Annotated in this window: 50 protein-coding genes and 1 tRNA gene (1 of these 51 running past the window's edge); 32 read left to right on the forward strand and 19 right to left on the reverse strand. The window is 71.6% G+C overall.

The features are described 5' to 3' along the window. Window positions 1–26 precede the first annotated feature (26 nt). A complete protein-coding gene (locus LG396_RS23515) occupies window positions 27–227 on the forward strand; it encodes a hypothetical protein (protein ID WP_225796263.1) in 201 nt (66 codons plus the stop codon). Between the two features lie 9 nt (window positions 228–236). On the opposite strand, the gene LG396_RS23520 is transcribed toward LG396_RS23515, so the two are convergent. Further along, on the reverse strand, window positions 237–797 hold the full coding sequence (locus LG396_RS23520; protein ID WP_037750398.1) for a GbsR/MarR family transcriptional regulator: 561 nt from the start codon (window positions 795–797) through the stop codon (window positions 237–239). Between the two features lie 93 nt (window positions 798–890). Here LG396_RS23520 and LG396_RS23525 point away from each other — a divergent pair, with 93 nt between their 5' ends. From LG396_RS23525 to LG396_RS23535, 3 genes are all read left to right on the forward strand, one after another. Then, window positions 891–1,814, forward strand: coding sequence for an ABC transporter ATP-binding protein (locus LG396_RS23525; RefSeq protein ID WP_225796264.1), 924 nt, complete (start codon window positions 891–893; stop codon window positions 1,812–1,814). After that, the gene (locus LG396_RS23530) at window positions 1,814–3,505 is read left to right on the forward strand and encodes an ABC transporter permease (RefSeq protein ID WP_225796265.1); all 1,692 of its coding nucleotides are present in this window, start codon (window positions 1,814–1,816) and stop codon (window positions 3,503–3,505) included. The genes LG396_RS23525 and LG396_RS23530 overlap by 1 nt, the downstream gene beginning before the upstream one ends. A 166-nt stretch (window positions 3,506–3,671) precedes the next feature. Further along, entirely contained in the window at window positions 3,672–4,403 is a 732-nt protein-coding gene (locus LG396_RS23535) for a class I SAM-dependent DNA methyltransferase (protein ID WP_225796266.1), read from the forward strand. Window positions 4,404–4,445: 42 nt separating this feature from the next. Here the strand turns inward: LG396_RS23535 and LG396_RS23540 are convergent, their stop codons facing one another. Then, complete coding sequence (locus LG396_RS23540) at window positions 4,446–5,462, reverse strand: 2-hydroxyacid dehydrogenase (RefSeq protein ID WP_018839936.1); 1,017 nt, start codon at window positions 5,460–5,462, stop codon at window positions 4,446–4,448. 67 nt (window positions 5,463–5,529) lie between these two features. Further along, window positions 5,530–6,714, reverse strand: a complete 1,185-nt coding sequence (locus LG396_RS23545; RefSeq protein ID WP_051642697.1) for a pyridoxal phosphate-dependent aminotransferase — start codon at window positions 6,712–6,714, stop codon at window positions 5,530–5,532. Between the two features lie 101 nt (window positions 6,715–6,815). Here LG396_RS23545 and LG396_RS23550 point away from each other — a divergent pair, with 101 nt between their 5' ends. The 7 genes from LG396_RS23550 to fbaA all read left to right on the forward strand — a co-directional run bounded on the left by LG396_RS23550 (window position 6,816) and on the right by fbaA (window position 13,576). After that, window positions 6,816–7,052, forward strand: a complete 237-nt coding sequence (locus LG396_RS23550) for a hypothetical protein (protein ID WP_037750386.1) — start codon at window positions 6,816–6,818, stop codon at window positions 7,050–7,052. A 227-nt stretch (window positions 7,053–7,279) separates the two neighbouring features. Beyond that, window positions 7,280–7,798 carry a DUF2617 family protein gene (locus tag LG396_RS23555; protein ID WP_018839939.1) on the forward strand — a complete coding sequence of 173 codons (519 nt, stop codon included), beginning with the start codon at window positions 7,280–7,282 and terminating at the stop codon, window positions 7,796–7,798. A gap of 115 nt (window positions 7,799–7,913) precedes the next feature. Then, window positions 7,914–9,548, forward strand: coding sequence for a polyamine aminopropyltransferase (locus LG396_RS23560; protein WP_225796267.1), 1,635 nt, complete (start codon window positions 7,914–7,916; stop codon window positions 9,546–9,548). A 177-nt stretch (window positions 9,549–9,725) separates the two neighbouring features. Next, window positions 9,726–10,700: an SRPBCC family protein gene (locus tag LG396_RS23565; protein WP_263979518.1), complete on the forward strand. Its 975-nt coding sequence runs from the start codon at window positions 9,726–9,728 to the stop codon at window positions 10,698–10,700. Between the two features lie 348 nt (window positions 10,701–11,048). After that, window positions 11,049–11,798, forward strand: a complete 750-nt coding sequence (locus LG396_RS23570) for an aldose epimerase family protein (protein WP_018839942.1) — start codon at window positions 11,049–11,051, stop codon at window positions 11,796–11,798. 10 nt (window positions 11,799–11,808) lie between these two features. Then, window positions 11,809–12,366: an orotate phosphoribosyltransferase gene (pyrE, locus tag LG396_RS23575; protein ID WP_037750375.1), complete on the forward strand. Its 558-nt coding sequence runs from the start codon at window positions 11,809–11,811 to the stop codon at window positions 12,364–12,366. A gap of 187 nt (window positions 12,367–12,553) precedes the next feature. Continuing rightward, window positions 12,554–13,576, forward strand: a complete 1,023-nt coding sequence (gene fbaA, locus LG396_RS23580) for a class II fructose-bisphosphate aldolase (RefSeq protein ID WP_225796268.1) — start codon at window positions 12,554–12,556, stop codon at window positions 13,574–13,576. A gap of 227 nt (window positions 13,577–13,803) precedes the next feature. Here fbaA and LG396_RS23585 read toward each other — a convergent pair whose 3' ends face one another. After that, on the reverse strand, window positions 13,804–14,208 hold the full coding sequence (locus LG396_RS23585; RefSeq protein ID WP_225796269.1) for a hypothetical protein: 405 nt from the start codon (window positions 14,206–14,208) through the stop codon (window positions 13,804–13,806). A 275-nt stretch (window positions 14,209–14,483) separates the two neighbouring features. On the opposite strand from LG396_RS23585, the gene LG396_RS23590 reads away from it, so the two are divergent. From LG396_RS23590 to LG396_RS23605, 4 genes are all read left to right on the forward strand, one after another. Beyond that, complete coding sequence (locus LG396_RS23590) at window positions 14,484–14,897, forward strand: DUF3151 domain-containing protein (RefSeq protein WP_018839946.1); 414 nt, start codon at window positions 14,484–14,486, stop codon at window positions 14,895–14,897. A gap of 200 nt (window positions 14,898–15,097) precedes the next feature. Further along, window positions 15,098–15,988, forward strand: coding sequence for a tryptophan 2,3-dioxygenase family protein (locus tag LG396_RS23595; RefSeq protein WP_225796270.1), 891 nt, complete (start codon window positions 15,098–15,100; stop codon window positions 15,986–15,988). Next, on the forward strand, window positions 15,981–17,285 hold the full coding sequence (gene kynU / locus LG396_RS23600) for a kynureninase (RefSeq protein ID WP_225796271.1): 1,305 nt from the start codon (window positions 15,981–15,983) through the stop codon (window positions 17,283–17,285). Before LG396_RS23595 ends, kynU begins: the two co-directional genes overlap by 8 nt. After that, window positions 17,272–18,015, forward strand: a complete 744-nt coding sequence (locus LG396_RS23605; RefSeq protein ID WP_225796272.1) for an alpha/beta hydrolase family protein — start codon at window positions 17,272–17,274, stop codon at window positions 18,013–18,015. Before kynU ends, LG396_RS23605 begins: the two co-directional genes overlap by 14 nt. Window positions 18,016–18,148: 133 nt before the next feature. On the opposite strand, the gene LG396_RS23610 is transcribed toward LG396_RS23605, so the two are convergent. Next, window positions 18,149–18,733: a YbjN domain-containing protein gene (locus LG396_RS23610; RefSeq protein ID WP_018839950.1), complete on the reverse strand. Its 585-nt coding sequence runs from the start codon at window positions 18,731–18,733 to the stop codon at window positions 18,149–18,151. Window positions 18,734–18,823: 90 nt separating this feature from the next. Beyond that, window positions 18,824–21,454 (reverse strand): ATP-dependent chaperone ClpB, encoded by a 2,631-nt coding sequence (clpB, locus tag LG396_RS23615; RefSeq protein ID WP_037750363.1) that lies wholly within the window; start codon window positions 21,452–21,454, stop codon window positions 18,824–18,826. A gap of 868 nt (window positions 21,455–22,322) precedes the next feature. Between clpB and LG396_RS23620 the strand changes: the two genes are divergently transcribed. The 5 genes from LG396_RS23620 to LG396_RS23640 all read left to right on the forward strand — a co-directional run bounded on the left by LG396_RS23620 (window position 22,323) and on the right by LG396_RS23640 (window position 27,348). Next, entirely contained in the window at window positions 22,323–23,324 is a 1,002-nt protein-coding gene (locus tag LG396_RS23620; RefSeq protein ID WP_225796273.1) for a hypothetical protein, read from the forward strand. 30 nt (window positions 23,325–23,354) lie between these two features. Then, on the forward strand, window positions 23,355–24,329 hold the full coding sequence (locus LG396_RS23625) for a LuxR C-terminal-related transcriptional regulator (RefSeq protein ID WP_225796274.1): 975 nt from the start codon (window positions 23,355–23,357) through the stop codon (window positions 24,327–24,329). 7 nt (window positions 24,330–24,336) lie between these two features. Continuing rightward, on the forward strand, window positions 24,337–25,302 hold the full coding sequence (locus LG396_RS23630) for a helix-turn-helix transcriptional regulator (RefSeq protein ID WP_225796275.1): 966 nt from the start codon (window positions 24,337–24,339) through the stop codon (window positions 25,300–25,302). 126 nt (window positions 25,303–25,428) lie between these two features. Then, complete coding sequence (locus tag LG396_RS23635; RefSeq protein ID WP_225796276.1) at window positions 25,429–26,394, forward strand: helix-turn-helix transcriptional regulator; 966 nt, start codon at window positions 25,429–25,431, stop codon at window positions 26,392–26,394. A 3-nt stretch (window positions 26,395–26,397) separates the two neighbouring features. Continuing rightward, entirely contained in the window at window positions 26,398–27,348 is a 951-nt protein-coding gene (locus LG396_RS23640; protein WP_225796277.1) for a helix-turn-helix transcriptional regulator, read from the forward strand. A 169-nt stretch (window positions 27,349–27,517) separates the two neighbouring features. On the opposite strand, the gene LG396_RS23645 is transcribed toward LG396_RS23640, so the two are convergent. Further along, window positions 27,518–27,835 (reverse strand): helix-turn-helix domain-containing protein, encoded by a 318-nt coding sequence (locus tag LG396_RS23645; protein WP_225796278.1) that lies wholly within the window; start codon window positions 27,833–27,835, stop codon window positions 27,518–27,520. A gap of 220 nt (window positions 27,836–28,055) precedes the next feature. Here LG396_RS23645 and LG396_RS23650 point away from each other — a divergent pair, with 220 nt between their 5' ends. After that, on the forward strand, window positions 28,056–31,313 hold the full coding sequence (locus LG396_RS23650) for an NACHT domain-containing protein (RefSeq protein WP_225796279.1): 3,258 nt from the start codon (window positions 28,056–28,058) through the stop codon (window positions 31,311–31,313). Here LG396_RS23650 and LG396_RS23655 read toward each other — a convergent pair. From LG396_RS23655 to dnaK, 4 genes are read right to left on the reverse strand one after another with little or no spacing between them, the layout of a single operon-like run. Then, window positions 31,310–31,777 carry a heat shock protein transcriptional repressor HspR gene (locus LG396_RS23655; protein ID WP_018840499.1) on the reverse strand — a complete coding sequence of 156 codons (468 nt, stop codon included), beginning with the start codon at window positions 31,775–31,777 and terminating at the stop codon, window positions 31,310–31,312. The genes LG396_RS23650 and LG396_RS23655 overlap by 4 nt on opposite strands. Window positions 31,778–31,782: 5 nt before the next feature. Beyond that, the gene (gene dnaJ, locus LG396_RS23660) at window positions 31,783–32,979 is read right to left on the reverse strand and encodes a molecular chaperone DnaJ (protein WP_225796280.1); all 1,197 of its coding nucleotides are present in this window, start codon (window positions 32,977–32,979) and stop codon (window positions 31,783–31,785) included. A 39-nt stretch (window positions 32,980–33,018) separates the two neighbouring features. Then, entirely contained in the window at window positions 33,019–33,810 is a 792-nt protein-coding gene (gene grpE / locus LG396_RS23665; protein ID WP_018843205.1) for a nucleotide exchange factor GrpE, read from the reverse strand. Continuing rightward, window positions 33,807–35,675, reverse strand: coding sequence for a molecular chaperone DnaK (gene dnaK / locus LG396_RS23670; RefSeq protein ID WP_037750346.1), 1,869 nt, complete (start codon window positions 35,673–35,675; stop codon window positions 33,807–33,809). Before dnaK ends, grpE begins: the two co-directional genes overlap by 4 nt. A 413-nt stretch (window positions 35,676–36,088) precedes the next feature. Here dnaK and LG396_RS23675 point away from each other — a divergent pair, with 413 nt between their 5' ends. From LG396_RS23675 to LG396_RS23695, 5 genes are all read left to right on the forward strand, one after another. Next, on the forward strand, window positions 36,089–38,389 hold the full coding sequence (locus tag LG396_RS23675; protein ID WP_225796281.1) for a (Fe-S)-binding protein: 2,301 nt from the start codon (window positions 36,089–36,091) through the stop codon (window positions 38,387–38,389). Between the two features lie 217 nt (window positions 38,390–38,606). Then, on the forward strand, window positions 38,607–40,142 hold the full coding sequence (locus tag LG396_RS23680) for an FG-GAP repeat protein (RefSeq protein ID WP_225796282.1): 1,536 nt from the start codon (window positions 38,607–38,609) through the stop codon (window positions 40,140–40,142). 178 nt (window positions 40,143–40,320) lie between these two features. Further along, window positions 40,321–41,793, forward strand: coding sequence for an FG-GAP-like repeat-containing protein (locus LG396_RS23685; RefSeq protein ID WP_225796283.1), 1,473 nt, complete (start codon window positions 40,321–40,323; stop codon window positions 41,791–41,793). A 136-nt stretch (window positions 41,794–41,929) separates the two neighbouring features. Then, entirely contained in the window at window positions 41,930–43,420 is a 1,491-nt protein-coding gene (locus tag LG396_RS23690; protein ID WP_225796284.1) for an FG-GAP repeat protein, read from the forward strand. Window positions 43,421–43,683: 263 nt separating this feature from the next. Then, window positions 43,684–44,568 carry a Yip1 family protein gene (locus LG396_RS23695; protein ID WP_037750334.1) on the forward strand — a complete coding sequence of 295 codons (885 nt, stop codon included), beginning with the start codon at window positions 43,684–43,686 and terminating at the stop codon, window positions 44,566–44,568. Window positions 44,569–44,583: 15 nt separating this feature from the next. Here LG396_RS23695 and dcd read toward each other — a convergent pair whose 3' ends face one another. After that, window positions 44,584–45,159 carry a dCTP deaminase gene (gene dcd / locus LG396_RS23700; RefSeq protein WP_018840508.1) on the reverse strand — a complete coding sequence of 192 codons (576 nt, stop codon included), beginning with the start codon at window positions 45,157–45,159 and terminating at the stop codon, window positions 44,584–44,586. A 23-nt stretch (window positions 45,160–45,182) separates the two neighbouring features. Next, entirely contained in the window at window positions 45,183–45,353 is a 171-nt protein-coding gene (locus tag LG396_RS23705; RefSeq protein WP_225796285.1) for a hypothetical protein, read from the reverse strand. A gap of 202 nt (window positions 45,354–45,555) precedes the next feature. Here LG396_RS23705 and LG396_RS23710 point away from each other — a divergent pair. Continuing rightward, window positions 45,556–45,629, forward strand: a tRNA-Gly gene (locus LG396_RS23710). Window positions 45,630–45,889: 260 nt separating this feature from the next. On the opposite strand, the gene LG396_RS23715 is transcribed toward LG396_RS23710, so the two are convergent. The 3 genes from LG396_RS23715 to LG396_RS23725 form a co-directional block, all read right to left on the reverse strand. Continuing rightward, a complete protein-coding gene (locus tag LG396_RS23715) occupies window positions 45,890–47,116 on the reverse strand; it encodes a tyrosine-type recombinase/integrase (protein WP_225796286.1) in 1,227 nt (408 codons plus the stop codon). Further along, window positions 47,116–47,334, reverse strand: coding sequence for an excisionase family DNA-binding protein (locus tag LG396_RS23720; protein ID WP_225796287.1), 219 nt, complete (start codon window positions 47,332–47,334; stop codon window positions 47,116–47,118). The genes LG396_RS23715 and LG396_RS23720 overlap by 1 nt, the downstream gene beginning before the upstream one ends. A 180-nt stretch (window positions 47,335–47,514) precedes the next feature. Further along, entirely contained in the window at window positions 47,515–48,069 is a 555-nt protein-coding gene (locus tag LG396_RS23725) for a helix-turn-helix domain-containing protein (RefSeq protein ID WP_225796288.1), read from the reverse strand. Between the two features lie 318 nt (window positions 48,070–48,387). Between LG396_RS23725 and LG396_RS23730 the strand changes: the two genes are divergently transcribed. From LG396_RS23730 to LG396_RS23750, 5 genes are all read left to right on the forward strand, one after another. Next, entirely contained in the window at window positions 48,388–49,260 is an 873-nt protein-coding gene (locus tag LG396_RS23730; protein WP_225796289.1) for a hypothetical protein, read from the forward strand. A 2-nt stretch (window positions 49,261–49,262) separates the two neighbouring features. Continuing rightward, a complete protein-coding gene (locus tag LG396_RS23735; RefSeq protein ID WP_225796290.1) occupies window positions 49,263–49,958 on the forward strand; it encodes an ATP-binding protein in 696 nt (231 codons plus the stop codon). Window positions 49,959–50,050: 92 nt separating this feature from the next. Beyond that, window positions 50,051–51,010: a DUF2637 domain-containing protein gene (locus LG396_RS23740; protein WP_225796291.1), complete on the forward strand. Its 960-nt coding sequence runs from the start codon at window positions 50,051–50,053 to the stop codon at window positions 51,008–51,010. A gap of 467 nt (window positions 51,011–51,477) precedes the next feature. Further along, the gene (locus LG396_RS23745; RefSeq protein WP_225796292.1) at window positions 51,478–51,831 is read left to right on the forward strand and encodes a mobilization protein; all 354 of its coding nucleotides are present in this window, start codon (window positions 51,478–51,480) and stop codon (window positions 51,829–51,831) included. Continuing rightward, window positions 51,828–53,543, forward strand: coding sequence for a relaxase/mobilization nuclease domain-containing protein (locus tag LG396_RS23750; protein WP_225796293.1), 1,716 nt, complete (start codon window positions 51,828–51,830; stop codon window positions 53,541–53,543). The genes LG396_RS23745 and LG396_RS23750 overlap by 4 nt, the downstream gene beginning before the upstream one ends. A gap of 344 nt (window positions 53,544–53,887) precedes the next feature. On the opposite strand, the gene LG396_RS23755 is transcribed toward LG396_RS23750, so the two are convergent. The 3 genes from LG396_RS23755 to LG396_RS23765 form a co-directional block, all read right to left on the reverse strand. Further along, a complete protein-coding gene (locus LG396_RS23755; protein WP_225796294.1) occupies window positions 53,888–54,391 on the reverse strand; it encodes a hypothetical protein in 504 nt (167 codons plus the stop codon). Window positions 54,392–54,870: 479 nt separating this feature from the next. Next, entirely contained in the window at window positions 54,871–55,686 is an 816-nt protein-coding gene (locus tag LG396_RS23760; RefSeq protein ID WP_225796295.1) for an SPDY domain-containing protein, read from the reverse strand. 1,231 nt (window positions 55,687–56,917) lie between these two features. After that, a protein-coding gene (locus tag LG396_RS23765) for an SAM-dependent methyltransferase (protein WP_225796296.1) crosses the window boundary here: on the reverse strand, window positions 56,918–57,229 show its 3' portion. 171 nt of this gene lie beyond the right edge of the window; only the last 312 of its 483 coding nucleotides appear in the window; its start codon lies off the right edge, out of view — the gene reads right to left on this strand; it ends in the stop codon at window positions 56,918–56,920.

The raw sequence follows: 57,229 nt of genomic DNA on the forward strand, positions 1-57,229 counted from the left end.
GGCATGCGGGGCGGCAGGGTTTTCGTATGAGTGAGTTCGATCCGCCCGCCCCGGTGCCGGTCCGCTATCGGGGCTCGCGTGGGCGGCGGGTCGAGGTCGTCACCGGGCTGGTGCTGGCCGCGACGTTGTTCGGGGGCGGGGCCGCCTTCGGGGAGTGGCTGGCCGTGCGGGAGGACACCGGTGCCGCTACCGGGGCGTCTCTCGACCGGTGCGCCGCGGACGACTGAGGGGCCCGTTCACTCCGCCGCCGCCTCCTCCTGGCGCCGTTTCACGTAGTCCCACCAGTGCTCTTCCAAGCGGCCGTTCTCCTCCCGCAGGAACGCGAAGAACTCCGTCGTCTCCTCGATCCGCCGGCCCGCCGGGGTGTCCGCACCCAGGATGCCGATTCCCGAGTCGAGGGTCTGCTCAAGGCGTCTGATGATCTGCTCCCGCTGCGCGAAGATCTGATACCAGCGGTCGCTCTCCATCCGGTACCGCTCTCGCCGCGAGCCCGGTTCACGTTCGCGGGTGATCAGGCCGACCGCCGCGAGGTAGCGCACCGCGCCTGAGACCGCCGCAGGGCTCACGTGCAGCCGCTCGCCCACCTCCGCGGCAGTGAGAGCGCCCGCATCGTCCACCAGAAGACACGCGAAGACCCGGGCCACCATGCGCGGCATGCCCATCTCCGTCAGCTCGCTGGCCACCCGTTCCACGTATCTCGCCACGGCCTGCTCGTCGCGGCCCGCAGCTTCTCTGCGCTCCGCGCCGTCGCCGCGTTCTTCGCGCCCACCGCGCTCGTCACGCTGCTGATCTGCCACTTTTCTACGTTCTCCCCGTCCGGGACCATCAGGTTCGACCCTAACGGTTTCTTAACTTCACAATTTTGTGAATGTTCGTGTAGCTTACATGCTATGACCAAGGCAATCACCGTCACCGGCCTGACCAAGACATTCGGCCGGACCCGTGCTCTCGACGGCCTCGACCTCGACGTGGAGACGGGCGAGGTGCACGGCTTCCTCGGCCCCAACGGCGCGGGCAAGTCCACCACCATCCGCGTCCTACTCGGTCTGCTGCGCGCCGATACGGGCACCGCCCACGTGCTCGGAGGCGACCCGTGGGCCGACGCCGTCACGCTGCACCGCCGACTGGCCTACGTGCCGGGGGACGTCGAGCTGTGGCCCAACCTCACCGGCGGTGAGGCCATCGACCTGCTCGCGCGGCTCCGCGGCGGCATCGACAAGCAGCGCCGCGACGACCTCATCGAACGCTTCGACCTCGACCCGACCAAGAAGGGCCGGAGCTACTCCAAGGGGAACCGGCAGAAGGTGGCCATCGTCGCCGCCCTCGCCTCCGACGCCGAGCTGCTCCTGCTCGACGAGCCCACCGCAGGGCTCGACCCGCTCATGGAGGTCGTCTTCCAAGACGTCATCACCCAGGCGAAGGCCGAGGGCAAGACCGTCCTGCTGTCGAGCCACATCCTCGCGCAGGTGGAGAAGCTCGCGGACCGGGTGAGCATCATCCGGCTGGGGAAGATCGTGCAGTCGGGCACGCTCAGCGAGATGCGCCACCTGACCCGTACGACCATCGAGGCCGAGACCGAGCGGCCCGCCACCGGGATCGAGGAGCTGCCGGGCATCCACCAGCTCCGTACCGACGACAGCCGCGTCCACTTCGCCGTCGACGGCGAGCACCTGGACACCGCCGTGCGGCGGCTCGGCGAGTTCGGCATCCGCAGCCTGGTGAGCCATCCCCCCACCCTGGAGGAGCTGATGCTCCGCCACTACGGCGACGAGCTGGAGCACAACGGCCACCACTCGGAGGCGGGAGCAGCCTGATGTCTGCCACCCCCTCCGCCACCAACGACACGGGCACCGCGGGCACCACGAAGACCCGGCCCACGGTGTCCCCGCGCACCTCCGAGGGCGCCAGTGTCCTGGCCGGCACCAGGACGCTCTTCCGGTTCGCGCTGCGCCGGGACCGCGTGCGGCTGCCCGTGTGGGTGCTCGCGCTGTTCCTGGGCACGATCTCCAGCGTCAGCAGCCTCGACACGTCGTACGGAACGGCCAAGAAGCGCGCCGACATCGCCGAGACCATGGACAGCCCGGCCGGCCTCGCCATGACCGGCCCGAAGCACTATCTCGACGATTACAACATCGGTTCGATCACGGCCCACCAGATGCTCGGCTTCACGGCCGTGCTCGTCGGCATCATGAGCGTGCTCATCATCTCCCGGCACACCAGGGCCGAGGAGGAGACCAACCGCGCCGAGCTGGTCCGTTCCGGCGTCGTCGGGCGGCACGCCTACCTCGCCGCCGCGCTCGCCGTCGCCGTCGTCGCCAACCTGGCACTCGGGCTGCTGCTCGCCGGCGGCATGGCCGGCATGGGCATCGACGGCGTCGACGGCCAGGGCTCCCTGCTCTACGGCCTCGCGCACACGGCGATCGGCATCTTCTTCGCCGCAGTCGCCGCGATCACCGTGCAGATCACCGCGTACGCGCGCGGGGCGTCCGGCATGGCGATGGCCGTCATCGGCGCGGCATACGCGCTGCGCGCCGCCGGCGACGTCGGCAACGACTGGGTGTCGTGGCTCTCGCCGATCGGCTGGATCCAGCGCACCTACGTCTTCGTCGACAACCGCTGGTGGCCGCTGCTGCTCGTGCTCGTGGCGGCCGCCGCCTGCGCGGCGGCCGGCTTCGTGCTCAGCACCCGCCGCGACGTCGGCGCGGGCCTGAAGGCCGCCCGCCTCGGCAGCCCCGTCGGCTCCGAAGGGCTCACCTCTCCGCTGGGCTTCGCGCTCCGGCTGCACCGCGGCCTGCTTGCCGGCTTCGGTGGTGGAGCGCTGCTGCTCGGCGTCATGTACGGGTCGATCCTCGGCGACGCCGAGGAGATGATCGAGGGCATCGGCGAGCTGGAGGATCAACTCGCCGAGATCGGCGGCGCCAACGTGGCGGAGTCATTCGCCACGGTGGTGATGATCGTCCTGGCCGTGGTCTGCTCGATCTACGTCGTGATGGCCGGCCTGCGCCCGCGCGCCGAGGAGTCCGCGGGCCGCGCCGAGCCGCTGCTTTCCACCGCGCTGTCGCGCGACCGCTGGGTGCTGAGCCACACCCTCGTCGGCGCGGTCGGCGGCACGGTGCTGATACTGCTTGCCGGTATCGGCTTCGGTGCCGCGGGGGCCGCCTCCACCGGAGACGGCGGGCTGTTCCTCAGGCTCGTCGGCGCGGCCCTGGCCTTCGCCCCCGCGCTGTGGGTCACCATTGGCCTGGCGGTCGCCCTCTTCGGCTGGTTCCCCAGGGCAGTGACGCTGGCCTGGGTGGTCCCGGTGTACGGCTTCGTCGTCGACTACCTCGGCGAGATCCTCAAGTTCCCGGACATCCTGAGCGACCTGTCGCCCTTCGGGCACGTACCGCAGCTCCCGGCTCAGGACATGTCGTGGCCGCCGCTGCTGGTGCTGACGGCGATTGCCGTGGGTCTGGTGTGGCTGGGTCTCGTGGGCTTCCGTCGACGGGATCTGGAGACGAAGTAACGGTCGGCGGTCCGGGGCGGGCGTCCTGCCGACAGGCGGGGCGCTCGCCCCGACGCGTTCACCGTACGAGCCGCAGAACCGTCTTCGTACCCCCGGCGCCCTCCGGACGGCCCGCCCCCTTAATTCGCTCGCCCCCTCCCGCCCTCCACTGCTTGACTCCCGCCCCGTGACCGTATTCAACGACCCCGCGTTCTTCGACCGTTACGCCCACGAGTACGACCACGCCGACCCCTACGAACCCACCCCCACCGTCGACTTCCTGGCCGGCCTCGTCCCGGCCGGCGCCCGCACCCTCGAACTCGCGGTCGGCACCGGCCGCGTGGCCCTGCCCCTCGCCGCCCGCGGCGTCGCCGTCGAGGGCATCGACGGCTCCACGGCCATGGTCGAGCAGCTTCGGGCGAAGCCCGGCGGCGCCGACATCCCGGTGACCATCGGCGACATGGCCGACGTGGCCGTCGACGGCCCCTTCCCCCTGGCCTATCTGGTCTTCAACACCCTGTTCAACCTGCCCGACCAGGACCGGCAGGTCGACTGCTTCCGCAATGTCGCCGCGGTCCTGGAGCCCGGCGGGCTGTTCGTCATCGAGTGCTTCGTGCAGGACCTCAAGGAGTTCGACCGCAACCAGCGGGTCGCCACCCGCGCCCTGACCGAGGACGCGGTGAAGATGGAGTTCCTGATCCACGACCCCGTCGCGCAGGCGGTCACGTACCAGCGCGTGACGTTCGACGCGCACGGGACCGCGCTGCGGCCGCTGCGGCTGCGCTACTGCTGGCCGAGCGAGCTGGACCTGATGGCCCGGCTCGCGGGGATGCGGCTGCGGGAGCGCCACGCCGGGTGGGACCGGCGGCCGTTCGACGCGTCGAGCCGGTCGCACGTCTCGGTGTACGAGAAGGTGTGAGCCGGAGGTTTGAGCGGAGGGCCCGCCGGAAGGCGTACGCGCTCAGGCGGAGGCGGCGGGCGGGAGCAGGAAGTTCTCGCCCGTACGCCCCGCCAGCCAGTCCCGTACGTTGTCGAGAGTCGCGTCGGTGATCTGGCCGACCGCGTCGGCGGTGAAGTACGCCTGGTGCGAGGTGACCAGGACGTTGCCGAAGGTCATCAGGCGGGCCAGCCGGTCGTCCGTCATCACCTCCATCGACCGGTCGTGGTGGAACAGCCCGGCCTCCTCCTCGTAGACGTCCAGGCCCACGCCGCCGAGCCGCCCGGCCCGCAGCGTCTCGACGAGCGCATCGGTGTCGACGAGGCCGCCGCGGCTGGAGTTGACGAGGATCGCGTCGTCCTTCATGGCCGCCAGCGCCGCCGCGTCCACCGTGTGGTGCGTCTCGGGCAGCAGCGGCGCGTGCAGGCTGATCAGGTCGGACTCGGCGAACAGCCGGTCCGTACCGACGTACTCCATGCCCAGCGCCAGGCAGTCGGGGTTCTCCACGACGTCGCTGCCGAGCAGCCGCATGCCGAAGCCGTGGGCGATGCGGGCGAAGACCTCGCCGATCTTCCCGGTGCCGAGGACGCCGGCCGTACGGCCGTGGAAGTCGCGGCCCATCAGCCCGTCGAGGCGGAAGTCGAACTCGCGGGAGCGGGTGGCGGCGCGGACGAGGCGGCGGTTGACGGCGAGGGCCAGGCCCCAGGCGAACTCCGCGACGGAGTACGGGGAGTAGTGCGAGACGCGGGCCACGGCGAGGGCGGCGTCCCGGGCGGCGTCGAGGTCGATGTTGTTGTAGCCGGTGGAGCGCTGGGCGAGGAACCGGGTGCCGCCCGCGGCGAGGCGGTGCAGGACGGGGCCGTCCAGCTCGTCGTTGACGCCGGTGAGGACGACCTCGTAGCCGGCGGCGGTGGGGACGGTGTCGCCGTTGAGGAACAGGTCGAGGCAGCGCAGGGTGTGCTCGCCGCCGAACGCCGCCTCGAAGGCGGGCTCCATCACGGGCCGCTCGTCGGCCTGCACGCCGTACGCGACGATCTCCATGGCTGCGCCTCCCGCTGCTCTCCCCCGAAGCCATCGTCCCCGCCCGGCGCCCGGGCGGCCCGCCGGCTTACGCCGAACGGCCCTCCTTCAGCCGCCGCACCGCCTCCGCCAGCACCTCGTCCTTCTTGCAGAAGGCGAACCGCACGATGCTGCGCCCGGCGTCCGGGTCGTCGTAGAACACCTGCGTCGGCACCGCGACGACCCCGCAGCGCTCGGGCAGCGACATGCAGTACGCGACGCCGTCCTTCTCGCCGAGGGGGGTGATGTCGGCGGTGATGAAGTACGTGCCGGACGGGCGGAAGACGCGCAGTCCTGCCTCCGTGAGGCCGGCGGCGAGCAGGTCGCGCTTGCGCAGCAGGTCGGCGCGCAGGCCCGTGAGGTAGGCGTCCGGCAGCGCCAGGGCCTCCGCGACGGCGTACTGGAAGGGGCCGGCGCTGACGTACGTCAGATACTGCTTGGCGGTGCGCACGGCGGCGACCAGCGGCGCGGGGGCGGTGACCCAGCCGACCTTCCAGCCGGTGAAGGAGTAGCTCTTGCCGGCCGACGAGATCGACACCGTGCGCTCGCGCATCCCGGGGAGGGTGGCGAGCGGGATGTGCGCGCCGTCGAAGACGAGGTGCTCGTACACCTCGTCGGTGACGACGAGCAGGTCGCGCTCGCGGGCGAGGGCGGCGACCGCCTCCAGCTCGGTGCGGTCCAGGACGGTACCGGTGGGGTTGTGGGGGGAGTTGAGGAGGATGAGGCGGGTGGCCGGGGTGACGGCGGCGCGCAGCTCGTCGAGGTCGAGCCGGTACGCGGGCGCTTCGCCGCCCGTGTCGGGGCGCAGGGTGACCGGGACGCGGCGGGCGCCGGCCATGGCGATGCCGGCGGCGTACGAGTCGTAGTACGGCTCCAGGGCGATCACCTCGTCGCCCGGCTCCAGCAGCGCGAGCAGCGCCGCCGCGACCGCCTCGGTGGCCCCGGCGGTGACGAGCACCTCGGTGTCGGGGTCCCACTCCAGTCCGTACCACCGCCGCTGGTGCTCGGCGACGGCGCGCCGCAGCTCGGGGATCCCGGGCCCGGGCGGGTACTGGTTGCCGCGGCCCTCCCGGATGGCCCGTACGGCCGCCTCCGCGACCTCCGCGGGGCCGTCGGTGTCGGGGAAGCCCTGGCCCAGGTTGATCGACCCGGTGCGCACGGCGAGCGCGGACATCTCGGCGAAGATCGTGGTCACGAAGGGGGTCAGGCGGCTGCTCAGCGGTGGGCGTCCCATGGGGACATGCTTGCACGGCGGAGGGTTGAGGAGGCCGTGCGCCGGGCACATCCGGTGATACAGCGGACCTCCGCGGGGGCGGGGGAGATTAGGAGGGTCCGATGGGATTCGTCATTTTCTGCGTGGCCGCGATCGGGTTGATCGTGGGCCTGTCCGCCGCCGTCTCCAGGCGCAGCACCCACCGCAACACCCTGTCCGGCACGGGCCGATGGGGCGGCGTGGGCGGTGCGGCCGGCGGGACGGACGCGGTCGGCTGGGGCGGAGACGCGGGCGGCGGCAGCGGCGGCGGTGACAGTGGCGGGGGTGGCGGCGGTGACGGAGGCGGCGGCGGGTGCTAGTTGTCAAAAAGTGAACAACTGACCAGTCGCGCGCCCGCGCGATGGAAACCCGGTGAAGAAGGGTAAAAACGCTGTCGGCGGGCCGCACTTCATGATTCCGTATTTCCCGGGCGCATTCCCCTTCTGCCGGGGCGTGCCCGCGTGCTTCTCGGCCTGCGCCCGCACCCGTGGTCCCGCCATCAGGCGGGCGGCCCGATGTCTTTTCACCCTGCCTGCGGAGCCGACCCATGCTCACCACTCTCAAAACCTCGTACACGGACACCCGGGCCCAGGACCTCGCATGGCGGCTCGGGATGGACCCCATGCCGGCCCTGGCGGTGCTCGACCTGCGCCTCGGCTCCGCCGACGTGCAGCTCAGGCTGCTCGGGGCCTCGCATCAAGTACTGCTCAGGGACGGCGATTCGGCCTGTTCCGAGACCGTCGCCTGCCTGCCCGGCAGCAGCACACCGCTCCCCCTCGGCGTCGCCAAGCAGGTCGCCGGGTGGGAGTACGAGTTCGCCGCCCGGGTCGAGACGCTGCCCAGGGGCGCCTTCGAGTCGCGTGCCCAGGAACTGCTGGCGCTCGTCGCGGATCACCCGCGCGGGCTCGCCGGTACGTTCCCGGGCAGCCCGCACGCGTTCACCGCGCTGCTGGTGCACCGTCAGGGTGACGTCGTCGGATGGCGCACGTGGCACTCGTATCCGCAGGAAGGACGCCTGGTGGCGACGCGGACGACGATGGCCGCGCGGGTCGCGGAGCCGGTCTAGGACGGCCGTCGGGCGCCGCCGATGCCCCGGAGCGGGTCAATTCACCCGCCTCCAGGGCATATTGCACACGTGTGGGTGACAAGGGGCGGCACCGGCGCAAACGTATCGTTCCTCCGTGATCGAACCGTACGAGCAGACGACGCGCGCCCCCGGCCGCGCCCCCGCGCTGCCGGGCGCGCCGCCGCCCGCCCTCCCGGTGCCCCCCGCCACCGGGCGGTTTCTCGTGCTCGCGACGGTCTTCGTCTGCGCCGCCTGCGGGTTGGTGTACGAGCTGGAGCTGGTCGCCCTCGGCTCGTACCTGATCGGCGACTCCGTCACCCAGGCGTCCGTCGTGCTGTCCGTCATGGTCTTCGCGATGGGCGTCGGATCGCTGCTGGCCAAGCGGCTGCGGATCCGGGCGGCGGTCGCCTTCGGCGGAGTCGAGGCGGTGCTCGCGCTGCTCGGCGGGCTCTCGGCGATGGCGCTGCACGCGTGCTTCGCGTGGTTCGGGCAGCCGCGCTTCGTGCTCGTGGGGTACGCGCTGGCGATCGGCGTGCTGATCGGCGCCGAGGTGCCGCTGCTGATGACGCTGATCCAGCGCGTCCGGCGGCAGGACCCGGGCGGCGCGGTGGCGGACCTCTTCGCCGCGGACTACGTGGGGGCGCTGGCCGGCGGGCTGGCCTTCCCGTTCGTGCTGCTGCCCTGGCTCGGGCAGCTCTCCAGCGCGCTCATCACGGGGGCGGTCAACGCCACCGCGGGGTGTGCGCTCGTGCTGTACCTCTTCCGGCACGACCTGAGCCGGCGTGCGCGCTGGGCGCTGTTCGCGGGGAACGCGACCGTCCTCGCGCTGCTCGCGCTCGCCGCGCTCCTGTCCGCCCCGTTCGAGAGCGCGGCCAGAAACGCGGTCTACGGCTCGGGGGTGCGGGTCGCGGAGCGGACCGACGTCCAGGAGATCGTGCTCACGGCGGACGACGACGGGTCCGTGGCGCTGTATCTCGACGGGCAGTTGCGCGTCGACTCCGCGGACGAGCGCCGCTACCACGAGGCGCTGATGCGGCCCGCGCTGGCCGCGCCGGACTCGCGGCGCCGCGTCCTCGTCCTGGGCGGCGGCGACGGGCTGGCGGCCCGCGAGGCGCTGCGGCACGCGGACGTCGCGGAGGTGACGGTCGTCGAGGTGGACCCGGAGCTGAGCCGGCTGGCGGCCGAGGACCCACGGCTGACCAGGCTCAACGAGCACGCGTACGGGGACCCGCGACTGCGGGTGGCGCAGGGGGAGGCGTTCGACTGGCTGCGCCGGTCGGCGCAGCCGGGGCGGTACGACGTGATCGTGTCGGACCTGCCGGGGCCGCGGAACACGGGCAGCACGAAGCTGTATTCGCAGGAGTTCTACGGGCTGGCGGGGCGGGCGCTGGCGGACGGGGGGCGGCTGGTGGTGCACGCGGCATCGTGGACGGGATCGGGATCGGGAACGGGCGCGGGCGCGGGCGCCGGCGCAGGCTCCGAGGCGGGTGCCGGTTCCGGGGCGGGTGCGGGGCCGGCGTCCGGGGAAGCGGCGCACAGCCTGTGGACGGTGGCGGCGACCGTACGGGCCGCGGGCCTGGCCCCGTCCGCGTACGAGGCGGGCGACGGCGACGACCGCTGGGGTTTCGTGCTCGCCGCCCGCCGGCCCCTCGCCCCGACGCTGCCCCCGGGCGCCGGGCCGCTGGCGGCGCCGCCGGAGGCGGCGGACCTGGAGCCGTCGACGCTGCTGCACCCGAAGTATCCGGGGTGAGTGCGGCGCGCGGTCCGGTGCCCCGCCGGCCCTCCGTCGGCCTCCCGCGCCGGAGTGCGCGGACTTTCCGCTGGTCGGGATGGGTGCGGCGGGTTTTGGGGGCGGTGGAGTGACCTGTTCCCCCACCCGCCGCAGAACCCTGTGCCGGGCAGGTTCCCCGTGGGTAGGCTCCGGTCCATGGAGCGAGAGGTGCACGTACCGCAGCCCGCAGAAACCGTTCGCCGCGCCCTGTCCGACGCCGAGCGGGTCGCCCGCAGCGTCCCCGGGCTGACGCTCGACGAGGACCGGGCGGAGGAGGAGGGCACGCTGCGCGGCCGGCTCCGGCTCCGCGTCGCCGGCTCCAGCATCACGTACCGCGGCACGCTGCGGCTGACCCGGCGGGGCGACTCCGTCGTGGTGGAGGCCGAGGGCGAGGAGTCGCGCGGCAGCGGGGCGGTGACGGTGTCGCTGACCCTCACACCGCGGGACGCGGACGAGGCGGGGACGACGGCGGTGCTGTACACGGGCACGGTGGCGAGCACGGGCCGGCTGGCGGCCGTCGAGGCGGCGCAGGCGGAGGCGGCGGGCGTACGGCTGCTGGAGCGCTTCGCGGAGAGCCTGGCGGCGGACCTGGAGGCAGAGCCGCCAACGGCGGAAACGGCGGCGGAGACGGCCGCGGAGACGGCGGAGGCCGCGGAATCGGCCGGGACCCCAGAAGCGGCGGAGCACCCCGACGACGCGGTGCAGCCGGGCGACGGCACCGACGTCGGGCTCGGCGACGACAACGAGCGGGCCATCCCCGGCATCCCGGCCCCCGAGCAGTCGGGCGAGAGCCCGCCCGGCACCGGCAAGGTCTTCGACGCCGAGGTGCCGCCCTCGTCGCTCGACCCGCTGGCCGACGACGTGCTCGACGCCCTGTCCGACGAGGAGGAGGACACGGACGAGCCGGTCGACGACCTGCTGGAGGAGCCGGAGGCCGCGCACGCGCGGCGCACGATGATCGGCCGCAGCGCGGAGGAGGTCGACCACGCCCCGCCGCGCGGCCGGTACGCCCCGACCCCGGCGGCCGACGCGCCCGCACCCGCGGCGGGGCTGCGCTGGCTGGCGCCGGCCGCGGCGCTGGCGGTGGCCACGGCGGTCATCGTCAGCCGCGCCCTGCGCCGCCGCCACTGACCGGCTCCGCCGGGGGCCCGGCACGCAGCCCCCGCGCGGGCCCGGAGACGAAGCCCTCAGGGCCGATGCACGCACCCGCGCATCAACACCGGCCCGCGCCCCGCGCCCGCCGACCCCCGCCTCCCAAACCGGCCCCGGCTCACGACCCCGACCACCTGCCCTCGCCCGCGGCAACCCGTCCTCGACCGACCGGCCCCGCCCCCTCCCGCGGCAACCCGCTCCCCCGCCCGCCGCCACGCGACACCCCCGGCCCCGGTGGGCGGCGGGCCTGCCCGGCTGGGCGGGCGCCCCCTCGTCTAGGCTCGTCGCGTGCCCACACGTCTCACCGCAGGTGACGCCGAGTTGACGATGGACCCCCGCAACGGCTGCCGGGTCGCGAGCCTCCGCGTGGCCGGCGCCGAGCTGCTGCGGGCCGGCGACCGCTACGGCTGCTTCCCCATGGTCCCCTTCTGCGGCCGCCTGGAGCTGGGCGAGTTCCGCAACGGCGGCGTCAAGCACCGCCTCCCCGCCGACGCCCCGCCGCACGCCATCCACGGCACCGGCCGCGACACCGCCTGGCGCACCCTGCGCGCCGACGACGCCGCCGCGGCGTTCTCGTACGACCTCGCCGACCCCTGGCCGTATCCGGGGCGCGTGACCCAACTGGTCGAGCTGGAGCCCGACAAGGTGACGCTCACGCTCGCCGTCGAGACCGCCGGCGACTCCTTCCCCGCGCAGGCCGGCTGGCACCCCTGGTTCGTACGCCGCCTCGCGGCGGACGATCCCGGCGTACGCATCGACTTCACCGCCGCATGGCAGGAGCAGCGCGGCGAGGACCACCTCCCCACCGGCAAGCGCATCGAGCCGCAGCCCGGCCCGTGGGACGACTGCTTCGGCATGCCCGACGGCGTCGAGGTGACGCTCACCTGGCCCGGTCGGCTGGAGCTGACCGTCACCAGCCGCGCGGAGTGGGCCGTCCTCTACGACGAGCAGCCTGAGGCCGTCTGCGTGGAGCCGCAGTCGGGCCCGCCCAACGGGCTCAACACCCACCCGCGCCTGGTCACCCCCATCGAGCCGCTCGAGGTATCGACCACCTGGGCGTGGCGCACGCTCGGTTAGGCTCACCGCCATGAGCGACGCACACGCCGACCTGCTGGGTCAGATCAAGGACAAGGCCGTCGTGCACGGCAAGGTGATCCTCTCCTCAGGCATCGAGGCCGACTACTACCTCGACCTGCGCCGGATCACCCTGGACGGCACCGCCGCGCCGCTCGTCGGCCGCGTCATGCTCGACCTCGCCGCGGAGTTCGACTACGACGCCGTCGGCGGCCTCACCCTCGGCGCCGACCCCATCGCCGACGCCATGCTGCACGCCTCCGCCGCCGCGGGCGACCGCGCGCGTCCGCTCGATGCCTTCGTCGTGCGCAAGGCGAGCAAGACGCACGGCATGCAGCGCCGTATCGAGGGCCCGGACGTCGCGGGCCGCCGGGTGCTGGTCGTCGAGGACACCTCGACGACGGGCGGCTCCGCGCTGACCGCCGTGGAAGCGGTGCGCGAGGCGGGCGCGGAGGTGGTCGCGGTCGCCACGATCGTGGACCGCGACACGGGCGCGGCGGAGCGCGTGCGCGACACGGCGGGCGTGCCGTACCTGTACGCCTACGGGCTGACGGACCTGGGACTCGGCTGAGCCGTACGGCGCGCCGCCGCGGGGTGACGCAGGGTTGTCCACAGGGTGGGGAAGCGCGGGCGCGCATCTGGAAGGATGGGGGCACTCCAGGGGCGCCAGGCAACGGAGCCGGCCGCACTCGTACACGCATGCAGACCATCGCGTGCAGACCAATGCAGACACCCGCACGTCTCCAAGGAGCGGACAGATGCCCATCGCAACCCCCGAGGTCTACAACGAGATGCTGGACCGGGCGAAGGCAGGCAAGTTCGCCTACCCCGCCATCAACGTCACCTCGTCGCAGACCCTGCACGCCGCGCTGCGCGGCTTCGCCGAGGCCGAGAGCGACGGGATCGTCCAGATCTCCACGGGCGGCGCCGAGTTCCTGGGCGGGCAGTACAGCAAGGACATGGTCACGGGCGCGGTCGCCCTCGCCGAGTACGCGGCGATCGTCGCCGCGAAGTACCCGGTCAACGTCGCCCTGCACACCGACCACTGCCCCAAGGACAAGCTCGACGGGTACGTGCGCCCGCTGCTCGCCGCCTCCGAGGAGCGCGTCGCCCGCGGGGAGAACCCGCTGTTCCAGTCGCACATGTGGGACGGCTCCGCCGAGACCCTCGCGGACAACCTGTCCATCGCGCAGGAGCTGCTGCCCCGCGCCGCCGCCGCGAAGATCATCCTTGAGGTCGAGATCACCCCGACCGGTGGCGAGGAGGACGGCGTCACCCACGAGATCAACGACGAGCTGTACACGACGGTGGACGACGCGCTGCGCACGGCCGAGGCGCTGGGCCTGGGCGAGCAGGGCCGGTACCTGCTCGCGGCCTCTTTCGGCAACGTGCACGGGGTCTACAAGCCGGGGAACGTCGTGCTCCGTCCCGAGCTGCTGAAGGACCTCCAGGAGGGCGTCGGCGCGAAGTACGGCAAGCAGAGCCCGTTCGACTTCGTCTTCCACGGCGGCTCCGGCTCCTCCGAGGAGGAGATCGCCACCGCGCTGGAGAACGGCGTGGTCAAGATGAACATCGACACGGACACGCAGTACGCCTTCACCCGCCCCGTCGCGGCGCACATGTTCCAGAACTACGACGGCGTGCTGAAGGTCGACGGCGAGGTGGGCAACAAGAAGGCGTACGACCCGCGCGCCTGGGGCAAGCTCGCCGAGGCGTCGATGTCCGAGCGCGTCCGGACCGCCTGCGACCACCTGCGCTCGACGGGCACGAAGCTGAAGTGACGCCAGGCGGACACCCGCCCCGGCCGGGCCACCCGGTCCGGGCCTGCGGCCGGGGGGTGTCCGTGAGGTGAGGGCGGTGCGTGAGGCGCGGCTTCGGCCATCGCGTACCAGCGGGCGGCGCGCATGAAAGAACTCGGCGCCGATGTGTGCCCTGGGGGCACCGCCGACGCCGAGTTCCCTGTCCCATCAGACCTCTTCCCGAGCAAAAGGTCTACGGATCAACAACCTCAGAGAAGGTCCAGCAGGTCGCCCTCGTTCTCGGTCTCTGCCTCGCTCCCGCTGTAGTTCTTGTCGTTGCCGATGCCGCACACGTTCTGGTTGGAGGTCGAGTCGGCGTTGCCCGAGCCCAGGATCGGCACGGTGACGTCGCCCAGGTTGACCAGGCCGTACTGGCGGCGGTCGACGCTGTTGTCGATCTCCTGCTTGCACTCGACGACCGTGACGATCTCGTAGTCGTCGCCGCCCTTGTCGTGCTTGCCCTTGGGCGCCGACTGAGGAGCAGCCGTCGTGCTCTCGGTCGTGGTGGCACCCTGCGGGGCCGTGGTGTCGTCCGCGGAGGCCACACCGGCGCCGAGCATGGTGATGCTGCCGAGCATCGCGCCCACAACCGCGGCCTGACGAAGCTTGCGCATGCCGTCCCTACTTTCTGTGTTTGGGTGTGAATACCAGTCATCACACCACTTGGCGCCCTTTTTACACTTTTCCTTCCGCCGCTTACGGGGACACGCCGTGTGTCGCGGAGTGCTTCGTCGAACTTTCGGTGCATCGGCCCTGCCCGGCCGGCGCAGCCGGGTTACCTCGCACGCCCGGGCAGGGCCGCCTCCGCGTGGTGAGGCCCGGCCGAGATCCGGCGTTCATACCGACCGCGGCGGTCACCCTCCGACGCGGTCGTGGCAGGCTGGAACCCATGGCGATTCACGAGAACCTCCTCGGCGGTCCACCCCCCACCTACCTGCCCGAGGACCCCGGACCGCGCGACCTGCTCGCGAACGGTGCGGCCCCGTCCGAGGTGGCGGCGAAGTTCCCGGCGTCCTCGCTGGCCTGGGCGCAGCTCGCGGACGAGGCTTTCGAGGGCGGCCGTGCCGTCGAGTCGTACGCGTACGCGCGCACCGGCTACCACCGCGGTCTTGACGCCCTGCGCCGCAACGGCTGGAAGGGCCAGGGCCCGGTGCCGTGGGAGCACGAGCCGAACCGCGGCTTCCTGCGCGCCCTCGCCGCCCTCGCCCGCGCCGCACAGGCCATCGGCGAGACCGAGGAGTACGAGCGCTGCAGCGCGTTCCTGCGCGACAGCTCGCCGACCGCGGCGGAAACCCTCTCCTGACGAGCCGGCCCGAGGGCTGACCAGGGCCGGCCGCGTCCGGCCCGGCCCGGTCGGCTGCTCTTGCCTCCCGCCGCCCCGCCACGGATGATGCGAAGTGGGTACGGCGCACCGGATGCCGCCGTACCCGAGGGGACCGGGGCCCTGTTGCCTGCAGGAAGGGGCGGACCGCTACCCGGTGGCTCATGTGTGGGAGACAGCTCATGGACAGCCGTGCTCACGACCCCCTGCCCGCGGAGACCGACGGTCGCCAGACCCCTGAAGGTCGCCAGCCCCCTGACGGGCAGCAGCCCCCGAATCTGGACTTCCGGGGCACCACTCCGTACGAGGACTATGTCCAGGCGGACGTCCTCACCCATCTGCAGCACCCGCTCTCGGACGACCCCGGCGAACTCGTCTTCCTGGTGACCACTCAGGTCATGGAGCTGTGGTTCACCGTCGTCGTGCACGAGTGGGAGACCGCGGCCGAGGCGCTGCGCCGCGACGACCTGCCGGTGGCGCTGGCGGCACTGCGGCGCAGCACGTACGAGCTGCGCTCGCTGAACGCCTCCTGGGAGCCGCTGGCGCGGCTCACGCCGCGGCAGTTCAACTCCTACCGCGCCGCGCTCGGCGAGGGCTCGGGCTTCCAGTCGGCGATGTACCGGCGGATGGAGTTCCTGCTGGGCGAGAAGTCCGCGTCGATGCTCGTGCCGCACCGCGGCGCCCCGCGGGTGCACGACGAGTTGGAGAAGCAGCTCGGCGAGCCCAGCCTCTACGACGAGGTGCTGCGCTACCTGGACGCCAAGGGCCACCCGCTGTCGGCCGCCGTCCTGGACCGCGACCCGGCGCTCCGGTACGAGCCGCACCCCGAGGTCGAGGCCGCCTGGGCGGCGGTCTACGCGGGGCCGCAGGACTCCGGTCTGATCAAGCTCGGCGAGGTGCTGACGGACATCGCCGAGCTGGTGTGGCGCTGGCGCAACGACCATCTGGTGGCCACCCGCCGTGCGATGGGCGGCAAGGTCGGCACGGGCGGCTCCGCGGGCGTGGCGTGGCTGGAGAAGCGCGCGGCGAAGCAGGTGTTCCCCGAGCTGTGGACGGCGCGGAGCCATGTCTGAGGCGTACGGGCCCGGGGCCGCGCGGGCCGGCGGCGGGTCGGCGGCGGAGTTCGCGGGGCTGGCGAAGCGGGCGGCTGAGCTGGACCTGGCGGACCCGCTGCGGGCGAAGCGGACGGAGTTCCTCCTCGACGACGCGGGGCAGCCGGGCGCCGGCCGGCCGGGTACGGGCACGCCCGTCATCTACCTCGACGGCAACTCCCTCGGCGCCCTGCCCGCCGCCGTCCCCGCCCGGGTCGCGGACGTCGTGGCGCGCGAGTGGGGGCAGCTGCGGATCCGGTCGTGGACGGAGTCCGGCTGGTGGACCGCCCCCGAGCGGGTCGGCGACCGGATCGCGCCGCTGCTGGGCGCCGCCCCGGGCCAGGTGGTCGTCGGCGACTCCACCAGCGTCAACGTCCTCAAGGCGATCGTCGCCGGGGTGCGCATCGCGCAGTCCGGCGCGGGGGCGGCCCGGGACGAGGTGCTGGTCGACGCGACGACGTTCCCCACCGACGGCTACGTCGCCGAGTCCGCCGCCCGGCTGACCGGCTGCGCGCTGCGGGCCGTGGAGCCGCACGAGATCGCCGCCACCGCCGGCCCGCGCACCGCCGTCGCGCTGGTCAACCACGTCGACTACCGCACCGGCCGGCTCCACGACCTGCCCGGCACCACCGCGGCGCTGCACGCGGCCGGTGCGCTGGCCGTGTGGGACCTGTGCCACAGCGCCGGTGCGCTGCCGGTCGGGCTCGACGTGCACGGGGTGGACCTGGCGGTGGGGTGCACGTACAAGTTCCTCAACGGCGGCCCGGGTTCGCCCGCGTACCTCTACGTGCGGCGCGGCCTCCAGCCACGCTTCGACTCCCCGCTGCCCGGCTGGAACTCGCACGCCGAGCCCTTCGCCATGTCCGCCGGCTACCGGCCGGCGGACGGCGCCGCGCGCGGGCGCGTCGGGACGCCGGACATCCTGTCGATGCTGGCGCTGGAGGCGGCGCTGGAGGTGTGGGACGGCGTGGCGATCGAGGCGGTCCGGGTGAAGAGCCTGGCGCTGTCCGACTTCTTCCTGGAGTGCGTCGCGGCCCTCCCGGGCGGGTCGGCGCTGACGCCGCTGACCCCGTCGGCGCACGCCGAGCGCGGCAGCCAGGTCGCGCTGCGGTGCGCGGACGCGGAGGGGGTGATGGGCGAGCTGATCGCGCACGGCGTGGTCGGCGACTTCCGGCCGCCGGATGTGCTCCGTTTCGGCGTGACGCCGCTGTATACCTCGTTCTCGGACATATACCGCGCTGCCGGAGTGCTGGGAGAGGTGCTGGATGACCGCCGTTGACGAACTGGACGACGAGGCCCGCACGCTGTTCGCCCTGGAGCCCGTCGCGCCCTCCGCCACGCTGTCGTACGGGGACCACCCCTCGCAGGTCGTCGACCTGTACGGGGACCCCGCCGCGCGGCCGGTCGTGGCCCTGCTGCACGGCGGCTTCTGGCGGGAGCGCTACGACCGCGGCTATCTGACCCCGCTGGCGGCGGCGCTGGCGGCGGACCTGGACGTGTGCGCGGCGCTGATCGAGTACCGCCGGGTGGGCGGCGGCGGCGGGTTCCCCGCGACGTTCGACGACCTGCCGCCCGCGCTCGCGGCGCTGCCCGGCGCCGGGCCCGTGGTGCTCGTCGGGCACTCCGCGGGCGGCCACCTCGCGCTCTGGGCCGCCTCGCGGTGCCCCACCGCCGTCGAGCGCGTCGTCGGCGTCGCCGCGGTCGCGGACCTGGCCCGCGCGCACGCACTGGGGCTCAGCGACGGCGCGGTCGCCGAACTCCTCGGCGGCGCCGAGCGCGTGGCGGACCGGCTCGACGAGACGGACCCGATGCGGATGCCGGCGCCGCGGGCGCCGGTCGTGCTGATCCACGGCGAGGCCGACGCCGACGTACCGGCGGAGCTGTCCCGCCGCTACGCCGACGCCGTAGGGGCGCACGTGCTGGAGCTGCCCGGGGCCGGCCACTACGCGCCCGTCACCCCGGGCACGCGGGCGTACGAGACGCTGCTCGCCGCACTGGGCCCCGCCTGACGGGGCTCTGTCTGACGAGACTCTGCCTGACGGCGCTCCGGCCTCCCGCCCACGGCGCCACGGCATCACCCGCATCACCGCACCCGGGGCCGCCCGTTCGCCGGCGGCCCCGCGGTGCCGCCCGGCGGCGCCGTCAGCTCTCCTTCGGCCCGTCGCCCCCGGCGCCGCCGTCCGGGCCGTCCTCGCCCTCGCCGTCCTCCGGCTGGTCGCTGTCCAGCTCCTGCTGCAGACCCAGCGTCTCCACCAGCCACTTGTCGAACTCGATCGACGCCCGCACCCAGCTCACGGTGCTCGACACGAAGTGCTCCAGCGCCACGCCCGTGCCGATCAGCATCTGGGCCTCGCCGATCAGCCGGACGGAGCCGTCGTCGTGCGTGTGCGTGTAGACCTTCGGCCACAGCGTGCGGCGGTTCCAGTCGTCGATCGCCTCCAGCAGCTCCGGCTTCTGGTCCAGGGTGTGCTGCCGGTCGTAGAAGGTGCGCACCGAGTAGAGCTGCTGGTCTCCCTCGCCGCGGAACATGAAGTACGTGCGGAACTGCTCCCACGGCGCCGCGAGGTCTCCCTCGTCGTCGACGACGTACTTCAGCTCCATCTGCTCCAGGAGCTGCTTGACCAGATCCTGGTCGGGCACGATGGGCCCCTGCGGGCCACCACCGCCGCCGCGGGATTCGGGCTGCTGGCCCCCGAAGTTCGGAATCGAGGACGGGTCGATGCTCACGTGGGGTTTCCCTTCGAACGGTTCCCGCCCATCCTCCCCCACCGGGGGCCCGTGCCCGCAACCCGGCGGCGACACCCTGTGGACAACTCGCTACGGCGGCGGAACGCCACCCGCCCACGGCGCCGAGCCGACCAGCAACCGGTCGCCGAACACCTCCACCCGCACCGTGTCCCCGTCCCGCACCTCGCCCGCCAGGATCTCCTTCGCGAGCTGGTCCCCGATCGCCGTCTGCACCAGCCGCCGCAGCGGCCGCGCCCCGTAGCTGAGGTCCGGCTCCGGCTCGTCCTCCGGGACGCCGAGGCGCGCGAGCCAGGCGAGTGCCGCGTCGCTGACCTCCAGCGTGAGCCGGCGCTCGGCGAGCCGTTCCTGCAGATGGGCGAGCTGGATGGCGGCGATGCGCTTGAGCTGGTCGCCGCCGAGGGCGTGGAAGACGACGAGGTCGTCGAGCCGGTTGAGGAACTCGGGGCGGAAGACCTTGCGCACCGTCTCCAGCACCCCTTCCCGCTTCTGCTCCTCCTTGATCATCGGGTCGACGAGGAAGGTGGAGCCGAGGTTGGAGGTGAGGATGAGGATGGTGTTGCGGAAGTCGACGGTACGGCCCTGACCGTCCGTCAGCCGCCCGTCGTCCAGCACCTGGAGCAGGATGTCGAAGACCTCGTTGTGCGCCTTCTCCATCTCGTCCAGCAGGATCACCGAGTACGGGCGCCGCCGTACGGCCTCCGTGAGCTGGCCGCCCTCCTCGTACCCGACGTAGCCCGGGGGCGCGCCGACCAGGCGGGAGACGGAGTGCTTCTCGCCGTACTCGCTCATGTCGATGCGGACCATCGCCCGCTCGTCGTCGAAGAGGAAGTCGGCCAGCGCCTTGGCCAGCTCGGTCTTGCCGACGCCGGTGGGGCCGAGGAAGAGGAACGAGCCCGTCGGCCGGTTGGGGTCGGAGATGCCGGCGCGGGTGCGGCGTACGGCGTCGGAGACGGCCCGTACGGCCTCGTCCTGCCCGATGAGGCGCCTGCCCAGCTCCTCCTCCATGCGCAGCAGCTTCTGCGTCTCGCCTTCGAGCAGCCGGCCCGCGGGGATGCCGGTCCAGGAGGAGATGACGTCGGCGATGTCGTCGGAGCCGACCTCCTCCTTGACCATCGTGTCCCGCTTGACCTCCTCCTCGGCGGCGGACGCCTCCTCCAGCTCGCGTTCGAGGGCGGGCAGTTCGCCGTAGAGGAGCTTGGACGCGGTGTCGAGGTCGTTGTCGCGCCGGGCGCGCTCGGCGGCGCCGCGCAGCTCGTCGAGCCGCTCCTTCAGCTCGCCGACGCGGTTGAGGCCCTGCTTCTCCTTCTCCCAGCGGGCGGTGAGGCCGCGCAGCTCCTCCTCCTTGTCGGCGAGGTCGCGCTGGAGCCGCTCCAGGCGCTCGCGGGAGGCGGGGTCGGACTCGTTCTTGAGCGCCAGCTCCTCCATGCGGAGGCGGTCGACGGCGCGCTGCAGCTCGTCGATCTCGGTGGGCGAGGAGTCGATCTCCATCCGGAGCCGGGAGGCGGCCTCGTCGACGAGGTCGATGGCCTTGTCGGGGAGGAAGCGGGAGGTGATGTAGCGGTCGGAGAGGGTGGCCGCGGCCACGAGCGCGGAGTCGGCGATGGCGACCTTGTGGTGCGCCTCGTAGCGCCCCTTGAGGCCGCGGAGGATGGCGATGGTGTCCTCGACGGTGGGCTCGGCGACGAGCACCTGCTGGAAGCGGCGCTCCAGGGCGGCGTCCTTCTCGATCCGCTCGCGGTACTCGTCGAGGGTCGTCGCGCCGACCATGCGCAGCTCGCCGCGGGCGAGCATGGGCTTGAGCATGTTGCCGGCGTCCATGGCGGACTCGCCGCCCGCGCCGGCACCGACGACGGTGTGCAGCTCGTCGATGAAGGTGATGACCTCTCCGTCGCTCTCCCGGATCTCGGCGAGCACGGTCTTGAGCCGCTCCTCGAACTCGCCCCGGTACTTCGCCCCGGCGACCATGGCCCCGAGGTCGAGCGCGACGAGCCGCTTGTTCTTCAGGCTCTCCGGTACGTCGCCCTTCACGATCCGCTGCGCGAGCCCCTCGACGACGGCGGTCTTGCCAACGCCGGGCTCGCCGATGAGGACGGGGTTGTTCTTCGTACGCCGCGAGAGCACCTGCACGACGCGGCGGATCTCCTGGTCGCGCCCGATGACCGGGTCGAGCTTGCCGTCGCGGGCGGCGGCGGTGAGGTCGGTGCCGAACTTGCCGAGGGCCTGGTACGTGCCCTCGGGGTTCTTCGTGGTCACGCGCCGGTCGCCGCGGATCTTCTCGAACGCCTGCACAAGCGCCCGGGCGCTCGCCCCCTGCTTCTTCAGCAGCTCCTTGGCCGGCCCGCCCTCGGCGGCGACCCCGATGAGCAGATGCTCGGTCGACACGTACTGGTCGCCGAGCTTCTTCGCCCGCGCGGCGGCATCGGCGACGACGGCCAGCAGCTCCCGGTTCGCCTGCGGCGGCGACACGGTGGCCCCCTGCACGCTGGGCAGCCCGCCGAGCAGCGCCTCGGCCCCGGACCGCACGGCGGCCTGGTCGGCGTCGACGGCGGCCAGCAGATCCTGGAGGTTCTCGTTGTCCGCCACTTCGAGCAGCGCGAGCAGCAGGTGTGCGGGGGTGATGTCGGGGTGCCCGCCGGACACCGCGCGGCTGTTGGCGCCGGCGATCGCTTCCTGGCTCTTGTTGGTCAGCTCCGCGTCCACTGCTGTGTGCTCCTCCTTGCCGGGGTGCCGGTCGTGGGTACGCCCCGGCCCGCACCCGGCGTGCCTGAGGCTCCGTAAGCTAAGTTGAGTCTACTCCACTCAACCTCAACTCAGCACCGACCGACGGCACCCACGACACGACCGCACCCCCAAGCATGCGCGTCCGCGCACGCAAAAGCGGTGCCATCGCGGGGTTGCGTCCGCGATGGCACCGCTGGTGTGCCCTCGGGCGATCTGGACACGGGGGATACCGCCCGATCAGGCACAGTGGGGGGTGATGCTCTCGCTATCAGGCACGCCGTCGGCTGCTACGGGCACGTGATCCTCTTCGCCAAGATTGACGAAGATCACGCCGCAGCGCACCACGCAGCGTACATAACGCCCTGACCTCCGGCGGAAGGCCCGGACGCTCCCGCCCCGGTCGCGAAGGATGGTGATCGGCTCACCCAGCAGGGCTACCGCCATCCTGTCCCCGGGTCGGGGAACCGCCGTAGCGAGATCGACGGAGAGCCAGTGGTTCTCCATCTTTCGGCGGTCGTCTGAAGTCATCGCCAAACCTGTGTCTACGTTGTCTGCTTCCCTGCACCTCGTTCAGGTTCAATTCCAGATGGGGTCTTGCTGCGGCGCCAGCGTCGCCGCGGATGTTTCACTTCCCAGCTCGCCGACGTCTTGCCCGGCCTGAGAGTTGGCCGCCAGACCGATCGAGACTGCTGCAGTCAGCGCGACAACCCAACCAACCAACCGCCTCATGGGAGTCCCGGCCTTCCTTGTTTCGCTTCCCTGAGAAGAAGGTGCCGCACGTGGGAGCCGTTAACCACCTCCGCATTGCATCATGTTCCTGAATCACAGCTTCCTGTGGGACGGATAAATGGGTGTTAATGATGGCGAACCAGACCACTCGCATGGATACGCGGACCTGTGCGAGGAGGGTTCGGAGCTCTACACCCGAGCGCTCCGAGCCGGCTCCGTCGCCCGGTCAGAGGGGGAAGCCGCACCGTGCCTGATCGGCTTGGGGCTGCTCCACCCGGACCCCGACGATCCGCAGTGGCTTCGTCCGACCCCACCGTCCGCGGTGCTGGCGCGACTTGAGCACCCCATCGAACGGGAGATCCTGGAACGCAGGAAGCTGACCCTCGCCCTGGCCGGCGCCTTCGAACCGTTTCTCGCCATCAGTGAAGAGCACCCCACGGTCAGCCGCGCCATCACGGAGCTGGACGGCGTCGATCACATCGATGCAACCATCGGCCGCGCCACGGAAGCGTGCGAGAAGGAACTCCTGACCGTACAGCCCGGAGGGCAACGCTCCGCGGAACTGCTGAACCGCGCGGTGGACCGGGTACGTCCGCTCATCGACCGCGGCGTCCAGATAAGAAGCCTCTACCAGCACACCGCCCGGCACAGCTACGGCCTGCTCGCCTACCAGGAACGGGTCGGCTCCGACCGCATGGAGCTGCGAACCCTGGAGGAACTGGTCGACCGGCTGATCATCATCGACCGGAAGGTCGCCTTCATCCCCGCGCAACGCGACCTGCCGGTGAACTCCAACCGCCAAGCCGCCCTGGAGGTGCGCCATCCGGGCCTCGTCGCCTACCTCATCGGCCTCTTCCAGCACCTTTGGCTGCACGCCACCCCCCTTGAGGAGGATCTGCACTACGACCCCGCAGAGCCGGACGGCATCACCGGGGTCCAGCGCAGCATCGCCAAGCTGCTCATCGAGGGCCACGTGGACGAGGTCATCGCCGACCGGCTGGGGATGAACGTCCGTACCTGCCGTGGTCACATCGCCAAACTCGCCACCGTGCTCGGCAGCAACGGGCGGGCCCAACTCGGTTACCTCATTGCCCGCTCCGGCATGCTCGACCGATCCTGACCACGGATGCCCGCCCGGGAGAGTACAGAGATGTCCAGCAGGCACGATCACGTCCACGGGCCCGACGAACGGTGCCAGGCAGCCCAGGACGTGTACGCAGACGCCCTCAGCGCGGGCCGTATCGCCCGGTCGGCGGTGCACTCCGTGCCCTGCCTCACCGGGCTCGCGCTGCTGCAACCCGACCCCGACGACCGGCAATGGCTGCTGCCCGTCCCAGCGTCCGACGCCATGACGCAGCTCATGCTCACTCACGAACAGGAGATCCGGGAGAAGCAGCAGCAGGCGGCGGACCTGGCCGAGTCCTTCGGGCGATTCATCGAGGTCAGTGCGGAAGCAGCTTCGGTATCGTCTCCCATCACCGTCCTCGAAGGCCTCGGCACCATCAACACCGCCCTGGATCTGGCCGTCAGCGAGTGCTTCGACGAACTGCTCACCATCCAGCCCGAGGCGTCCTCGCGCGGCGCCCGTGCTCTCGGCGAGGCCCTGAGACGCGTACGGCCGCTGGTCGAGCGCGGCGTCCGGATGCGGAGCATGTACCAGCACACCGCGCGCGAGGCCCCGATGACCCTGGCATACCTCCGGTTCGTCGGCCCGCAGCGCGTGGAGGTCAGAACTCTCGAAGAGATCGTCGAACGAATGATCATCGTCGACCGCAAGGTGGCCTTCGTACCTGCCCGGCCAGACCGCCAGGTCGCCCTGGAAGTCCGGCACCCGGGGGCGGTCGCCTATCTCGTCGGCGCCTTCGAGCAGTTCTGGCAGTTGGCGACGCCCTTGGACGAGGCGGCGTACATGGAAGCCACGAGTGAAGGCATCACCGGTGTGGAACGCAGCATCGCCCGGCTCCTGGTCGAGGGCCACCTCGACCAGAACATCGCCCGCCGCCTCGGCATAAACGTCCGCACCTGCCGCATCCACATCGCCAAGCTCGCTTCCACACTGGGCAGCAACAGCCGCGCCCAACTGGGTTATCTCATCGCCCGCTCCGGCATCCTTGAGGAGACTTGAGGGCACCATGGCCCACCCCCACCACACCACCGGCCTCTGCACCCAAGGCAGGAAACTGTACGCTTCGGCCCTGCGCTCCGGCCGTATCTCACACGAGGCGACGGCGACCACGCCCTGCCTCTTCGACCTGAACCTCTTACGCCCCGATCCCGACAACACCGACTGGCTGGTGCCGACGCCTCCGACACGGGCGCTCGTCGGGCTCGTCGAGCCCCTGGACCGGGAACTGAATGAATACCGGCTCTTCGTGACCGCGCTCGCCGACACGGTCGAGCGGATGACGACGCTCGACCAGGAGGACCCGGCCACGGCGGCGTTCACCGTCTGGACGGGAAAGGAACGGATCGACACCGCGCTCGTGCGAGCCCTGGAGGAGTGCACAGAGCAGTTCCTCGCCATCCAGCCGGCCAGTGGACGGACCAACTGGAACCCCGCGACGATGCGCACCACCACCCAGCGTGTACGGCGGATGAGCGAGCGCGGCGTCTCCCAGCGGACCTTGTACAACCACACCTACCGGCATCACCCGGCTCAGCTCGCCTACCTGGACGAGCTGAGCGACACTGGTCTGGAAGTGCGCACCCTGGAGGAGATGCCCGAGCGGCTGCTCATCGTGGACCGGCGAGTCGCCTTCATCCCGGCTCAGCCCGACCTCGAGGTGGCGATGGAGATCCGCCACCCGGGTCTGGTCTGGTTCCTGCGTGCCCTCTTCGAGCACTTCTGGGAACTCGCCGTCCCTTGGGAGCACCGGCTCCCCGAGCACGACACCGCGGAAGGCATCACCGGCGTGCAGCGCAGCATCGCCCGGCTCCTCGTGGAGGGCCACCTCGACGAGGCCATCGCCCGCCGCCTCGGCATGAACGTACGCACCTGCCGCGCCCACATCGCCAGGCTCGGCACCGCCCTCGGCAGCGACAGCCGCACCCAGCTCGGCTACGTGCTCGCGCGCTCCGGCATCCTCGACGAGCCGTGACGGATGGCCTGCGCCATGGCCCGGAACCCCCACGTGTCACAACACCGCCGCCTGCGGTGTCACATCCCGAAAGACCGCGGACGCCCGCCGACCGCTCTCGGGGTACACCCAAGGAGACCAGGCAGTATGGACCACCCCCACCCTGAAACCGCCCTCTGCGGTGTCGGCAGAAAGCTGTACGCCTCCGCGTTGCGCACCGGGCTGCTCTCCCACGAGGCCACGGGTTCCGCACCGTGCCTGATCGACACGGGCCTCCTGCGCCGCGACCCCGGCGACCCGCACTGGCTCGTCCCCGCGCCGCCGTCCGAGGCCGCCGCCGACCTCGTCCGCCCGCTGGAGCGGGAGCTGTCCGAGTACCGCCGGTTCGCCACCGCCCTCGCGGGCACGCTCGAACAGCTCACCACGCTTCCGCCGGACGGGACGGCGCCGGCCCTGCTCACCGTGTGGAAGGGCAAGGAGCAGATCGAAGCCGCGCTGCTGCGCGCTCTCGGCGAGGGCACCGAGGAGTTCCTCGCGATCCAGCCCGCGAGCGGCCGGACCAACAGGACCGCCGAGAAGATCCGCGCAACCGCGGAACGGGTCCGGGAACTGCACGAACGCGGTGTCGTCCAGCGCACGCTGTACAACCACACCTACCGGCACCACCCCACGACGCTCTCCTACCTCGACGCCCTCAAGGACACCGGCCTCGAAGTGCGCACCATGGAGGAGACCGCGGAGAGGCTCCTCATCATCGACCGCACCGTCGCGTTCGTCCCCACGCAGCCCGACCGCGAGACGGCGCTGGAGATCCGGCACCCCGGCCTGGTCTGGTACCTGGTCGGCGTCTTCGAGCGGTTCTGGCAGTCCGCCGTCCCCTGGGAGCGCCAGGTCCCGTACCAGGACACCCCGGAGGGGATCACCGGGGTGCAGCTCAAGATCGCCCGGCTGCTCGTCGAGGGCCACCTCGACGAGGCCATCGCCCGCCGCCTCGGCATGAACGTACGCACCTGCCGCGCCCACATCGCCAAACTCTGCACCGCGCTCGGCAGCGACAGCCGCACCCAACTCGGCTACCACATCGCCCACTCCGGCATGCTCGAGGAGGTCTGAGGCATGGAGCACGCCCCCCACCCCGCCTCCCGTGTCTGCACCACGGGCCGGAAGCTCTACGCCAAGGCGCTGCAGTCCGGCCGTATCGCGGCGGCGGCGAGCGAGGCGGCACCCTGCGTCGTCGAGTCCGGCCTCCTGCACCGCGACGGCGACTGGCTCGTCCCCGCGCCGCCGTCGGAGGCCATGGGGCAGCTCTTCGAGCTCGTGGCGCAGGAGATCGGCGGCTACCGGGACCTCGCCCTCACCCTCGCCGGCGCCTTCGGACCGCCCGTGGCCCCGGGTGCCGACCCGGGCGGGGGACCCAAGATCACGGTCTGGGAGGGCAAGGAACGGATAGACGCCGAGCTGGTACGGGCCCTCCGGGAGTGCACCACCGAGTTGCTCACCGCCCAGCCCATGGGGAATCGGCCTGCCTGGGTGTACGAAGCCTCGGTCCAGCGCGTACTGCCCCTGGCGGAACGGGGAGTCCGCATCCGCAGCCTGTACAGCCACACCGCCCGGCACACCCCGCAGGCGCTGGACTACCTGGCGCGGGTGGAGCACACGGGCCTGGAGGTCCGCACCCTCGATGAGAACATCGAGCGGGCCATCATCATCGACCGCGAGGTCGCCCTCATCCCCGCGCGGGAGGACAACACGGTGGCCGTCGAGGTCCGCCAGCCGGGCGTGGTCTGGTATCTCGCCGCCACCTTCGACCACTTCTGGCACCTCGCCACGCCCTGGGGCGACGGCGTCGCCAACCGGGTCACCCCGGAGGGGATCACCGGGGTGCAGCTCAAGATCGCCCGGCTGCTCGTCGAGGGCCACCTCGACGAGGCCATCGCCCGCCGCCTCGGCATGAACGTACGCACCTGCCGCGCCCACATCGCCAAACTCTGCACCGCACTCGGCAGCGACAGCCGCACCCAACTCGGCTACCACATCGCCCACTCCGGCATCGTCGACGACCGCTGACCGGCCGGGTACGGCCGCCTGCGGGGGCCGGAGGGGGACGGAGTCGCTGGTGCGTAGAGGCCGGGAAGCGAACGCACCAGCGCTCCGTCCGGGGGGCGCCGCCCGCGTCGCCTGCGTACGACGACGGCAGGTCGCGTCAGCGGCACCCCGGAGGGTACTGGCCCTCACATCATTCACGAACGCGGTGGCCCCGGCCATTGCCCCTTGCGGCACCCCGGTCCCCGCCCGCCACCGCCGGCCCCAGGGCCCGCCGGTTGCGGTCGGCGACCAGGGCGGCCTGGACGCGCGACTCCACGTTCAGCTTGCGGCAGATGTTCGTCAGGTGGGCGCGGACCGTGCGCTCCGCCACCCCCAGTTGCGACGCCAGCCGGCGGTTGGTCGGACCGTCGGCGAGCAGGAGGAGCACCTCGCGTTCCCGATCGGAGAGCAGCGCGAGGCCGACCGGGGGAGCCTGTCGCGCCGTGTTGCCCGAACCGTAAGTCCTCACCGTATGTACTCCCCAGACCACTGAGCCGGACGTGGATCACGTTCGGCGGCTTGCCCCCCGGTCTTCACCAGAACATTGGCCTACCCTCCGTATCAACTCCACCCGAACCCACCCTCATCTTCCTGAATTTCATGATGATGAGGGTGTACATACCGGCATGAAGCAGACCATCGGCGAACACCGCCGGTGACCTGTGGGCGCCGCCTATATCGTCTGGCGCATGGAACCCGCAGCCGTCGGCGTCAAGCTCGCGTCCGCCGCCGTGGCGCCCCTCGTCCGGCGGCTGTTCCGCAGCGAGGGGCCCGGGGCGGGGCTGGCGGAGCGGCCGGTGCGGATGGCGGCGCTGGTGTCGTTCCGCGGCGAGCAGCGGGAGTTGACCGAGGGCGACCTGCGCAAGCTCGCCGACGCGCTCGTACGGCGCGCCCTGCGCGACACCGGCGCCGACACCGGCCGCACCGGCCGCGCCGCCCACGACGCCCCCGTCCCCGCCGACGAGGTCGCGGCCGTCGCCGGCGCCCTCGCCCGCAGCCTCGGCGCCCTCGGCGACCTCGACATCGACGACGTGCAGGCCGTCCAGCTCGGCCCCGAGGCCCTCGCCCGCCGGCTCCGCCACGCCGCTGCCGGGACCGGCGCGCCCGTACGCGAACTCTCCGCCGACGCCGCCTACTTCCACGACGCCCTCCTCGACACCGCCTGCCTGCACATCCTGCACTTCTTCAGCCAGCGCTCCACCTTCGTCGCCCGCACCCTCGTCGAGCAGTCCCGCCGCCAGGCCGACCAGATCGCCCGCCTCGACGAGCTGATCGCCCGCACCCCCCTCCCCGCCGCGCGCGACGCCGCGTTCGAGCGCGAGTACTTCGGGTACGTCGCCAAGAAGCACGGCAAACTCACCATCTACGGCGTCGACCTCGCCGACTCCCCCGCGAAGTGGCCCCTGGACGTGGCGTACCTGCGGCTGGAGGCCTCCGCCTCCCTGGGGATCGGCACATCGCCCGAGTGGCACATCCCTTTCAACGAGCTGACGCTGCCCAAAGACCCCCTCCCCGACCCCGTCCTCCCCGCCGACCAGGCCCTCGCCACCTACGAGCGCGTCCTCCTGCGCGGCGCCGCCGGATCCGGCAAGACCACCCTCGTGCAGTGGCTCGCCCTCTCCGCCACCCGCGCCGCCACCGGCGCCGAGCACACCATGGACTACCTCGCGGGCCGCGTCCCCTTCGTCCTCCCGCTGCGCACCCTCACCCGCCACGGCCAACGCCTGCCCGCCCCCCGCGACTTCCTCTCCGCCACCGGCAGCCCCCTCGCCGGCGTCCAGCCCGACGGCTGGGAGCACCGCGTGCTCACCGCCCGCCGCGGGCTGCTCCTCGTCGACGGCATCGACGAGGTCCCCCGCGCCGAGCGCGACCGCACCCGCCGCTGGCTCTCCGACCTCATCGACGCCTACCCCGGCAACCGCTGGCTCGTCACCTCCCGCCCCTCCGCCGTCGGCGAGGACTGGCTCGCCGCCGAGGGCTTCAGCGAGCTGACCCTCGCCCCCATGCGCCCCGTCGACCTCGCCCGCTTCATCGCCCGCTGGCACGCGGCCGTACGCACCGGCGATCCGGCGGCGGACGACGCGCAGCTCGCCGCGTACGAGGAGCAGCTCACCGCCGCCGTACGGCACACCTCGGACCTCGGCCGGCTGGCCACCAACCCGCTGATGTGCGGCCTCATGTGCGCCCTGAACCGCGCCCGCCGAGGCCACCTCCCGCGCGGGCGCAAGGAGCTGTACGAGGCCGCCCTGTCGATGCTGCTCACGCGCCGCGACCGCGAACGCGACATGGCCGTCCCCGACCTGCGCGAGGAACCCCAGCTCCAGGTGCTCCAGCGCCTCGCGTACTGGCTGATCCGCAACGGCCGCACGGAACTGGACCGGGCCCGCGCCGAGAGCATCGTCGCCGCCGCCCTCCCCGCCGTCCCGGAGGTCGCCGCCCTGGGCGGCGCGAGCGCCGTGCTGGAGCACTTCCGCGACCGCAGCGGCCTCCTCCGCGAACCGGGCCCGGACGCGGTCGACTTCGTCCACCGCACGTTCCAGGACTACCTGGGGGCGCGCGCGGCGGTGGAGGACGGCGACATCGGCGTGCTGGCGGCACACGCGGCGGACGACCAGTGGGAGGACGTCATCCGCATGGCGGTGGCGCAGGGCCGCCCGCGGGAGCGGGAGGAGATCCTGCGGGAACTGCTGGCGGCGGCGGAGACCCGGGAGGGCGTGGAGGGCGTACGCATCCGCCTGCTGGCGGCGGCGTGCCTGGAGCACGCGGCGGAGCTGGCCCCGGAAGTACGGGAGGCGGTGGAGCGGGCGACGGAGGCGCTGATCCCGCCGACGACGACGCTGGAGGCACGGGCGCTGGGCGCGGCGGGGGCGCTGGTACTGGAGCTGCTCCCGGGCCCGGAGGAGGCGGACGACGAGACGGCGACCCTGGTCGCCGTCGCGGGTAGTTACGTGGAGTCGGACCGCGCCATCCCGTTCCTCGCCCGCTACGCCACCCACCCGTCACTGGACGTCCGCCGCCAACTCGTCTGGGCCTGGCAGCGCTTCGACACCGACGACTACGCGGACGAGGTCATCGCCCGCCTCGACCCCGAGTTGCTGTACTTCACCGTCACCTCCGACGCCGAGCTACGCGCTCTGCGCCGGATCGGCGGGCGGCCCTTGCTCGAAGTACGTGGTCCGCTGGATACCGCCGGGTTGCGTGCCGAGCTTTTCGCGATCCGCCTCACCGGCCTCATCGTGCGCGGCCAGCCAGGGCTCAAGGACCTCGGCTTCCTGCGTGGGCAGCGCGAGCTGCGCAGCCTTCGGCTCACCGAGTGCCTCGACCTCCTCGACACCTCCGCCCTGGCCGGGCTGCCACTCAGGTCCCTCGTCCTCGACAAGGTCCCGGGGCTGGCCGCAGGCGTTCCCGCACTGCTCGCCTCACTGCCGCGAGTGGAGCACCTCTCCCTCTCACCGGAACGGTGGCAGCCGCTGGACCTCGATACGCTGCCGGAGCTGCCTCGGCTCAGGACGCTCAACCTGCTGACCGGCCACACCGCCAGCCTGCGGCCCTTGGCCAGGCACCCCAGGCTCGAATACGTCGTCCTGGGCTGGCGACACCAGCCCTCCGCGGACGACTGGCCCGCGCTCGACGCCCTTCCGCAGCTCCGCGGGATGCAGACCCGGCCGACGCTGCTGGAATACGCACCCGCCGACGCCGCCCTGCCCCGCGTCAAGTCCCTCAGCCTGCTCGACGACGCACCTGCCGTCGAAGTCGACCTGACCCGACTCCCCCGGCTCTTTCCGCGGCTCGACCACCTCGTGCTCGATCTGCCGCCGCGCAACCGGCCGTTGGACCTCTCGTCGCTCGCCGGACTCGACACCCTGCGCGAGGTCTCCCTGCGCCCGCACATGAGGGACCTCCACGCCGGGCTCCCGCCCCACGTGGAGGTCACCTTTCTCGACTAGCCCCGCTTCTTCGGCTTCCACACCACCAGCGCGCTCGTCTGCTGCACCTGCTGGTACGGAACCAGGTCCCGCCGGTACGACGCGTGCACCTGCGCCTCCCGCTGCGCCATCGCCGACGCCGCGCCGTCCACCGCGTCCGTCAGCTCGGCCACCTTCGCCTGCAGCGCCGCGACCTGCGTCTCCAGCTCGATGATCCGCTTGATCCCGGCCAGGTTGATGCCCTCGTCCTGGCTCAGCGCCTGCACCTGCCGCAGCAGCGCGATGTCCCGCGCCGAGTACCGCCGGCCGCGCCCGGCCGTGCGGTCCGGGGAGACCAGGCCGAGGCGGTCGTACTGGCGGAGGGTCTGGGGGTGCAGGCCCGAGAGTTCGGCGGCTACGGAGATGACGTAGACCGGCGTCTCCTCGGTCAGCTCGTACGGGTTGCGGCCGCGGGGGGCGCCGCGTCCGCCGTTTCTGCCGTTCATCGTGGTCAAGCTCCCTTCGCGGCCTTGAACAGCTCCGCGCGCGGGTCCTCGCCCGCGGTCGCCTCCCGGTACGACTCCAGCGACTCGCGCGCCGTGCCGTCCGTCTCCTTCGGCACCGCCACCTCGACGGTGACGAGCAGGTCCCCGCGCGTGCCGTCCTTGCGGACGGCGCCCTTGCCGCGGGCGCGCATCGTACGTCCGTTGGGCGTGCCCGGCGGCAGCTTCAGGGTGACGGGCGGGCCGCCGAGCGTGGGCACCTTGATGTCCGCGCCGAGGGCCGCCTCAGGGAACGAGACGGGGACCGTCACCAGCAGGTTGTCGCCCTTGCGGCCGAAGACCGGGTGGCCGTCGACGTGCACGACGACGTACAGGTCGCCGCCGGGGCCGCCGCGTTCACCCGGGCCGCCCTTGCCGCGCAGCCGTATCCGCTGTCCGTCCTGCACGCCCGCGGGGATGCGGACCTGCATCGTGCGGGACGACTTGGCGCGGCCGCTGCCCTTGCAGACGTCGCAGGGGTCCTGGGCGATGAGCCCGCGGCCCTTGCAGTCCACACACGGGTCGGTGAGCGAGAAGCCGCCACCGCCGCCGCGGGAGACCTGGCCGGTGCCCACGCAGGTCGGGCAGACCCGCGGGGAGCCGTTCTTGTCGCCCGTGCCGGCGCACGTCTTGCAGGGGGCCGACGACGACATCCGCAGCGGGACCGTGGCGCCCTCGATGGCCTCCGTGAAGCTGAGCGTGACCTCGGACTCGATGTCCTGGCCGCGGCGCGGCTGCGTACGCCCGCCGCCGCCGCGGTTGAACAGCCCGCCGAAGACATCGCCCAGACCGCCGCCGAAGCCGCCGGTGGTGGTCTGGCCGCCGGCGCCGCCGGGGCCGCCGGGACCGGAGCCGCCGAAGAGGTCGCCGAGGTCGAAGTTGAACGAGCCGTTGCCGCCCGCGCCGGGGCCCGGGCGGAAGCCGCCGTTGCCGAAGAGGGCGCGCGCCTCGTCGTACTCCTTGCGCCGCTGGGGGTCGCCGAGCACGTCGTTGGCCTCGGAGACCTCCTTGAAGCGCTCCTCGGCCGCGGCGTCGCCCTTGTTCGCGTCCGGGTGGAACTGCCGGGCGAGCTTGCGGTACGCCTTCTTGATCTCGGCCTCGGTGGCGTCCTTCGGGACGCCGAGAACCTTGTAGTAGTCCTTCTCGATGAAGTCCTTGGTACTCATTCCCGGCGTCCCTCCTCTCGTCCTCCGGCGGCTACGGCGTCACCCCTCGTCCGGGCCACCGCTGTCCGTCTCTCCCCTGCCGGACTCGCCCTTCGCGGATCCGGAGGCGTCCGGACCCCCGGCGTCCGCGGAGCCGGCGGACTCCGGTCCGCCGTCGTCCGCGTCGGCCTGCTTCTCGTCCGGCTTCTCGCCTTCCTTGCCCTGCGACCCCGACGCGCCCGGCTGGGGCTCCGCCACGGCGACCCGCGCGGGGCGGATCGTACGCTCGCCGATCCGATACCCAGGCTGGAGAATCTGCACGCACGTCGTCTCGGAGACATCCGGCGAGTAGCTGTGCATCAGCGCCTCGTGGATCAGCGGGTCGAAGGGCTCGCCCTCCTTGCCGAACTGCATGAGACCCATCTTGGCGACGACGGTCTCCAGCGACTCGGCGACCGACTTGAACCCGCCGACCAGTTCCTCGTGGTCCCGGGCCCGGCCGATGTCGTCGAGCACGGGCAGCAGTTCGGTCAGCAGGTTCGCGTTCGCGACCTCCTTGACCGCGACCCGGTCCCGCTCCACCCGCCGGCGGTAGTTCTGGTACTCCGCCTGCAGGCGCTGCAGGTCCTTCGTCCGCTCGTCGAGCGCCTTGCGGGTCTCGTCCAGACGAGCCGCAAGCGGGCTGTTCGCGTCCCCGTTCCCGGCGGCGGCACCCGGCCCGGCTCCGTCGGCGCGCCGTGCGCCGGCGGGCGATGCGCCCGCCCCGTCCGGGCCGCCCTGCTGTGCCTCCGCTGTCTTTGCGTCGGTGGGGACGTCGGGCTTCTCCTCGAAGCCCGGGGTCTCCTCCGTCACGCCGCACCGTCCTTGGGCTTGTCGTCGTCCACGATCTCGGCGTCGACGACGTCGTCGTCGGCACCGGCGGGCGCGTCCTTCGGCGCGTCCTGCGGGCCCTCGCCGCCGGCCGCGGCGGCGCCACCGGGCGCCTGGGCGTCGGCGTAGAGCGCCTGACCGAGCTTCTGGCTGGTGGCCGCGGCCTTCTCCGTGGCCTCGCGGATCGCCGCGGTGTCCTCGCCCTTCAGCGCCTCCTTGAGGTCGCCGATCGCGCCCTCGACCTCGGACTTCACGTCGCCGGGCACCTTGTCCTCGTTGTCCTGGAGGAACTTCTCGGTGGTGTAGACGACCTGCTCGCCCTGGTTGCGGGTCTCGGCGGCCTCGCGGCGCTTGTGGTCCTCCTCCGCGTACTGCTCGGCGTCGCGCATCATGCGCTCGATGTCGTCCTTCGGCAGCGCGGAGCCGCCGGTGACGGTCATCTTCTGCTCCTTGCCCGTGCCGAGGTCCTTCGCGGCGACGTGCATGATGCCGTTGGCGTCGATGTCGAACGTGACCTCGATCTGCGGCACGTTCCGCGGGGCCGGCGGCAGGCCGGTCAGCTCGAACATGCCGAGCTTCTTGTTGTACGCGGCGATCTCGCGCTCGCCCTGGAAGACCTGGATCTGCACCGACGGCTGGTTGTCCTCGGCCGTGGTGAAGGTCTCGGAACGCTTCGTCGGGATCGTGGTGTTGCGCTCGATGAGCTTGGTCATGATGCCGCCCTTGGTCTCGATGCCGAGGGACAGCGGGGTGACGTCGAGCAGCAGGACGTCCTTGACCTCGCCCTTGAGGACGCCGGCCTGGAGGGCGGCGCCGACGGCGACGACCTCGTCCGGGTTGACGCCCTTGTTGGCCTCCTTGCCGCTGGTCAGCTCCTTGACCAGCTCGGCGACGGCCGGCATGCGGGTGGAGCCGCCGACGAGGACCACGTGGTCGATCTCGCCCAGATCGATGCGGGCGTCCTTGATGACGTTGTGGAACGGCGTCTTGCAGCGCTCCAGGAGGTCCTGGGTGAGCTGCTGGAACTGCGCCCGGGTCAGCTTCTCGTCGAGGTGCAGCGGGCCCTCGGCGGAGGCGGTGATGTAGGGCAGGTTGATCGTCGTCTCGGAGGACGAGGACAGCTCGATCTTCGCCTTCTCGGCGGCCTCGCGGAGGCGCTGGAGCGCCATCTTGTCCTTGGCGAGGTCCACGCCGTGGCCGTTCTGGAACTGCTTGACCAGGAAGTCGACGACGCGCTGGTCCCAGTCGTCACCACCGAGGTGGTTGTCGCCGTTGGTGGCCCGGACCTCCACGACGCCCTCGCCGATCTCCAGCAGGGAGACGTCGAAGGTGCCGCCGCCGAGGTCGAAGACCAGGATGGTCTGGTCTTCCTTCTCCATGCCGTAGGCGAGGGCCGCGGCCGTCGGCTCGTTGACGATGCGCAGGACGTTGAGGCCCGCGATCTCGCCGGCCTCCTTGGTCGCCTGACGCTCGGAGTCGTTGAAGTACGCCGGGACGGTGATGACCGCGTCGGTCACCTTCTCGCCCAGGTACGCCTCCGCGTCCCGCTTCAGCTTCTGCAGGATGAACGCGGAGATCTGCTGGGGCGTGAACTCCTTCTCGTCGATCGGCTGCTTCCAGTCGGTGCCCATGTGGCGCTTGACCGACCGGATGGTCCGCTCGACGTTGGTGACCGCCTGGCGCTTGGCGACCTCGCCGACGAGCACCTCGCCGTTCTTGGCGAAGGCGACGACGGACGGCGTGGTCCTGGCGCCCTCGGCGTTGGTGATGACGCTGGGTTCACCGCCCTCGAGAACACTGACGACAGAGTTCGTCGTGCCCAGGTCGATGCCGACCGCACGTGCCATGTTGTCTATCCTCCGGACTCGGATGCTCTGCCTTGAGCTGGTCAGGCTCAAGAGTGCCACGGCGACCACCCCGGGCGCAATTCACCTGAGTCGGCTCGACTCAGGTTTCGTGCGTCCATGCAGGTGGGAACTGGTTTTCGGGCCACGGGCCGGCCGCCCCGGCGCCGCCGGGAGCGCGACGTACGTCACCGGCCGGGCGGCTTCAGGGGGCCGGGGGCGCCCGGGTACCCTCAGGCGGAGAAGCGATAAGTTACCGCTTAGTAGTAGCTGGGTAGGCCGGGTACAGGGCATGCAGCGGCACGTACGCGGTACGTACGCAGCACGCCGACGGAACACACGCAGCACGCACGCAGCAGTCCACGCACGCAGCAGTCAGAGCAGACACGCAGAGCAGACTGGCCGAGGAGCCCTCCATGCAGCTCGCCGCCATCGTCGTATCGCTGGTGATCACCGCGGTCGGGACCGCGCTCTTCGCGCGCGCCATCGGGCAGATCATCAGCTTCGTCAAGCTCGGCAAGCCCATCCCCGCGGGCAGCCGCACGAACGACCCGCTCGCGCGCAGCATTACCCTGACCAGGGAGTTCCTCGGCCACACCCGGATGAACCGGTGGGGCGTCATCGGCTTCGCCCACTGGTTCGTCGCCATCGGCTTCCTCACCCTGGTGCTGACCCTCGTCAACGCCCTGGGGCAGTTGTTCGTCGCCGACTGGCTGCTGCCGGTGATCGGCGACTGGATCGTGTACGAGCTGTACGTGGAGTTCCTGGCGCTGATGACGACGCTCGGCATCCTCACGCTCATCGTGATCCGGCAGCTGAGCCTGCCGTCGAAGGCCGGCCGCAAGTCGCGCTTCACGGGCTCCACGATGTGGCAGGCGTACTTCGTCGAGTACGTCATCCTCGTCATCGGCATCTGCATCCTGGTGCTGCGCGGGCTGGAGGGCTCGCTGCACCACGTCGACGGCTACGAGGCCGCCTACTTCGTGTCGTACCCGATCACGGCCGCGGTCGACGGGCTGAGCACCGGCGCCGTACAGAACCTGGTCTACCTCGTCGCGATGATCAAGATCTCGGTCTCCTTCATCTGGGCGACCGTCCTCGGCCTCAACTTCACCATGGGCGTGGCCTGGCACCGCTTCCTCGCCTTCCCCAACATCTGGTTCAAGCGCAACGCGGACGGCGCGGTCGCCCTCGGCGCGCTCCAGCCGATGGTCTCCGGCGGCAAGCCCATCGACTTCGAGACCGTCTTCGACGACGAGGACGGCGAGGAGACCGTCTTCGGCGTCAGCCAGGTCGAGCACTTCTCCTGGAAGGGCATCCTCGACTTCTCCACCTGCACGGAGTGCGGGCGCTGCCAGTCGCAGTGCCCGGCCTGGAACACCGGCAAGCCGCTGTCGCCCAAGCTGCTCGTCATGTCGCTGCGCGAGCACGCCGCCGCCAAGGCCCCGTACCTGCTCGCCGGCGGCGGCAAGACCGCCGAGGGCGAGGAGAAGGCCACCGCCGAGCAACTCGCGGAGGTGCCGGCCGAGGCGCTCGCCGAGGCGGAGCGCGCGCTGATCGGCACCGCGGCGGAGCAGGGCGTCATCGACCCCGACGTGCTCTGGTCCTGCACCACCTGCGGCGCGTGCGTCGAGCAGTGCCCCGTCGACATCGAGCACGTCGACCACATCGTCGACATGCGCCGCTACCAGGTGATGATCGAGAGCTCGTTCCCGTCCGAGGCGGGCACGATGCTGAAGAACCTGGAGAAGAAGGGCAACCCCTGGGGGCTGGCCAAGAAGCAGCGGCTGGAGTGGACCAAGGAGCTGGCGGCGGACACGGGCATCGAGATCCCGGTCGTCGGCAAGGACGTCGAGGACCTCTCCGAGGTCGACTACCTGTACTGGGTCGGCTGCGCGGGCGCGCTGGAGGACCGGGCGAAGAAGACCACCAAGGCGTTCGCGGAGCTGCTGCACATCGCCGGGGTGAAGTTCGCGATCATGGGCGGCGACGAGAAGTGCACCGGCGACTCGCCGCGGCGCCTGGGCAACGAGTTCCTCTTCCAGCAGCTGGGCGAGGAGAACGTCGCGATGCTCAACATGGCGTTCGGCGAGGACGCGGACGAGGGAGTGACGGTCGAGAAGGCGAAGAAGAAGATCGTCGCCACCTGCCCGCACTGCTTCAACACCATCGCCAACGAGTACCCGCAGCTCGGCGGCCACTACGAGGTCATCCACCACACGCAGTTGCTCCAGCACCTGGTGGACGAGGGCCGGCTGGTCCCGGTGACGCCGGTCGAGGGGATCATCACGTACCACGACCCCTGCTACCTGGGCCGGCACAACAAGGTCTACACGCCGCCGCGCGAGATCATCGCCAAGGTCCCGGGCGTACGGAACGAGGAGATGCACCGGCACAAGGAGCGCGGCTTCTGCTGCGGCGCGGGCGGCGCGCGCATGTGGATGGAGGAGCGCATCGGCAAGCGGATCAACGACGAGCGCGTGGACGAGGCGCTGTCGCTGAACCCGGACATTCTGTCCACGGCATGCCCTTTCTGCCTCGTGATGCTTACGGACTCCGTAAACGGCAAGAAGAACGCGGGAGCGGCAAAGGAGTCGCTCGCCGTCGTCGACGTGGCGCAGCTCCTGCTGGACTCGGTGCGGACGCCGGCGGAGGAACCGCCCGCGGACGGAGCCGCGGCGGCGGAGAGCGAGCCGGAGCCGCAGCCGGCGACGTAGCAGGGACGGACCCGGCAGGAGGCGGTACGCGGTGCCGGCGGCGGCACCGCGGGACACCACAGGCAACCCCCCACGGCGGCCGGCCCCGTGAGCCACACGGGGCCGGCCGTGGGGGTGTTGGCGCAAGCGTTGGTACAACCATCGCCGGGCGAGGCGTGTCGTATGACGCGGGAATGAACGCAACCCGCTCGTCAGACCGTCGTCGGAAGGACCCCCCATGCGCATCCGCACCCTTGCCGCCTTGACCGCCTGCCTGGCCACCGCCGGGACGGCGGCCGTCACCGCCCCCGCGACGGGGGCCGAGGAGGCGGGTGCCCCGGCTCGTACGGCCTCCACGGACAACGCCGCCTCGACCGCCGCCTCGGCCGGTGCCGCCGCCGGCTCCCCTGCCGTACGGGCCGACTTCGACGGCGACGGCTACGCCGACCTCGCCACCGGCGCCCCCGGCGGCAAGGTCTCCGGCCACGCCGAGGCCGGCTATGTCCTCGTCAGTTACGGCTCCGCGGACGGCGTCGCCGCCCCCGCGTCCACGGTCGTCAGCCAACGCACCGCCGGCGTCCCGGGCTCCCCCGCCGCGAACGACCGCTTCGGCGACCGCATCGCCGCCCGCGACCTCGACGGCGACGGCCTGACCGACCTCGCCGTCACCGCCCGCTCCGACGAGGGCGACGCGGCCGGCTCCGTCACCGTCCTGTGGGGCCGCGCGGGCGGCCTGACCGGCGCCGGCGCCGCCCGCGCGCAGGTGCCGGGCGGCGGCGGCCTCGCCCGCGACCTGCACGCCGGCGACTTCGACGGCGACGGCGAGGGCGATCTGCTGGTGCCCAGCACCCGCAGCGACAGCGCCGAGGCGTACACCGTCCTCTACGGCCCGTTCACTCGCGCCGGCGGCCCCGCGCGGGAGAGCGCACTCATCGAGATGAAGCCGGAGGACAGCCTCGACGGCGTCGCCGTCGGCGACGTGACCGGCGACGGCGCGGACGACCTCGTGGCGTTCTTCAGCTTCCAGGGCAACGCCGAGGGCGGCTGGTTCTGGAAGGGCGGCCCCGACGGGCTGACGCGGGGCGACGCCGCGCTGCCCAACGGCGGTTCGCCGACGATCGGCGACTTCGACGGCGACGGCAGGGGCGACCTCGCGTACCGCTCGATCGGCGCGAGCGTCGAGAACTTCCCGTACGACAAGGGCACGGTCAAGGTCGTCTACGGGACGGCGAACGGCCCCAGCGCGACCCGCCGTTCGACCTTCACCCAGGACACCGCCGGCGTGCCCGGCACGGGCGAGCGCGGCGACCAGTTCGGCGCCCGCCTCGCGGCCGGCGACGCGAACGGCGACGGCTTCGCCGACCTCGCCGTGGGCGTGCCGTACGAGGCCATCGGCAGCAAGCAGTCGGCGGGTTCCGTGGTGCTGCTCAAGGGCGGCTCGGGCGGGCTGAAGGCCCGTGGCGCGAAGGCGTTCCACCAGGACACGGCGGGCGTGAAGGGCGTGGCCGAGACCGGGGACCGGTTCGGCGCGGCGCTGGCGTTCGGCGACGTCACGGACGACGGCGGGGCGGAGCTGGCGGTGGGCGCGCCGGAGGAGAACGGGACGGGCGCGATCTGGTCGCTGCGCGGCGCCGCGGGCGGGCTGACGGCGACGGGTTCCGTGGCGTTCAGCCCGGACAACTTCGAGGTGCCCGGCGGTACGGACGCGGGCGCGCGGTTCGGCACCGGCTTCGCGGACGAGGACCTGGGCCACTACCTGATGGGCCAGGAGTGACGGGGGGACGGATGAATCCCGCGAACTAACTGTATAGCGCAGCAAGTTCGTGGAAAGCGGCATGAGCCATACGAAGGGCGGTAGTTCGCACAACCTCGGGTGAACGTCAGGTGTCTCACCGGGTGAGAGGCCCACTGAAGCAGCCGTACCGGTCCGCATCGACGTTCAGGAGACCGACATGCCACGCAGCCGACGCACACCCACGACCGCCACCGCCTTAGCGGCCTCTCTGGCCGTCGTCGGCGCCGCCCTCGCGGGCGGCGCCGCACCGGCGGCGGCAGCGCCCGCGGCCCCGGCCGCCCCCGCGAAGTTCCACGACGACTTCAACGGCGACGGCTACCGCGACCTCGTCGTCGCCGCCCCCTCCGGCACCGTGGACGGCGTGCAGCGCGCCGGGTACGTCGCCGTGCTCTACGGCTCCGCGGGCGGCCTCGACACCGCCGAGCGCAAGGTCCTCAGCCAGTCCACCGCCGGCGTCCCCGGCACCTCCGAGGCCGGCGACGCCTTCGGCGCCACCCTCGCCTCCGCCGACCTCGACCGCGACGGGTACGCCGACCTCGCCGTCGGCGTCACCGGCGAGGACCTCGGCGGCGTCGCGGACACCGGCCGCACGACCGTCCTGTACGGCTCCGCCGGCGGCCTGTCCGGCAGCGGCGCGCAGGACCTCCAGCCGTCCTCCCGGATCGAGGGCAACGCGTACGGGACGGGGCTGGCGGCGGGTGACTGGTTCCACGACGGGTCGACGGCGCTGGCGATCCTGTCGAAGGACCACCTGGAGCTGTACGGCGGCTGGAGCGCGGCCCGCGGCCCCGTACGCGCACAGGCAGGGCACCCCTTCGCCGACTTCCCGGAGCAGTTCACGCCCACCGGCCTGGTCGGCGGCGACTTCGAGGGCGACGGCGCCGACGACCTGGTGGTCACCGGCAAGAAGTGGTTCCTGGAGTACGTGGAGGGCTACTCCCTGTATCTGAAGGGCGGCGGCCCGGAGGGCTACACGCGCTCGGAGTTCATGGGCGGCCCCGTGGCCGTGGCGGGCGACATCGACAAGGACGGCGCCGACGACCTCGCGGTGGGCGACCCCACGGTTCTGGAGCACGACGAGTACGACCTGTCGGGCGGCAAGGTCGAGGTCTGGTACGGGGCGGCCGGCGGGCCCGGCGCGGGGCAGCCCGAGGTGTGGGAGCAGGGCAGCGGGGGCGTCCCCGGGGCGTACGAGATCGAGGACCGCTTCGGCAGCGACGTCTCCCTGGGCGACGTCGACGGCGACGGGTACCCCGACCTGGCGGTGGGCTCCGACGGCGAGGCGATCGGCACCGCCTACGGCGCGGGCGCGGTCTGGCTGCTGCGCGGCTCGGCCGGCGGGCTGACCACGACCGGGGTGCAGCACTTCAACCAGGACACCGCGGGCGTCCCGGGCACCGCGGAGGCCGGCGACCTCTTCGGCTCCGACGTGCGGCTGCACGACGCGGACCGCGACGGCCGCGCGGGCCTGGTCGCGGGCGCGCCGGGCGAGAACGCGGGGAACGGGCTCGCGTGGGTGCTGCGGGCGCGTGGCGGCGGCCTGACGGCGGAGGGGTCGTGGACGTTCGGCGGGGCCGCGCTGGGCGCGGCGGGGGGGAACGCGAGGTTCCCGGAGACGATCGCGGAGTAGCTCCGCGGGTCCATTCCGTAGCCGGAATGCCACTTTCTGTCACGATACGAACCAACTAGCCGTATTCCTACAACCTTTGACCGCGGTACGAGGTCTCCTGATCACCATCTCCGACCGCCCGTCCGGGAGTTGCCGCATGCCTCACCGACTCCGTACCGCACTGGCCGCGGCGACCGCCGCCGCGCTCTCGGGCGGGCTGGTCGTCGCCGGCTCCGGCGCCGCCGCCGGCCCCGTCGCCGGCTCCGGCGCCGTGGCGGCCGGACCTCCGGGTGCGGTCGTCGACTTCAACGGGGACGGGGTGCGCGACGCCGCCGTCTCCGCGCCCGGCGCGTACGTCGCCGGGGTAAGGGGCGCCGGCCAAGTCGTCGCCCATTACGGGACGAAGAACGGCGGCGCTGTCGCCGGCATCTCCGCCGGCCGCGCCGAGCGGCTCAGCCAGCACAGCGCCGGCGTCCCGGGCACCGCGGAGGACGGCGACGGCTGGGGCGGCTGGACCGCCGCCGCGGACTTCGACGGCGACGGGTACACCGACCTCGCCGTCGCCGCCCCCGCCGAGGCGGTCGGCGGCGACGTCCTCGGCGGCACGGTCCAGCTCCTGTGGGGCGGTCCCGGCGGCCTCGGCGGTGGTACGACGCTGGCCGACCCGCGCCCGTACGACCACGACCTCTTCGGCAGCGCCCTCGCGGCCGGCGACTTCGACGGCGACGGCGCGGCGGACCTGGCCGTGGCGTCCACGAGCGCGTCCGTGGACGTCTTCACTGGCGGCTTCGGCCGGACGAAGGGCGACTACGGGGCGTGGGACACGGTCGCGGTGCCGCTGGACAACGGGAAGATCTGGGGGCCGCACGACCTCGCCGCGGGCGACGTCGACGGCGACGGTGCCGACGATCTCGTCGTGGCGGGCAGCGTGGACTGGCAGTACCGCAGCACCTACGTACCGGGCTCGGCGGACGGCCTGACCGGCGCCGGGCAGCGCCCCGTGCCGGGCGGCGAGACCACCGTCACCGGGGACGTGGACGGCGACGGGCGCGCCGACATCGTCACCGGGCTGGCACGCGACGACGCGAGCAACCCCGGCGCGGCACCGGGCGGCAAGGTCTCCGTCACCCTCGGCTCGGCGGACGGCCCCGCCGGCACGACGGAGCTGAGCCAGGCCACCGCCGGCGTCCCCGGCTCACCCGAGCAGGGCGACTCCTTCGGCGGCGGGCTGGCCCTCGGGGACGTGGACGGCGACGGCCACACGGATCTGGCCGTCGCCGCGCCGAACGAGGCCTTGGGCGGCGCCGAGTCCGCCGGCACCGTCACGGTCCTGCGGGGCGCGGCGGACGGCTCCGGCTTCGGCGGCGCGGGCGCGACGCTGGTCCACCAGAACGCGCCGGGCGTCCCCGGCGCCAACGAGACCCGCGACCGCTTCGGCACCGCCGTCCTCCTCGCCGACCTCAACGGGGACGGCTTCGACGACCTGACGGTCGGCACGGCCGGCGAGAACGGCGGCAACGGCGCCGTCCAGGCCCTGCGGTCGCACGCCGCGGGGGTGGCGGCGGACGGCGCGGTGGCGATCCACCCGTCGTCGGTGGGGATGCCGACGACGGGACGCCCGGGGTACGGGTCGGAGTCCGCCGGCTGACGGCGTACCGCCGCGGCGGCGCCGCCGGGGCCGTACCGCCGCCGCAGCGCCGCCGTGCCGCGGCCGCAGAGACCGCCAGGGCCCGGACCTCCCCCGGCCGGGCCCTGGCTCATGCCCCGGCTCATGCCCCGGCACGTACGGTCCCGTAGGGCGGATCCCCTACGGGACGTACCGTCTTGGCCATAAACATCCCCCGTATTCCCGGGCCCCGGTGACCCGGGCGGGCAAGACCAGGTACGTTCGATCGCGTGGCAGGATTCAGAATGGGCCGGGGGCGCCAGCCCCACGGCAGTCGGCAGCAGGGGCGACCGCAGGGTCCGCCCCAGGGCGGCCCGCCGCCCTACGGCGGACCGCAGTACGGCGGTCCCCCGCCGCAGCACGGGCAGGGGCAGGGGCACGGGCAGCCGTACGGCGGCGGCCAGTGGCAGCAGCCCCGCGGCAGCCACGGCCCGGGGCCCGAGTACTACGGCGGCGGCCACGACCCGTACGCCGCCGACCGCCCCGGCAACACCCAGCCCTACGGCGTCGGCACCGGCCCCGGCGACTACGGCCCGTACGACGACGGCCAGGTCTACCGCGCCGGCGATGCGGCGGCCCCGCCCATAGGCCCGCGGCTGCACTGGAAGGACCTGCTCAGCGGGATCGTCTTCCACCCGGGCCGCACGTTCTGGCAGATGCGCGACCACAGCATGTGGGGCCCCGCGCTGACGGTCAGCTTCCTCTACGGCCTGCTCGCGGTCTTCGGCCTGGAGCAGGCGCGCGACGAGGTCCTCGACTCCACGATCTCCGCGAGCATCCCGTGGATCGTCGTCACGGGCATCGCGGTCACGCTCAGCGGCCTGGTGATGGGCACGGTCACGCACACCCTCGCCCGCAACCTGGGCGGGGCGGGCGCGCTGGCGCCGACGGTGGGGCTGGCGATGCTGATCGTCGCGCTGACGGACGCGCCGCGGCTGCTGATTGCGATGTTCGTCGGCGGCGAGGCGGCGTTCGCGCAGGGCGTGGGCTGGCTGACGTGGCTGGCGGCGGGCGTGCTGCTGACGTCGATGGTGAGCAAGTCGCACGACCTGCCGTGGCCGCGGGCGCTGGGGGCGTGCTCGATCCAGCTGGTGGCGCTCCTGGCCCTGTTCAAGCTGGGCACGCTCTGAGGCGCGCCCCCCGCATCAGATGACGGTGCGGTGGAAGTTGAGGTACGAACGCGAGGGCGTGGGCCCGCGCTGCCCCTGGTACCGGGAGCCGTACTTGGCGGATCCGTAGGGGTGCTCGGCGGGTGAGCTGAGCCGGAACATGCACAGCTGCCCGATCTTCATCCCCGGCCAGAGCTTTATCGGCAGCGTGGCCACGTTGGACAGCTCCAGCGTCACGTGCCCGCTGAACCCGGGGTCGATGAACCCGGCGGTGGAGTGCGTGAGCAGCCCGAGCCGCCCGAGGCTCGACTTGCCTTCGAGCCGGGACGCGATGTCGTCGGGCAGGGAGATGACCTCGTACGTCGAGGCCAGCACGAACTCCCCCGGGTGCAGGATGAAGCACTCGTCGCCCTCGGGCTCCACGAGCCGCGTGAGGTCGCTCTGCTCGACGGCGGGGTCGATGTGCGGGTAGCGGTGGTTCTCGAACACCCGGAAGTAGCGGTCGAGGCGTACGTCCACGCTGGACGGCTGGATCATCGCGTCGTCGAACGGCTCGACCCGTACCCGTCCGGCGTGGACCTCGGTCCGGATGTCCTTGTCAGAGAGCAGCACGCCCCGACCCTACCGGGCGCCCGCTACCGGGTCTCGTCCTTCCCCACCGGCACGACGTTCCGCAACCGCGCACAGCGCGGACACCGAACGAGCCCGCCCGACCCGATCCGCCGGGCGGCGCCGACGTTCTGCATCGGGAGCGAGGTGGTGCTGAAGACGTGCCCTTCGGCACAACGGACGACGGTGGTCTCCATCAGGCTCCTTCCCCGTAACGCAACAAAAGCCACACTACGGGACCAACTACCCCACCCCGACGCCACCCCCACCCCACGGTAGCCCCAACTCCCGCCCCCACCCCCCACATCCACCCGGCAACACCGAGCAGCCCCCCGACGACCTCGCCGGGGGGCACGGATACGGTAGAGTGACAGCGCAACGCCCTCCGGGGCGTCCAGCGCGGGCGTAGTTTAATGGTAGAACATGAGCTTCCCAAGCTCAGAGCGCGGGTTCGATTCCCGTCGCCCGCTCCATATCTAATCCCCAGGTCAGCGACCTGGGGATTATTAATTGTCTGGACCAATTGAGAGCCGCGTGCCATTCGCGTGCCATAAGTGCCCGGATAACGCACGGATTTGAATACGCAAGGCGCTCACCGCCAATATGACCGCCTCTCATCTCGCATCGCGAGACGCAATTTATGTGGCCTGCGTCACATCCGCAGGGACCCATCACGTCGATGCAAAGGCAAAGCCCGGGCCGACGCAAGTCGCCCCGGGCCACCGGTCATAGGTCAGGCTTGCTTCTCATCCGCGGCCTCCTGCTGTGCCTCAGCCACCTCACGGTCGGCGAAGAGTGGGCGGACAGTCGCTCGTGTCTGCCTGCTCCCGCCCTGCCCGGCTGTCGAGCCGCGTTGCCGCAGGACGTCACGGTGCATCGCGTGGGCAATGCGCTGCTGGTGCTTGCGCTTGGAGTGCTGGTAGATGAGCTGGGCCCGCTCGGTGGACTGGCCGGCGCGGACCATGAGGTCCTTGAGCTTGGCCCCGGTGTCGGCCGCGAGGGTGTTGCCGGTGTGCCGCAGGTCGTAGAAGCGAAAGTCATCCGGCAGGCCGACCTGACCGCGGGCCTTGCGGAACTTGCGCCCGAAAGTGCTACGCCGCAGGGGTGCGCCGCGCTCGCCGACGAACACCAGCCCCTCCGGGCCTTTCTCGGCGTACCAGTCCAGGTGCCGTTTCACGTCCAGGTGCAGGAACTCGGGCAGGACGATCTCCCGCCTGCCCGCACGGGATTTGGGGTCGCCGACCACCCGCTCACCCGTCGTCAGCTCGGGTGCCGCGCGGGTCACCCAGATGGATCCCCGATCCTGATCGACGTCCTTGCGACGCAACTCCGCGAGTTCCTCCGGGCGCATCGAGGCGAACGCGCCGAGGAGGATCATCAGCCGCCACCGCGGTCCGATCGCGTCGGCCAGGCCGAAGACCTCCTCCACCTCCGCGGTGGGGCGCTCGGCCGCGTGCTCCTGCCCGGCCCCCTTGATGCGGCAGGGGTTGCGCTTGATCAGGTCGTCGTCGGCCGCAGTCTGCATGACGGCTTTGAGGAGGCGGTAGGACTTGGCGACCGTGGTGGCGCCGGTGGCCTTCGACCGCTCGGCACGCCAGGTGCGTATTCGGGCGGGGCCGATCTCGTTCAGGGCGAGCGCGCCGAACGTGGGTGCCAAGTGCAGTCGCAGCAGGCGGCGGTACAGTTCGTCCGTCGTGGCTGCCAGTCCCCGCTCATCGATCCAGCGGGTGGCGAAGGACTGGAAGTCGACGGCTCCTGCGGCCGGGTCGATCCAGTCACCGCGCAGCTGGTCGGCTTCGACCTGGGTGAGCCAGATCTCAGCGTCCGGCTTGGTGTCGAAGGTGGTGGGGGCTGGGCGGAGCGTGCCGTCCTTGCCGGGATAGCGGGCCTGCCAGCGGCCGGAGGGCAGCCGTCGGACCGCGCCGAATTTACGGCGGGGCGGCTTGCGTCTGCGGCCCATCAGGCGGCCTTCCCGAACCGCCTGCGGTCCTGGGCGCAGGGCCTTGGTTCGACGGTCCGGGCGGCGATGTACGCCTCCAACACGCTCTCGGCGATGCGCACGTGGCGACCGACCTTGACGTAGCGGATACGGCGTTCGGCGATGAGCCGGCGGGGGAAGCGCTGGCTGGTCCCCAGCCGGTCGGCCACCTCGGCGACGGTCAGGTAGCGCTCAGGCACGGGCGGCCCCCCTCGCGGTCGACGAGGGAATGGGGATGAGGGATGCATGGTGCATGGGATCTCCTCACGTGTCCGGTGGTGGGCGGCAACCCGTGCACCGGTGATGGGTGGTTCAGGGATGGGCGGTGGGGTGTTGCGGCTCGCGGCTGGGGCGTTGGTAGCGCCCGGGGCCGGGAGGTCTCAGGTGTCGGCTTCGTCGTCGGAGTCGGTGTCCGGGGCTGGGTCGTTGCGGCGGACTTCGAAGGGTTGGGGGAGGTTGGCGGTTTCCTCGGCGAGGGTGCGGGCGATGACGGCTTCTGCTTCGTCGCGGATTTCGGGGTGGTTGTCGAGGTAGTTGTCGAAGGCGTCGCGGGCCTGGGCGAAGGCGAGGCTGGCCTTGTGGCTGTCGCGCATCTTGCGGCGGACCTCTTCGATCAGCTCCATGGCGCGGGTGTGGGCGGCCAGCTTGGGTGGGCCGACGAGGTTTTCCAGGGAGATACCGAAGATCTCCGCCAGGCCGATGGCCTCGTTGACGTTGACGCGGCGTTTGCCGTTCTCGATGCGCCAGACGGCGGAGGGGTTCATTTCGTAGCCGGCGTCGTTCATGCGGTCGGAGACGGCGTTGGTGCTCCAGCCGCGGGCCTCGCGCTCCAGGCGGACGCGCACGGCGACGTTCTCCTCGCCGCGCAGCACCGGCCCGTCTTCGTCGTCCTCCGGGCCCGGCCTGTTGCTGTCGTCGGCGTCGGCTTCGACCACCAGACCCCCTTCCTTACGCAGTGGCCATCCTGCGGTTTGCAGGGGTGGATCTACCATAGCATGCGTCCTGCGGCCCGCATAACACTTGCTGCAATCCGCAGAGGTGTGCCACAATGGATCATGCGCGACGTATGACGAAACCCCCGGCGCTACCAACACCGGGGGTTCGAAGCAGAAACCTCGACGACCGCCCATCCCTGAACGACCTACCGGCTCTGGCCTGGGGTTGCCGCCCCGAAGGCTGCCGGGTGAGGAGTTTCCGTGACCGAGTGTACGGTCTGCCCTGCCCGCCTCGCATCCCTTGGGGGGTGGTGAGGCATGGCACGCATCCGCACCATCAAGCCGGAGGCGTTCACCTCCGAATCGCTCGCTTCGGTGTCGCTGACCGCGGAGCGCACGTTCTTCGGCCTGCTGACCCAGGCTGACGACCACGGCCGCATGCGGGACCATCCGGCGATCATCGCGGGCCAGTTGTGGCCGCTACGGCCCCAGCACACCCCCCTCCTCGTCGAAGAGGACCTCACGCAGCTCGCCGACGCCGACCTGATCTGCCGCTACACCGCAGGCGATGGCAAGACGTACTTGCACATCGTCTCCTGGCACCGCCACCAGAAGATCAACCGGCCCAGCGGCTCACGCGTGCCCGCCTGCCCGAAGCACCAGCCGGGCACGACACCGCCGTCATCGGCTCCGGTCCCTTCGTCGCAGGCACCGGTTCCTACTCCCCGTACCGAGGGCGCCGTGACGCCTCACGGAGGGCGCAGTGAGACGTCACGGCGCCGACACGGAGGAGTCGGTGAGGGCGCGGTGAGCACTCACGGTCCGGATCTTGGACCTAGGACCGTGGATCATGGATCCCCCGTTGGGGGGCGCGCAAGCGCGCCCGCACCTCAGACCAGCGCGGTCGGGAAGCTCATCGGCGGTTACATCGCAGCCTGCCCGAGCCGCCCACCGAAGCGGGTCCTCGACCACCTCGGCCGCGAGGTCAAGCAGCTCCTCACCGAGGGCGTGCCCGCTGAGCACGTCCGGGCCGGGCTGGCGCGGTTCGCGTCGAAGCCGATGCACCCCAGCGTGCTGCCTTCGCTGGTGAACGAAGCCATGAACCCAGCCGGAGACACACAGGGGCGCCAGCCGCACCGGGCGTGGACCAACCCGGCCGACCCGGACGCCGCCTACGCCGAGGAGCTGTGAAGGTGCCTGAGCCGCAGCCCGTGGCCACCGTGGTCGGCGACCGGATCGCCGAGCGTCTCACCAGCATCCTCTCCACCCGCGGCATCCCCGCCGACGCGGTACCCGAGCACGGCGGTCCGGAGCCGATCGCGGCGCTGGAGCTGGCTGAGCAGCGCATCCCGCCCCGTTACCGCCGCGCGGTCGCCGACCATCCCGGCATCACCTCCTGGGTCGATGACCTCACCCGCTCCGGCCGCCCAGGCCCCGGTGGGGCACCGGGCCTGGCCACCGGCGGCTCGCTGCTGCTGGCCGGGCCGACCGGGGTGGGGAAGACGCACCAGGCGTACGGCGCGATCCGCACGCTGCTTGCCGCCGGCATGCGCCTGCGCTGGCAGGCCACCACCGAAGCCGACCTGTACGCGCAACTGCGCCCCCGGACCGGCCACGACCCCGAACGCGAGATGCAGACGCTGGCCCGCTGCCCGCTGCTTCTGCTCGACGACCTCGGCGCGGCGAAGAGTTCGGAGTGGACCGAGGAACTGGTCTACCGGCTGATCAACCACCGGTACGAGTACCTCAGACCCACCGTGGTCACCACCAACCTGCCCATCCGCGAGCTGCGCGCCAAGCTCGGCGACCGCGTCACCTCCCGGCTGGCGCAGATGACCTGCCAGCTCACTCTCACCGGCCCGGACCGCCGACGCCACCCCGCCGCCTAACCGGCACCGCGCCGAAGCCCTCCCCCGCACCTGCCGCCCCGCGGCCGGCGCCAACGACGAGCGCCCACCGCGGAGGAACGGAGACCCGCACCATGCCCAACCCTGCCCCGATACCCGCACCGCCGCAGCCCGAGCGACGCGCCGCCACCGGCTGGGACCGCGCCGCCATCACCCTCCTCGGCGCCGCCGGCTGCGCCCTGTCCTACGACGCCCTGCAGCAGATGGCCATCGCCATCCACATCCGCTGGCCCCTGACCTACCTCTTCCCCCTCGTCATCGACGGCTTCATCGCCTACGGCGTCCGCGGCCTCCTCGTCCTGCGCGCCGCACCCCTGCGCGCCCGCCTCTACGTCGGTGCCCTCTTCGCCATCGCCACCGCAGCCAGCATCTGGGCGAACGCCCTGCACGCCATCCGCCTCAACCAACTCCCCACCACCACAACCGGACTACACCTCGGCGACACCACCGTCGCCGTCCTGTCCACCATCGCCCCACTCGCCCTCGCCGGAGCAGTCCACCTCCACATCCTCATCGCCCGCCACGGCCACACCAGCACGCCGGAACTACCAGTCCACCGACTTCCGCACGTCACCACGGACCCCAAAACCAACACCGTCAGCACGACCGGAACTCCGGCTGCGGAGAAGGGGAGTTCCGCTGGCGCCAACGGAACACCCGCCACCCACCTCCCGGCCGTGCAACCAGATCCGCCGCCTACGGACCAGGCGGCCGAAACCAACGACGACCCGACAACGGCCGATACCGGCGGGGTGGCCCAGCCACCCCACGCCACCCCTGACCAGGGCACACAGCGCCGCACAGGGCGCCCACCGGGCGCCGACCTCGACGAGCTGCTCGCCATCGCCCGCACGACCGCCGAAACCCACGGCGAAACCTCCCGCGCAGCGGTCGAAACCGCCATCCGCGACCAAGGGCTCACCATCAGCGGAGAACGCCTCACCAAGATCATGAAGACCCTGCGGGCGGAAGCCGGTACCCCTTCCGGCCAGCCGTACCAGAAGCACCTCACCAGCGCGCAAGCGCCGCGATGACTTCCGCTGGCCGCCAGATCTCTACCGCAGCCACGAGCGATCGAGCGCCCACGCACACGCCCATGTTGAGGTCGACCTCAACATGGTCCGCCCACCATCCAGGACCAGCCCCACTACAACCTCAGCTCCGCGCACCCGCCCACAGGAGCCCCTCCATGCCCGAACCCGAACCCGAACCTGGGACCTTCGCAACCCGCACCTCCGCCGAACACGAGCCGCACCACAGGCATTGGCGACGCCTCCCACCTGACCGAACCAGCACAGCAAGTTGGAGGTTGGGACACTCCCCCGGCGGGGGAGTGTCCCAACCGGCCTCCGCCCCGGGGGTGGCGGAGGCCGCCCGCCGCCAGGGGGCACCGGGGGAAGGGGCCGGGTCCGAGGGCGGACCCGAGCCCGGACGGCGGGTCGCCGGCCGGCGGCGGGTACGGCAGCGTCCCCGTAATCGCAGGCAGCGTACGGCGGTCAGCGTGCGGCTGAGCCCGCGCGAGCTGGCCGTCATCGACGCCGGCGCGACAGCTGCCGAGGTCACCCGGGCCACCTACATGGCCCGTGCCGCGCTCGCCGCCGCGGCCGACCCCGAGCGCACAGCCGCATTGATCGCGTCCAACCGGGAGATGCTGGCGGAACTGTTCGCCGCGCACCGCACCCTGCGCGCCAACGGAAACCTCCTCAACCAAGCCGTCAAGGCCCTCCATACCGGGGAGCGCCCCGCCCAGCTCGATGCCGCCGTCGCGTTGGTCCAGCAAGCCGCCGAGGATCTGAAGAACGCCACCGGCCAGTTCGTCGCGCTGATGAACCCCCAGCGTCCGGAGGACCGGTGATCCCGAAGGTCCACAAGCAGGGCTCTTCCACCCTCGGCCTGCTGAACTACCTCTACGGCCCCGGCAAGGCCGAAGCGCACGTCGACGCCCATCTCGTCGCCTCGCACGATGACACCGCCCCCGACCCCGGCCGCGACCCGACAGCCGCCCGCGCGGACCTACGCGACCTGCTCGACCAGCCACTGCACCTGCTTGAGGCGAACCAGCGCCCGGCCAAGCACGTCTGGCACTGCTCGGTCAGAGCCGCGAAGTGCGACCAGATCCTCACCGACACGGAATGGGCGCAGATCGCCCGCCGCATCGTCGCCGCTACCGGCATCGCCCCGGCGGGCGATGAGGCGGGCTGCCGCTGGGCCGCAGTGCGGCATGCCGACGACCACATCCACATCGTCGCCACCCTGGTGCGCGAGGACGGCCGCCGCCCCGACCACCACCGCTCGGGCAAACGCGCCCAGGCCGAGTGCCGGAGCATCGAGACCGACTACGGCCTCACCCGGGTGAAGGCCGGCGACGGCACCGCCGCCAAACGCGCCACCAGCGCCGAACGCCACAAAGCCGACCGCCAGGGAAAAGCCATCACCACACGCGACGAGCTGCGCGCCATCGTGCGCACCGCCGCCGCCCACGCCACCTCCGAGGAAGACTTCTTCACCAAGCTCGCGGGATCACACGTGCTGGTCAACAAGCGCATCGCCCCGTCCGGCGACGTCATCGGCCTCAAGGTCGCCGTCGCCGACAACCGCAACAAGGACGGCGAGCCAGTGTGGTTCGCCGGCGGCACCCTCGCCAAGGACCTGACCTGGCCCAAAATCCGCGAACGGATCACCGCCCACGACACCGCACCTGACACGCCCAGCCGGGCCCGGACAGGCCGCGCAAGCGCGCGGTGGCGCCACACCACCCGCGCCGTCCGGGCCGCCCACGCCAGTCTCCACGGCGATGACCGGTCCATCGCACAGGCGCAGCTTGCGGCCGTCGGCGACCTGCTGGACATCCTGCCCAGCGTCACCACCGGCCCCGCCCGCGTCGAGATCTTCGCCGCCGCTCAACACTTCGAACGCGCCACCCGCTCACGCATCCGCTTCGAACACGCACAGGCCGCTGCCCTGCGCACCTCGGCGAAGCGGCTCCTGCGTACCGCCGGCCAACCTGTCGACACCGCCCCTGTCGCGGACCTGCTGATCACTTTGACCCTGGTGGCCATCGCCGCCCACCGCTTCCACCAAGCCAGGGGCCACGCCCAGCAAGCCGCCGCCGCGCAGACGACGCTTGCCCACCTGCAAGCGGCCTACCAGCACACCGCCGCCCCCGCCCTGGCCCAACTCGCCACCCACGCGCCCCGCCCCGACATCCAACACGGGTACGCCGGCCTCATCCGCCAAGTGCTGCCCGAGCACGCCGAAGGCATCCTCGCCGACCCTGCCTGGCCCGCCCTGGCCACCACCCTCGCCCAAGCCGGAGGACACCAGCCACGACAACTCCTCGGCGAGGTAGCGGCCCAACGAGAACTCGGTACGGCCAAAGCCCCCGCCGAAGTCCTCCTCTGGCGTATCCGCAACACCCCCAGCAATTACTCCCAACGCGCCACAGCCGCCCAACCCCACACCCTCCATCCCCAGACCACGACCACGACCACGAGGACCATCGTCGCTCATCCCAATATAAGCCCATACATTCCCGGGCAGACAGCCCAAAAGCCTCTGCGTAGTTGACACGTCCGTGCGGCGCGCCCGGCTTCGGACCCTTCCTACCGGATGGCCTACGCGGTTGGTCGCTTTACAGGACGTTCAGGCCCTGCTAGCGGGGGTGCTAGGACTAGCACCCCCGCCTGCTGGAAGCGCGCACGCTGACCTGCCCTCTAGCGTTCTAGCAACTCAATTGCCCCCAGCCGAGCGAGGGAATCAGCGTGCAGGCCCGAGCCGACTCACCGCTGCTAGGGATTCGTGAAGGAGCCGTCCCCGTATCCCGGCGGGCGTCCTCCCGCTACGGCACCCGCTCGCTAGATTCCTCCGTCTGAGAACTCCATGGGGGGCCGCCCCACCCCGTTCTTCCTGTCTCATGACGCGTCTGCCAGTTCGGCCCGCACTCGGTAGGCGGCGAGTGTCTCGGCCAGGTACCCGTTCCGATAGGGCTCGTCAGGGGTCACGCGGACGGCCCCGTTGCCCGGTCGGCTGATCCCGACGGCACGAAGCATCCTCGTCAGATCCTTGCCGATCTGCTGGGCGCGGATGTCGAGGGCTTCGGCGAGGTCGGTGCCGTACATGGTTCCACCGGCTGCCAGGACGACCTGGTAGGCGCGAAGCAAAAGGGGCGGCACAGCCCTGTCCGTGCCTGCGTCGTTGGTTTCCTCCTCGGCCCGCTCGTTCACGTCGGCCGAGCTACGCCCAACTTCCGGTCCTGTCACCGCCGGCCGATCGTTGGCGTCGTGTTCGATGCCGGGACGCGGCACAGGCACGTGGGGGGCGACCGCGTACGGCAGCAGGATTCCACCGTCACGAGGGAGCGTGAGGCCCGCTTCGGCCATGAAGGAGTAGGTGTGGGCCACCTCCACCATGGCCATAGCAACATCCTTCTTGCCGTCAGCCAGGGCAGCCCTTGCCCTGCTGGAGAGGTCGATCGCCACTTCTGCTGCACTGAGACACTTCGCTTGCTGGTTCATAGCGATCCAAACCGATCGCCAACGGCCCTAGAAACGCTGTACCTATCGACAAAGTGACCGTCACGGCCCTTTTCCCCTGCATCTCATCATCTCTACCTGCAATAACGGCACTACGGCGGAAAGGCGCCTCCGGCATTCACAGTCGCTACGCGCGCTCCTTCGCGCGGGTACCGCACACACACAACCCCCGCACGAGCCGTAACCCGTCGGCACGGTTGACTGCAACCCAGGCAGCAGACGCCTCACACCATTCCTCGGTCGGAGGTCGGGCTTCGGTGGCGCGCAGCGAGGGCCAGGAGGTCGGTGCGTCGCAGTCGACGCCTGGATTCCCGTGACGACCACGGTGCGCGAACGTCACGTACTCCAGCGTTTTCGCAGTCTTAGCCAGCGCGCGTCCACCGGAGTCGTTCGCGGGTTGCCTCGGGTATCAGGCGGCGCAGGACCGACGCCGTCGAACTGAGGGAGGCGGCGAACGCGGCCACGAGGTCGTGCGGAGCGGAGGCGGAGAAGGACACCGCCCACAGATAGGGTGCGCCAGGGGCGGGCTGGGCCCATGCCTGCCATCCGCTTGGTCCCGGCTCATCAGGTTCGGCGGTCATGGCGCGTGGATCGGCGTCCTGGATGAGGGGCGGTACCTCGCCGAGGCTGACGTGCGAGATGAACGTGGGATCCGTCGTCCCCGCCGACTGGTCGACGTCGCGGAGCCACCCGTGCGCGGTGACGGCGTCGACCACCAGCTCGGGACGGACGAGCGGCACCGCGGGCCGGGGGTGGGCGTCGAGCGCGGCGAGGAAGTCGGCCACCGCCTCGCCGGGCACGCCGGTCGTGAAGTAGGCCGACCACTCAGCGAGGTCGCTGGTGTCCGTGCGGGCGGAGACCTGCCAGGCGATCGGCAGGTCTCCCAGGTGGAACGGCTCGTCGGCCAGCACCCACTGGGCCCAGCGCAGGGCGTCGTGGGCGATGTGCAGGACGGTGCTACGCAGGACCTGCCGGTCCTCCGGCGCTTCGTCCGGCTCCCGCCGGCCCCGAACGGTTGTCAGGCTCGTCCAGCCCAGGCCACCGAGTGCATCGGCGACGGCGTCGTACGGGCGCCCGTCATCACCGGCCAGGTGCCGAGGACTGACCGAGTACGCGCATGTAGCGCCCATCGGAGCGGAAGGATCGAGTGGAAAGCCGGAATACAGGGGCGCCTCCAAAGGGGTGCTCGGTTGCCGATCAAACGCATGCGCTGCGGCAGGAACGGCGCGGGGGTCACTGAACGGGGCCGTGCCAGGCCAGGACCACCGCGACCTCGGGCAGCAGATGCCCAAGCTGCGCCGTGTTGCCCCGTGGGACGTAGGCGACAGCCCGGCCGGTCTCGTCCACGAACGGCATCATCTACGCGAGTGATGCGCTGGATCGCCGACCTGGGATTACTTCAAGGTCGTCGATGTTGACTTGGCCTTGCCTCGCTGACCAGTCCTTGCGCGATCTTCCGTATCTGCCGGCAGCGAACTGCTGTCTGTTGTCATCGAAGCCAGCCGCTTGCCATCCAGCCCGAGTCGAATCGCGGTATGCGCCAATGAAGACTCGTAGCACGGTTGACCCCTCGGTGCTCCTGCAAGGACATCGAGGCCATGCAGTGCCACGTGAGCTGCGCACTCTCAGATGGGATAGTTGTTCACATGCGGAAAGAGGTGCGCTGCGAGCGATGCGACAACATCATCGGCATGGGGTGCCCCTGCCCTCCTGATGGCAGTGTGCCCAAGGCACACCCGGAGAGAAGACGTGTTCGGCAGGAGTGGCGGCGGTTCCCCGGCAACGCCATCTTGATCAAACAGAGTGGCAAGGCGCACGTTCCAGGCGCCTGCGATCACATGACAGAAGACGAGGTGCGGCCCCCGAGGTGGGGCTGGATTATCGATTCGTCCCCCGGAGATTGGGACCGTATCAGCGAAGGCAGCCCAGCCATTGCCACTGGGGGGAACACACAATTGCGGGCAACGAGCCGGTGCATGACGTGCATGGGGACTCTCGGCGACTGATGAACGGGCCTGCTGTGCTGTGGGGTAGCTGACCATAGGGCCGATGGCTTGCCGTCTGGCGTCCTTCGTTTCGTGGTCCTGGGCACGCTGGATGCGGCACGACTCGGTTCGACGGCAAACGACTGGGTTCGATGTCAATGGACAACTGCGATATCTGAACTGCGGGCCCCGCCCTTGAGCAGGCCAACGACCGACCGGCTCAACCGCCAGCGCACGCACCGCCGACCGGAAGTCGAGCGGCGTCAGTCACAGACGAAGCCCATCGCCTAGGGCCGTGGCCGAAGGCGGCGCATCCCGAGCGGGAGGGAACGGAGGGTTGGGCGGACATCTGCTCTGTCCGTCGCTGCCTGCTCCGAATCGTCCCGGTTCTGGACGTCGAGCCGCGAGGGTCGTGATGGAGAAGTTACGGTCTCTTCGAAGCGTCGAGCCAGTACGTGGCCAGCATTTCGCCCGGCCACGAAGGCTGGCGGACATCGCCTCGCGGCCCCATCTCAACGAAGTACGGGGCCAGGTCGACAACTGGCGTCCCGTCGACTGCGTCAAGATCCGTCACTCGAATTTCCCGGCCTTCCACGCCCAGCAACCGTGGGTAGCTGGTTGCCAGTTGGTTGGGGCGCCGGTGGTTGCGGTGGACGAACGTACCGGTCGCTGGCCACCGCGGGTTCCCCCGTGGACTCCGTGCGTGGAGCTGGACATCTTCGGGACGCGCCAAGTG

The sequence above is a fragment of the Streptomyces aculeolatus genome, from assembly GCF_020400605.1.
Classification (GTDB): Bacteria; Actinomycetota; Actinomycetes; order Streptomycetales; family Streptomycetaceae; genus Streptomyces; species Streptomyces aculeolatus.

Excerpts from the sequence above, each read along its gene's own strand:
- LG396_RS23515 (WP_225796263.1), top strand. The coding sequence starts at position 27 with ATGAGTGAGTTCGATCCGCCCGCCCCGGTGCCGGTCCGCTATCGGGGC.
- LG396_RS23525 (WP_225796264.1), top strand. The coding sequence starts at position 891 with ATGACCAAGGCAATCACCGTCACCGGCCTGACCAAGACATTCGGCCGG.
- LG396_RS23530 (WP_225796265.1), top strand. The coding sequence starts at position 1,814 with ATGTCTGCCACCCCCTCCGCCACCAACGACACGGGCACCGCGGGCACC.
- LG396_RS23540 (WP_018839936.1), bottom strand. The coding sequence starts at position 5,462 with ATGGAGATCGTCGCGTACGGCGTGCAGGCCGACGAGCGGCCCGTGATG.
- LG396_RS23545 (WP_051642697.1), bottom strand. The coding sequence starts at position 6,714 with ATGGGACGCCCACCGCTGAGCAGCCGCCTGACCCCCTTCGTGACCACG.
- LG396_RS23550 (WP_037750386.1), top strand. The coding sequence starts at position 6,816 with ATGGGATTCGTCATTTTCTGCGTGGCCGCGATCGGGTTGATCGTGGGC.
- LG396_RS23555 (WP_018839939.1), top strand. The coding sequence starts at position 7,280 with ATGCTCACCACTCTCAAAACCTCGTACACGGACACCCGGGCCCAGGAC.
- LG396_RS23565 (WP_263979518.1), top strand. The coding sequence starts at position 9,726 with ATGGAGCGAGAGGTGCACGTACCGCAGCCCGCAGAAACCGTTCGCCGC.
- LG396_RS23570 (WP_018839942.1), top strand. The coding sequence starts at position 11,049 with ATGGACCCCCGCAACGGCTGCCGGGTCGCGAGCCTCCGCGTGGCCGGC.
- pyrE (WP_037750375.1), top strand. The coding sequence starts at position 11,809 with ATGAGCGACGCACACGCCGACCTGCTGGGTCAGATCAAGGACAAGGCC.
- fbaA (WP_225796268.1), top strand. The coding sequence starts at position 12,554 with ATGCCCATCGCAACCCCCGAGGTCTACAACGAGATGCTGGACCGGGCG.
- LG396_RS23585 (WP_225796269.1), bottom strand. The coding sequence starts at position 14,208 with ATGCGCAAGCTTCGTCAGGCCGCGGTTGTGGGCGCGATGCTCGGCAGC.
- LG396_RS23590 (WP_018839946.1), top strand. The coding sequence starts at position 14,484 with ATGGCGATTCACGAGAACCTCCTCGGCGGTCCACCCCCCACCTACCTG.
- LG396_RS23595 (WP_225796270.1), top strand. The coding sequence starts at position 15,098 with ATGGACAGCCGTGCTCACGACCCCCTGCCCGCGGAGACCGACGGTCGC.
- kynU (WP_225796271.1), top strand. The coding sequence starts at position 15,981 with ATGTCTGAGGCGTACGGGCCCGGGGCCGCGCGGGCCGGCGGCGGGTCG.
- LG396_RS23605 (WP_225796272.1), top strand. The coding sequence starts at position 17,272 with ATGACCGCCGTTGACGAACTGGACGACGAGGCCCGCACGCTGTTCGCC.
- LG396_RS23620 (WP_225796273.1), top strand. The coding sequence starts at position 22,323 with ATGGGTGTTAATGATGGCGAACCAGACCACTCGCATGGATACGCGGAC.
- LG396_RS23625 (WP_225796274.1), top strand. The coding sequence starts at position 23,355 with ATGTCCAGCAGGCACGATCACGTCCACGGGCCCGACGAACGGTGCCAG.
- LG396_RS23630 (WP_225796275.1), top strand. The coding sequence starts at position 24,337 with ATGGCCCACCCCCACCACACCACCGGCCTCTGCACCCAAGGCAGGAAA.
- LG396_RS23635 (WP_225796276.1), top strand. The coding sequence starts at position 25,429 with ATGGACCACCCCCACCCTGAAACCGCCCTCTGCGGTGTCGGCAGAAAG.
- LG396_RS23640 (WP_225796277.1), top strand. The coding sequence starts at position 26,398 with ATGGAGCACGCCCCCCACCCCGCCTCCCGTGTCTGCACCACGGGCCGG.
- LG396_RS23650 (WP_225796279.1), top strand. The coding sequence starts at position 28,056 with ATGGAACCCGCAGCCGTCGGCGTCAAGCTCGCGTCCGCCGCCGTGGCG.
- LG396_RS23655 (WP_018840499.1), bottom strand. The coding sequence starts at position 31,777 with ATGAACGGCAGAAACGGCGGACGCGGCGCCCCCCGCGGCCGCAACCCG.
- dnaJ (WP_225796280.1), bottom strand. The coding sequence starts at position 32,979 with ATGAGTACCAAGGACTTCATCGAGAAGGACTACTACAAGGTTCTCGGC.
- dnaK (WP_037750346.1), bottom strand. The coding sequence starts at position 35,675 with ATGGCACGTGCGGTCGGCATCGACCTGGGCACGACGAACTCTGTCGTC.
- LG396_RS23675 (WP_225796281.1), top strand. The coding sequence starts at position 36,089 with ATGCAGCTCGCCGCCATCGTCGTATCGCTGGTGATCACCGCGGTCGGG.
- LG396_RS23680 (WP_225796282.1), top strand. The coding sequence starts at position 38,607 with ATGCGCATCCGCACCCTTGCCGCCTTGACCGCCTGCCTGGCCACCGCC.
- LG396_RS23685 (WP_225796283.1), top strand. The coding sequence starts at position 40,321 with ATGCCACGCAGCCGACGCACACCCACGACCGCCACCGCCTTAGCGGCC.
- LG396_RS23690 (WP_225796284.1), top strand. The coding sequence starts at position 41,930 with ATGCCTCACCGACTCCGTACCGCACTGGCCGCGGCGACCGCCGCCGCG.
- LG396_RS23695 (WP_037750334.1), top strand. The coding sequence starts at position 43,684 with ATGGGCCGGGGGCGCCAGCCCCACGGCAGTCGGCAGCAGGGGCGACCG.
- LG396_RS23705 (WP_225796285.1), bottom strand. The coding sequence starts at position 45,353 with ATGGAGACCACCGTCGTCCGTTGTGCCGAAGGGCACGTCTTCAGCACC.
- LG396_RS23715 (WP_225796286.1), bottom strand. The coding sequence starts at position 47,116 with ATGGGCCGCAGACGCAAGCCGCCCCGCCGTAAATTCGGCGCGGTCCGA.
- LG396_RS23730 (WP_225796289.1), top strand. The coding sequence starts at position 48,388 with ATGGCACGCATCCGCACCATCAAGCCGGAGGCGTTCACCTCCGAATCG.
- LG396_RS23740 (WP_225796291.1), top strand. The coding sequence starts at position 50,051 with ATGCCCAACCCTGCCCCGATACCCGCACCGCCGCAGCCCGAGCGACGC.
- LG396_RS23755 (WP_225796294.1), bottom strand. The coding sequence starts at position 54,391 with ATGGCCATGGTGGAGGTGGCCCACACCTACTCCTTCATGGCCGAAGCG.